43 protein-coding genes, 2 tRNA genes and 1 pseudogene are annotated in these 57,671 nt (G+C 50.7%); 23 read left to right on the top strand and 23 right to left on the bottom strand.

From position 1 onward, the window contains the following. Positions 1 to 119 precede the first annotated feature (119 nt). The gene (locus tag DBY90_RS01760) at positions 120 to 1,400 is read left to right on the top strand and encodes a malic enzyme-like NAD(P)-binding protein (protein ID WP_083286709.1); all 1,281 of its coding nucleotides are present in this window, start codon (positions 120 to 122) and stop codon (positions 1,398 to 1,400) included. Positions 1,401 to 1,466: 66 nt separating this feature from the next. Here the strand turns inward: DBY90_RS01760 and DBY90_RS01755 are convergent, their stop codons facing one another. Genes DBY90_RS01755 through DBY90_RS01745 form a run of 3 tightly spaced genes read right to left on the bottom strand, consistent with a single transcriptional unit; the run spans position 1,467 to position 4,000 of the window. Further along, a complete protein-coding gene (locus tag DBY90_RS01755) occupies positions 1,467 to 2,114 on the bottom strand; it encodes an HAD family hydrolase (protein ID WP_070491996.1) in 648 nt (215 codons plus the stop codon). A gap of 53 nt (positions 2,115 to 2,167) precedes the next feature. Continuing rightward, positions 2,168 to 3,127 (bottom strand): cation diffusion facilitator family transporter, encoded by a 960-nt coding sequence (locus tag DBY90_RS01750; protein WP_070491993.1) that lies wholly within the window; start codon positions 3,125 to 3,127, stop codon positions 2,168 to 2,170. 45 nt (positions 3,128 to 3,172) lie between these two features. Then, on the bottom strand, positions 3,173 to 4,000 hold the full coding sequence (locus tag DBY90_RS01745) for a ferritin-like domain-containing protein (RefSeq protein ID WP_070491990.1): 828 nt from the start codon (positions 3,998 to 4,000) through the stop codon (positions 3,173 to 3,175). Between the two features lie 304 nt (positions 4,001 to 4,304). On the opposite strand from DBY90_RS01745, the gene lolA reads away from it, so the two are divergent. Continuing rightward, positions 4,305 to 4,928: an outer membrane lipoprotein chaperone LolA gene (gene lolA, locus DBY90_RS01740; RefSeq protein ID WP_003741714.1), complete on the top strand. Its 624-nt coding sequence runs from the start codon at positions 4,305 to 4,307 to the stop codon at positions 4,926 to 4,928. A 213-nt stretch (positions 4,929 to 5,141) separates the two neighbouring features. Here lolA and tehB read toward each other — a convergent pair whose 3' ends face one another. Continuing rightward, positions 5,142 to 6,002: an SAM-dependent methyltransferase TehB gene (gene tehB, locus DBY90_RS01735; protein WP_070491987.1), complete on the bottom strand. Its 861-nt coding sequence runs from the start codon at positions 6,000 to 6,002 to the stop codon at positions 5,142 to 5,144. Between the two features lie 131 nt (positions 6,003 to 6,133). On the opposite strand from tehB, the gene rnhA reads away from it, so the two are divergent. The 4 genes from rnhA to DBY90_RS01715 all read left to right on the top strand — a co-directional run bounded on the left by rnhA (position 6,134) and on the right by DBY90_RS01715 (position 8,293). Next, positions 6,134 to 6,571 carry a ribonuclease HI gene (gene rnhA, locus DBY90_RS01730; RefSeq protein ID WP_070491984.1) on the top strand — a complete coding sequence of 146 codons (438 nt, stop codon included), beginning with the start codon at positions 6,134 to 6,136 and terminating at the stop codon, positions 6,569 to 6,571. Positions 6,572 to 6,640: 69 nt separating this feature from the next. Next, positions 6,641 to 7,993 carry a deoxyguanosinetriphosphate triphosphohydrolase gene (locus DBY90_RS01725; RefSeq protein WP_039404217.1) on the top strand — a complete coding sequence of 451 codons (1,353 nt, stop codon included), beginning with the start codon at positions 6,641 to 6,643 and terminating at the stop codon, positions 7,991 to 7,993. 132 nt (positions 7,994 to 8,125) lie between these two features. After that, positions 8,126 to 8,202: transfer RNA gene (locus DBY90_RS01720), tRNA-Arg, on the top strand. Between the two features lie 16 nt (positions 8,203 to 8,218). After that, positions 8,219 to 8,293 (top strand) — tRNA-Glu (locus DBY90_RS01715). Positions 8,294 to 8,680: 387 nt separating this feature from the next. On the opposite strand, the gene DBY90_RS01710 is transcribed toward DBY90_RS01715, so the two are convergent. The 4 genes from DBY90_RS01710 to DBY90_RS01695 form a co-directional block, all read right to left on the bottom strand. Continuing rightward, on the bottom strand, positions 8,681 to 8,884 hold the full coding sequence (locus DBY90_RS01710) for a DUF2788 domain-containing protein (RefSeq protein ID WP_070492778.1): 204 nt from the start codon (positions 8,882 to 8,884) through the stop codon (positions 8,681 to 8,683). A 118-nt stretch (positions 8,885 to 9,002) separates the two neighbouring features. After that, positions 9,003 to 10,172 (bottom strand): O-succinylhomoserine sulfhydrylase, encoded by a 1,170-nt coding sequence (gene metZ / locus DBY90_RS01705; protein WP_070492777.1) that lies wholly within the window; start codon positions 10,170 to 10,172, stop codon positions 9,003 to 9,005. A 334-nt stretch (positions 10,173 to 10,506) separates the two neighbouring features. Continuing rightward, positions 10,507 to 11,445: a hydroxymethylbilane synthase gene (hemC, locus tag DBY90_RS01700; RefSeq protein WP_070492776.1), complete on the bottom strand. Its 939-nt coding sequence runs from the start codon at positions 11,443 to 11,445 to the stop codon at positions 10,507 to 10,509. Positions 11,446 to 11,491: 46 nt separating this feature from the next. Next, the gene (locus DBY90_RS01695; RefSeq protein WP_070492775.1) at positions 11,492 to 11,869 is read right to left on the bottom strand and encodes a hypothetical protein; all 378 of its coding nucleotides are present in this window, start codon (positions 11,867 to 11,869) and stop codon (positions 11,492 to 11,494) included. A 173-nt stretch (positions 11,870 to 12,042) separates the two neighbouring features. Here DBY90_RS01695 and ybeY point away from each other — a divergent pair, with 173 nt between their 5' ends. Together ybeY and DBY90_RS01685 are read left to right on the top strand one after the other, a co-directional pair. Beyond that, the gene (gene ybeY, locus DBY90_RS01690) at positions 12,043 to 12,558 is read left to right on the top strand and encodes an rRNA maturation RNase YbeY (protein ID WP_003779150.1); all 516 of its coding nucleotides are present in this window, start codon (positions 12,043 to 12,045) and stop codon (positions 12,556 to 12,558) included. A 1-nt stretch (position 12,559) separates the two neighbouring features. Then, a complete protein-coding gene (locus tag DBY90_RS01685) occupies positions 12,560 to 13,384 on the top strand; it encodes an HlyC/CorC family transporter (RefSeq protein WP_070492774.1) in 825 nt (274 codons plus the stop codon). Between the two features lie 100 nt (positions 13,385 to 13,484). On the opposite strand, the gene DBY90_RS01680 is transcribed toward DBY90_RS01685, so the two are convergent. Next, a complete protein-coding gene (locus tag DBY90_RS01680) occupies positions 13,485 to 14,282 on the bottom strand; it encodes a DsbC family protein (RefSeq protein WP_070492773.1) in 798 nt (265 codons plus the stop codon). 138 nt (positions 14,283 to 14,420) lie between these two features. On the opposite strand from DBY90_RS01680, the gene DBY90_RS01675 reads away from it, so the two are divergent. From DBY90_RS01675 to DBY90_RS01650, 6 genes and pseudogenes are all read left to right on the top strand, one after another. After that, positions 14,421 to 16,589 (top strand): primosomal protein N', encoded by a 2,169-nt coding sequence (locus DBY90_RS01675; protein ID WP_070492772.1) that lies wholly within the window; start codon positions 14,421 to 14,423, stop codon positions 16,587 to 16,589. A 108-nt stretch (positions 16,590 to 16,697) separates the two neighbouring features. Next, positions 16,698 to 17,330: an endonuclease III gene (gene nth, locus DBY90_RS01670; protein ID WP_019269879.1), complete on the top strand. Its 633-nt coding sequence runs from the start codon at positions 16,698 to 16,700 to the stop codon at positions 17,328 to 17,330. Between the two features lie 221 nt (positions 17,331 to 17,551). Then, positions 17,552 to 19,054, top strand: coding sequence for a DegQ family serine endoprotease (locus DBY90_RS01665; RefSeq protein WP_411713443.1), 1,503 nt, complete (start codon positions 17,552 to 17,554; stop codon positions 19,052 to 19,054). Positions 19,055 to 19,249: 195 nt separating this feature from the next. Next, complete coding sequence (locus tag DBY90_RS01660; RefSeq protein WP_070492770.1) at positions 19,250 to 20,770, top strand: Na+/H+ antiporter NhaC family protein; 1,521 nt, start codon at positions 19,250 to 19,252, stop codon at positions 20,768 to 20,770. A gap of 68 nt (positions 20,771 to 20,838) precedes the next feature. Continuing rightward, complete coding sequence (gene nagZ, locus DBY90_RS01655) at positions 20,839 to 21,927, top strand: beta-N-acetylhexosaminidase (protein WP_070492769.1); 1,089 nt, start codon at positions 20,839 to 20,841, stop codon at positions 21,925 to 21,927. A 214-nt stretch (positions 21,928 to 22,141) separates the two neighbouring features. Beyond that, positions 22,142 to 23,145, top strand: a pseudogene (locus DBY90_RS01650) (IS5 family transposase); the annotation flags it as partial. Between the two features lie 229 nt (positions 23,146 to 23,374). Here the strand turns inward: DBY90_RS01650 and DBY90_RS01640 are convergent. The 7 genes from DBY90_RS01640 to carA all read right to left on the bottom strand — a co-directional run bounded on the left by DBY90_RS01640 (position 23,375) and on the right by carA (position 34,485). Next, positions 23,375 to 24,934 (bottom strand): TerC family protein, encoded by a 1,560-nt coding sequence (locus DBY90_RS01640; protein ID WP_107986441.1) that lies wholly within the window; start codon positions 24,932 to 24,934, stop codon positions 23,375 to 23,377. Positions 24,935 to 25,186: 252 nt separating this feature from the next. After that, positions 25,187 to 28,402: a carbamoyl-phosphate synthase large subunit gene (carB, locus tag DBY90_RS01630; RefSeq protein ID WP_107986437.1), complete on the bottom strand. Its 3,216-nt coding sequence runs from the start codon at positions 28,400 to 28,402 to the stop codon at positions 25,187 to 25,189. Positions 28,403 to 28,431: 29 nt separating this feature from the next. Further along, positions 28,432 to 29,223, bottom strand: a complete 792-nt coding sequence (locus DBY90_RS01625) for a hypothetical protein (RefSeq protein WP_185952177.1) — start codon at positions 29,221 to 29,223, stop codon at positions 28,432 to 28,434. Positions 29,224 to 32,061: 2,838 nt separating this feature from the next. Continuing rightward, positions 32,062 to 32,451: an endonuclease domain-containing protein gene (locus DBY90_RS01580; protein WP_107986428.1), complete on the bottom strand. Its 390-nt coding sequence runs from the start codon at positions 32,449 to 32,451 to the stop codon at positions 32,062 to 32,064. Positions 32,452 to 32,624: 173 nt separating this feature from the next. Continuing rightward, on the bottom strand, positions 32,625 to 32,882 hold the full coding sequence (locus DBY90_RS01575; RefSeq protein WP_049225703.1) for a SemiSWEET family transporter: 258 nt from the start codon (positions 32,880 to 32,882) through the stop codon (positions 32,625 to 32,627). 78 nt (positions 32,883 to 32,960) lie between these two features. Next, positions 32,961 to 33,218, bottom strand: coding sequence for a SemiSWEET family transporter (locus DBY90_RS01570; RefSeq protein ID WP_049225703.1), 258 nt, complete (start codon positions 33,216 to 33,218; stop codon positions 32,961 to 32,963). A gap of 136 nt (positions 33,219 to 33,354) precedes the next feature. Continuing rightward, entirely contained in the window at positions 33,355 to 34,485 is a 1,131-nt protein-coding gene (gene carA, locus DBY90_RS01565) for a glutamine-hydrolyzing carbamoyl-phosphate synthase small subunit (protein WP_107986426.1), read from the bottom strand. Between the two features lie 387 nt (positions 34,486 to 34,872). Here carA and pilC point away from each other — a divergent pair, with 387 nt between their 5' ends. Then, positions 34,873 to 38,214 carry a PilC family type IV pilus tip adhesin gene (gene pilC / locus DBY90_RS01560; protein WP_107986424.1) on the top strand — a complete coding sequence of 1,114 codons (3,342 nt, stop codon included), beginning with the start codon at positions 34,873 to 34,875 and terminating at the stop codon, positions 38,212 to 38,214. Positions 38,215 to 38,542: 328 nt separating this feature from the next. Here the strand turns inward: pilC and DBY90_RS01555 are convergent, their stop codons facing one another. Continuing rightward, the gene (locus tag DBY90_RS01555) at positions 38,543 to 39,700 is read right to left on the bottom strand and encodes an NnrS family protein (protein ID WP_070491610.1); all 1,158 of its coding nucleotides are present in this window, start codon (positions 39,698 to 39,700) and stop codon (positions 38,543 to 38,545) included. 112 nt (positions 39,701 to 39,812) lie between these two features. Then, positions 39,813 to 40,193 (bottom strand): hemerythrin domain-containing protein, encoded by a 381-nt coding sequence (locus DBY90_RS01550; protein WP_070491613.1) that lies wholly within the window; start codon positions 40,191 to 40,193, stop codon positions 39,813 to 39,815. Between the two features lie 171 nt (positions 40,194 to 40,364). Here DBY90_RS01550 and DBY90_RS01545 point away from each other — a divergent pair, with 171 nt between their 5' ends. The 4 genes from DBY90_RS01545 to DBY90_RS01530 all read left to right on the top strand — a co-directional run bounded on the left by DBY90_RS01545 (position 40,365) and on the right by DBY90_RS01530 (position 43,447). Next, entirely contained in the window at positions 40,365 to 40,829 is a 465-nt protein-coding gene (locus DBY90_RS01545) for an RrF2 family transcriptional regulator (RefSeq protein WP_003744407.1), read from the top strand. A 508-nt stretch (positions 40,830 to 41,337) separates the two neighbouring features. Further along, positions 41,338 to 42,279 (top strand): TonB family protein, encoded by a 942-nt coding sequence (locus tag DBY90_RS01540; RefSeq protein WP_049228478.1) that lies wholly within the window; start codon positions 41,338 to 41,340, stop codon positions 42,277 to 42,279. Between the two features lie 67 nt (positions 42,280 to 42,346). Then, complete coding sequence (locus DBY90_RS01535) at positions 42,347 to 43,006, top strand: MotA/TolQ/ExbB proton channel family protein (protein WP_003744404.1); 660 nt, start codon at positions 42,347 to 42,349, stop codon at positions 43,004 to 43,006. A gap of 3 nt (positions 43,007 to 43,009) precedes the next feature. Beyond that, entirely contained in the window at positions 43,010 to 43,447 is a 438-nt protein-coding gene (locus DBY90_RS01530) for an ExbD/TolR family protein (protein WP_049228479.1), read from the top strand. A gap of 250 nt (positions 43,448 to 43,697) precedes the next feature. Here DBY90_RS01530 and yihA read toward each other — a convergent pair whose 3' ends face one another. Continuing rightward, entirely contained in the window at positions 43,698 to 44,351 is a 654-nt protein-coding gene (yihA, locus tag DBY90_RS01525) for a ribosome biogenesis GTP-binding protein YihA/YsxC (RefSeq protein ID WP_049228480.1), read from the bottom strand. A 200-nt stretch (positions 44,352 to 44,551) separates the two neighbouring features. On the opposite strand from yihA, the gene DBY90_RS01520 reads away from it, so the two are divergent. The 3 genes from DBY90_RS01520 (at position 44,552) to ccsB (ending at position 48,633) form a co-directional block, all read left to right on the top strand. Further along, a complete protein-coding gene (locus tag DBY90_RS01520) occupies positions 44,552 to 45,178 on the top strand; it encodes a c-type cytochrome (protein ID WP_049228481.1) in 627 nt (208 codons plus the stop codon). A gap of 322 nt (positions 45,179 to 45,500) precedes the next feature. After that, entirely contained in the window at positions 45,501 to 47,456 is a 1,956-nt protein-coding gene (locus DBY90_RS01515) for a cytochrome c biogenesis protein ResB (RefSeq protein WP_070491628.1), read from the top strand. Further along, the gene (gene ccsB, locus DBY90_RS01510) at positions 47,446 to 48,633 is read left to right on the top strand and encodes a c-type cytochrome biogenesis protein CcsB (protein WP_070491618.1); all 1,188 of its coding nucleotides are present in this window, start codon (positions 47,446 to 47,448) and stop codon (positions 48,631 to 48,633) included. The genes DBY90_RS01515 and ccsB overlap by 11 nt, the downstream gene beginning before the upstream one ends. Before the next feature lie 230 nt (positions 48,634 to 48,863). On the opposite strand, the gene DBY90_RS01505 is transcribed toward ccsB, so the two are convergent. The 3 genes from DBY90_RS01505 to gdhA all read right to left on the bottom strand — a co-directional run bounded on the left by DBY90_RS01505 (position 48,864) and on the right by gdhA (position 52,749). Further along, complete coding sequence (locus DBY90_RS01505) at positions 48,864 to 49,778, bottom strand: patatin-like phospholipase family protein (RefSeq protein WP_070491620.1); 915 nt, start codon at positions 49,776 to 49,778, stop codon at positions 48,864 to 48,866. Positions 49,779 to 49,914: 136 nt separating this feature from the next. After that, on the bottom strand, positions 49,915 to 51,276 hold the full coding sequence (locus tag DBY90_RS01500; protein WP_070491622.1) for a M16 family metallopeptidase: 1,362 nt from the start codon (positions 51,274 to 51,276) through the stop codon (positions 49,915 to 49,917). Positions 51,277 to 51,411: 135 nt separating this feature from the next. Continuing rightward, entirely contained in the window at positions 51,412 to 52,749 is a 1,338-nt protein-coding gene (gene gdhA, locus DBY90_RS01495; protein WP_070491624.1) for an NADP-specific glutamate dehydrogenase, read from the bottom strand. A 545-nt stretch (positions 52,750 to 53,294) separates the two neighbouring features. On the opposite strand from gdhA, the gene DBY90_RS01490 reads away from it, so the two are divergent. Further along, entirely contained in the window at positions 53,295 to 54,089 is a 795-nt protein-coding gene (locus DBY90_RS01490) for a thymidylate synthase (RefSeq protein WP_070491626.1), read from the top strand. Between the two features lie 61 nt (positions 54,090 to 54,150). Here the strand turns inward: DBY90_RS01490 and DBY90_RS01485 are convergent, their stop codons facing one another. After that, complete coding sequence (locus DBY90_RS01485; protein ID WP_070491630.1) at positions 54,151 to 56,550, bottom strand: right-handed parallel beta-helix repeat-containing protein; 2,400 nt, start codon at positions 56,548 to 56,550, stop codon at positions 54,151 to 54,153. Between the last annotated feature and the right edge of the window lie 1,121 nt (positions 56,551 to 57,671).

Below are 57,671 nucleotides of genomic sequence, written 5' to 3'. Positions count from 1 at the left end.
ACAGCCCGTTACAAAATAGGTTCATTTATGAATAAATGGTTTTGTAACGCCAATCGTCCCGAAACGACCGTTTCAGACGACCTCAACTCAAAATCTCTCTCTCGCAACAGGATCGAAAAATGGAAAACTCATTGAAAGAAGCCGCACTGAAATTTCACGAATTCCCCGTGCCGGGCAAAGTCTCCGTTACCCCCACTAAATCGCTGGACACTTCCAAAGACTTGGCTTTGGCGTACTCGCCGGGCGTAGCGGCTCCTTGTATGGAAATCCATGCCGATCCGCAAAATGCGTACAAATACACCGCCAAAGGCAACTTGGTTGCTGTAATTTCCAACGGTACCGCCGTTTTGGGCTTGGGCGACATCGGCGCGTTGGCAGGCAAACCTGTGATGGAAGGCAAGGGCGTATTGTTTAAAAAATTCGCCGGCGTGGACGTGTTTGACATTGAAATCGATGAAAAAGACCCGCAAAAGCTGGTGGATATCATCGCCGCGCTGGAACCGACTTTCGGCGGTATCAACCTCGAAGACATCAAAGCACCTGAGTGCTTCTACGTCGAACGCGAATTGCGCAAACGCTGCAAAATCCCCGTATTCCACGACGACCAACACGGTACCGCCATCATCACCGCCGCCGCCGTATTGAATGCCCTGCGCTATACCGGCCGTAAAATTGAGGAAGCAACCTTAGTTTGCTCCGGCGCGGGGGCGGCTGCGATTGCCTGCTTGAACCAACTGCTCGATTTGGGTCTGAAACGTGAAAACGTTACCGTTTGCGACTCCAAAGGCGTGATTTACAAAACCCGCGAAGACAAAGACCGCATGGACGAGTCCAAACAGTTCTACGCCATTGAAGACAACGGTCAACGCGTGCTTGCCGATGCCGTTAAAGGCAAAGACATCTTCTTGGGCCTCTCCGGTGCGAACCTGCTGACGCCTGAAATGTTGAACACTATGAACGACAAGCCTATCGTGTTCGCCATGGCAAACCCGAATCCCGAAATCCTGCCGCCGTTGGCAAAAGAAACCCGTCCTGACGTGGTCATCGGTACCGGTCGTTCCGACTTCCCGAATCAAGTGAACAACGTATTGTGCTTCCCGTTCATCTTCCGCGGCGCGTTGGACGTCGGCGCGACGACCATCAACGAAGAAATGAAACGCGCCTGCGTGTACGCCTTGGCAGATTTGGCAATGGAAGAAGTAACCGAAGAAGTGGTTGCCGCTTACGGCAAGAAATTTGAATTCGGTGCGGAATACCTGATTCCAACCCCGTTCGACTCCCGCCTGCTGCCGCGCGTTGCTTCCGCTACTGCTAAAGCAGCGATGGAGAGCGGTGTGGCAACCCGTCCGATTGCAGATTTGGAAGCCTACGCTGCCAAGCTGAGCGAATGGAAACTGTAATCCGGTTTTAATTTGAATGTGATGTAGAGAAGGTCGTCTGAAAATTTTCAGACGGCCTTTATTTTTTTATAGAATCTTGAGCAAATCCAAAGGTGATGCGATGCGGTAGTCAGGTTGCCAAGTTTCGGTACGGTCTCCGGGGGCGATGTATCCCCATTCGGCGAGGACGGTTTTCATGCCGGCGTTGCGGCCTGCTTGGATGTCACGTTCGGCATCACCAACGTAGAGCGCGTGTTGCGGCTCGGTTTGGATTTGTTCGCACGCGTGGAACATGGGTTTGACGCTGGGTTTGGATTCGCCGCAGGTGTCGCCGCTGACGACAACGGCGGGCGGGATGGCGAAGCCGAGTTTGGGGACGAGTTTGTCGGTGAAGCGCATAGGTTTGTTGGTGATGATGCCCCATTTGATGCCGCGTTTGTCGAGTTCGGCAATCATTTCGTTCACGCCGTCGAACAGCGTGGTTTTGTCGGCATAGCAAAGGCTGTATGCTTCAAGGCACTCTTGCCGCCATGCTGCGAAATCAGGATGTTCGGCAGTCATGCCGACGCCGATTTTCAACAGGCCGGCCACGCCGTGGCTGGCATACGGGCGGATTTCCGCGATGCTTTTTTCGGGCAGGTTATGGCGGCGCAATACGGTGTTGAGTGCGCCGCCGAGGTCTAGGGCGGTGTCGGCGAGCGTGCCGTCGAGGTCGAACAATACGGCTTGTATCATGTGTTTTCCTTTGGTGGAGGCCGTCTGAAAGGTTTTCAGACGGCCTTGTTGGTTTAATGGCTGTGGCTGTGATGTGCTTCTGCGTAGGGCGAACACAAAATCTCGTTTTTGTGCGGGTGGCGTTCGCTTTCGATTTGGATGGTACAGTGTCCAATGTTTTTGTGGGACAACTCGTGTTCGATGCGGTAGGCGATTTGTTCGGATTCGGCAACGGTCATGCTGCCGTCCACGACGATGTGGCAGGATAGGACGTTGATATTGCTGGTAATCGTCCAGACGTGTAGGTCGTGGACGGATTTGACGCCGTCGGTGTTGCGGATGACGGCGAGCAGGTCGTCGGTGTGGATGTTTTCGGGCGCGCCTTCCATCAGAATGTGCAGCGTTTGTTTGAGCAGGCTCCAGCCGCTGCGTCCGACCAACGCGGCAACGAACACGCTGGCGAGCGGATCCGCCCATTTCCAACCGAACGCCATCATGAGTACGGCGGCGGCAATCGCGCCGACCGAGCCGACAAGGTCGCTTAAAACGTGCAGATACGCGCCGCGCATGTTGACGTTGGCTTCGGTGTCGCTGTTTTTCAGCATGTAAACCGCCACGCCGATGTTGACTAGCAGACCGACGACGCTGATAACAAGCATCCCCAGCGTGGCGATTTCGGGCGGATAAAGCAGGCGTTTGACGGCTTCGTAGAAAATCAGCACGGCGATGACCACCAGCGACAAGCCGTTGAACATGGCGGTGAGGATTTCGAAACGTTTGTAGCCGAAGGTCTTTTGCAGCGTGGTTTCTTTTTCGCCGAGTTTGAACGCCCACAACGCCACGCCCAAGGAAAATGCGTCGCTGAACATATGCCCTGCGTCGGAAAGCAGCGCGAGCGAGTGGGTCAGCCAGCCGCCGAACGCCTCCAGCAGCATAAAGGCGGCGATGATGATGAACGACACGCGCAATACTTTTTTGTTGGCAGTATGCGTGTGGGCGTGTGCGTGATGATGGTGTTCGTGATGGTGAGACATAACGTTCCTCAACAGAGGTCGTCTGAAAATCCGGATTCAGGGTTTTCAGACGACCTTTTTGCCTTGTTTCAAACCCTGCTCGAAATCTTCCAACATATCCAATTCGAAGCGGCTGAAGCCTGCTTTTTCGCGCGCTTCGATGTTTACATAGCCGCGGAAGATAAACATATCGTAACGGGCAATCAGACTGCGGAACAGGGCGACAGGTTCCAAACCGCGTTCGCGGCAGAGGTGTTGATACCAATGGTTGCCGATGGCGACATGGCCCACTTCGTCGCGGTAAATGATGTCCAACACGCCGCAGGTTTCCGAATCGCCGCGCTGTTCCACCTTCGCGCGTATCCCCGGCGTAACGTCCAGCCCGCGCGCCTCCAATACGCGCGGCACCAACGCCATGCGCAACAGCGGGTCGTAGGCGGTTTTATACGCCATGTCCCACAAATGGTTGTGCGCCTCGAAATCGCCGTAATCGAAGCCGAAAGCGCGCAGCCGTTCGCGCATCAGGCGGAAGTGGTACACCTCTTCCTTCGCCACCCGCACCCAGTCGCACACAAACTGAAACGGCAGCGTGCGGAAACGGTATGCCGCGTCCAAAGCCAGATTGATGGCGTTGAACTCGATATGCGCAATCGCGTGCAGCATCGCCGCATAGCCTTCGGTCGTGTTCATCTTGCGCGGCGTCAGTTGCGACGGCGCGACCAAAACAGGCTTAGGCGGCCGTCCCGCGTGGCGGAAGTCCAGCGGCGCGGCGTTTGCCTTCGCTTCTTCGATATTTTGAACGGCGGCAAACGCTTCATCCGTCAGCCGTCCTTTTTCATCGGGGTCGTCTGAAAGCAGGGCAAGTTCGAGCAAAGCATAAATATCAGGTTTCATCCCAAGTCTGCCGTTTTTCGGAAAACAAACATTATAGCGTTTAAAAAAAACAATATAAGGAATATAATCTTTACAATTTGGCGTTCCGCGTCAAAAACCATTAAATACCACAGTTTGCACAGTCGGCATACATTAAAGAATTGTGAAACCCGATTGTCTTTTCAGCAGGAAAAAATCCCGCAGCTTCAAAAAATTAGCCCTCGGAAAACACTGTTTGCAAAATGTAAACCGCCCATAAGCGGCTTGCATTGTTATTTTGTAACATCGATACTGGGCGCCACACCCCTTCCAACAAGGAAAAATAATGATGAAACAACACAACCTGTTCAAACTTCTCGCTGCTTCCGCCCTGACCGCAACCATCGGTTTCGCACAGGCAGGCGCAGTAGATGCACTCAAAAAATTCAACAATGACGCCGACGGTATCAGCGGCAGCTTCACCCAAACCGTCCAAGGCAAAAAGAAAACCCAAACCGCACACGGCACTTTCAAAATTCTGCGTCCGGGCCTTTTCAAATGGGAATACACCAAGCCCTACAAACAAACCATCGTAGGCGACGGTCAAACCATTTGGCTCTATGATGTTGATTTGGCACAAGTGACCAAGTCCGCCCAAGACCAAACCATCGGCGACAGCCCCGCCGCCATCCTTTCCAACAAAACCGCCCTTGACAGCAGCTACTCGCTCAAAGAAGACGGCTCGTCCAACGGCATCGACTACGTTTTGGCAACGCCTAAGAAAAACAACGCCGGCTACCAATACATCCGCATCGGCTTCAAAGGCGACAACCTCGCCGCCATGCAGCTGAAAGACAGCTTCGGCAACCAAACTTCCATCACCTTCGGCAGCTTGAACACCAAGCCCAACCTCTCGCGTGGCGCATTCAAGTTCACCCCGCCCAAAGGCGTGGATGTGTTGAGCAACTGATTATTTGATAATAAAAAGGTCGTCTGAAAGGTTTCAGACGACCTTTTTGTTTTTTAAATTGTCGATAATGCGTGTTTGAGTGGAAACCGCCTCTATCCGGCACAATCCGGATTTGATGCTGCCGGTCGGATGGCAGGTAGAAAAAGTTCAAAGCGCCGTAACAAAGCGGATACCTAAAGGTCGTCTGAAAACATTTCAGACGACCTCATCCGTTTACGCTTCAGGCTTTTTCGCCAACATAGTGACAAACTTAAACTGTATCGGATTGCCCGCCGCGTCTTTCGCATGCATGGCGCCGAGTTCTTCTTTGTACTCGGCAATCTCCCAGTCGCGGTAGTATTCGCGCAACTCGCCTTCTTTGAATTTAAACGGGAAAGGCATAGGGCAGGGGAAGTCTTCGGTGTCCATCGCCGAAACAATCAGGTTGTAGCCGCCCGGGTTGGTGTGCGCCTGCATATCGGCAATCACTTGCGGCACAAAGCGCGGATGCAGGAACATAAACACAACCGTCGCCACGATATAGTCGAAATGGTCTTGAAGGTTGGCGGCATTCAAATCATATTCCAACGCCCGCACGTCCAAGCCTTCCATACGCGCCAACTCGTTGACGTTTTGCACCGCCTGCGGATTGTTGTCCATGGCGGTGACGTCAAATCCCTTCAAACCTAAAAACAGCGCATTACGCCCCTGACCGCAGCCCATATCCAAAGCCTTCCCCGCAGGAACCACATCCTCCGCCGCCACGACCGCCGAATGGGTCGCGCTCATGCCGTATTTTTTATGGAAATAATCTTTTGCCGCGCAATAAAGCGAGAGCTTGATTTCCGTGTCGTCCGTCAAAGGCTCGACCGTAAACTGTTGCTGCGGCGCAATCATCTGATCGCCGTCTTCGTCAGTCAGCTCGGTGTTTGTTGCACTGTCTGCTTCCGAATATTTCAGACGACCTTGCAATACGTTCAGGCAAGCCCATTCCCCTTCGTCAAACGCATGACCCGCCCGCAGCGCGTCGGGAATCTCGTCTGCCTGCCAAACCGGCAGTTCCTGATAGCAAAAAAGTTCCATTTGTCCGTCCATCGTCGGTTCCTTTAATCTGTTTGCGATAAGGTGCATATTATATGCCTGTTTGGGGCAAAGCCGCTTGGCGGATTCAAACCTTGTGATAAGATGAATGCCTTTATTGTGCAAATTGCAAAACAAACCGATATATGGACGATACCGTTTACCTTTATACAGACGGAGCCTGTAAAGGCAATCCGGGGGCAGGGGGCTGGGGCGTATTGATGCGCTACCGAAATCATGAAAAAGAATTGTGCGGCGGCGAGGCCGAAACCACGAACAACCGAATGGAGCTGACCGCCGTCATAGAAGGGTTGAAGGCGCTCAAACGCCCGTGCCGCGTCGTGATTTGTACCGACTCGCAATACGTCAAAAACGGTATGGAAGGCTGGATACACGGCTGGAAGAAAAACGGCTGGAAAACCGCCGCCAAAAAACCGGTGAAAAACGACGATTTGTGGAAAGAACTCGATGCCTTGTCGCATAAACACGAATTACAGTGGACATGGGTGAAAGGCCACGCGGGGCATTCCGAAAACGAAAAGGCGGACGCTTTGGCGAACCGGGGAGCGGCACGATTCCTTTAATCCTCGTCCTAAAAGGTCGTCTGAAAACGCCTGAAAAATATTCAATCAATCGCAAACAGGATTACCCCAATGGCAATGACTTGGTCCCAACTGCTTTCCCCGCAACGCTTCCGCGCAAAAAACGGCGAAATTATCCCTACGGTTACGCCGTCCACACAAGAGGGTATCGATGCCCTGCGTACCGATTTCCACATTGATTACGATAGAGTCGTGTTTTCCGGCGCATTCAGGCGGTTGGGCAGGAAAACCCAAGTCCACCCGCTTGCCGAACATGACCTGACGCACAACCGGCTGACACACAGTGTCGAAGTTGCCAGCGTCGGACGCAGTTTGGGTAACCGTGTCGGCGTCATGTTGCAAGCCGGCGGATTCCTGCCCGAAAACAATACTCCGGGCGATATTGGTGCTGTCGTCCAAGTCGCCTGTTTGGCGCATGATTTGGGTAACCCTCCGTTCGGGCATACGGGTGAGGACGCATTGCGCCATTGGTTCAGAAAGGAAACAAATCTCCGCTTTCTGACATCGCTGAGCGAAGCCGAATTGAGCGACGTGCAAACTTACGAAGGCAATGCCCACAGCCTGCGCATTGTCGCCAATTTGGAAATGTATCCCGATGCGGGCGGAATGCGTTTGAGTGCGGCATCAATCGGCGCATTGATAAAATATCCGTGGACAAGCCAAGGTCCGCGCGGGCGTTCCAAATTCAATATTTATCAAACCGAGCTGCCGTTTATCCGCCGAGTTGCAGCGGAGTTGGGATTGCTCGAAGCAGGCTGCGACCAATGGGTACGCCATCCGCTGTCATACCTGATGGAGGCTTCAGACGACATCTGTTACGCATTGCTGGATTTGGAAGATGCGGTGGAGCTTGAGTTGCTGACCGATACCGAAGTCGAAAGCGTCTTGTCTGAGCTGACCTTTGAAGAAAGTACATGGCATGCCCAATCCAGCCGCCAACGTTGCGCCATGCTGCGCGGCATTGCCATAGGCAAAGCCATCGAAGATGCCGCGCAAACCTTCATGAAACACCAATCCGATTTATTAAGCGGCGAATTTAAGGGAAAAGACTTGATTTCCTTGTGCAGCCCGGAAGTCCAAAACACTTTGGAAAAAGCCAAAGAACTCGCACGCACGCGCATCTTTCGCCACCGTACCAAGCTGATGACCGAAATTGCCACTTTCCCGTGCTTAGGGTCGATACTCGATTTGTTTGTCCCAGCAGCCCATGCCTTGCTGGTTGAGCAGAAATTAGATGTCCGCCAATCTTTAATCTTGGATCTTCTGAAAAACCATAATCCCATACTTGAAACGGACAGCCTATATCAGGCATATATGAAAATTTTAGATTTTGTCGGCGGTATGACAGACAATGCCGCCGCCAAAATGGCTCAGGATTTGTCTGGAACCGGGATTTTAAGGTAATTTAATTTCTTTAATTTTCAAAATGTTAATATTTTATCTGGGAAAATTGAATTTAAAGGCTGGACAATAGGGAAGGGTTTCTATAATATTCGGTCTTCTTGATTCACAGCGCAGAAGCGAAGTGATGAAAATGCACCCGTAGCTCAGTTGGATAGAGTATCTGGCTACGAACCAGAGGGTCGGGCGTTCGAATCGCTCCGGGTGCGCCAAAAAATTTATTTATCCGCGCCCATCGTCTAGCGGTTAGGACATCGCCCTTTCACGGCGGTAACCGGGGTTCGATTCCCCGTGGGCGTGCCAAATTTCAATAAACCCTTACTAAAAAATAGTAAGGGTTTATTTTTATCTTTTAATGCTTTGCCCGCAATTTCAGCTTTATTGATGCGCTTGTTACCAAAGTTTCATCTGTCCGCTTTGTCGGGTATCGTTGCTAAATATGGCGTGAATTCAAATTAGGAATAGGAATAGCGGTAAGGAGGTTTTTATTGAAATTTTCATGCATTATGGATACAAACATTTCTTCACCCATCTGATTGACTTTGCCATGCCAAATTCCGTGCAGTAATACTTTAATAATGTACCAAGCTCCTACCTTAACTTTCCTGTCAAAATGCAAAGGTCGTCTGAAAAGCCCCGGATACGGGCTTTTTCAGACGACCTTTCCCTTATTCTTCTTTGTTTGCCGATTCAAGGCAGGGCGATGAATTTAATCAGCACTTCTTTAAAAATAAATCCGAACACGCCCAAGCCCAGTACCAGGAACAAAATCGCGATACCGAATTTGCCCGCTTTGGATTCCTTACCCAAGTTCCAGACGATAAAGCCCAAGAAGATAATCAGTCCGGTCAGGCAGATTTTCATTGCCCAGTCGGAAAATTCTGCTTCACTCATAATCGATTTCCTTATTTGATGTTGTGTGTATTTTAATGTTTTCAGACGACCTTTGGAACGCCAAGAGGTCGTCTGAAATGTAATGGCTCAGGTAAATGCCGTTCGTCGGGCGTTTGGCTTAACGCGCCAACGCCTGTTTCAAATCGTCGATCAAGTCATCGACGTATTCCAAGCCGACGGACAGGCGCACCAATCCCGGGCGTATGTTGGCGGCGAGTTTTTCTTCGGGCTGCATCCTGCCGTGCGTGGTTGTCCACGGATGGGTAATGGTCGAGCGCACATCGCCGAGGTTGGCGGTACGGGAGAAAAGCTCGACGCTGTCGACGACTTTCCACGCGGCTTCTTGGTCGGCGACTTCAAAGCCGACCACGATGCCGCCGCCGTTTTGCTGTTTGCGGATAAGCTTCGCCTGCGGATGGTCTGGCAATCCGGTGTAGTACACGGCTTGGACTTGCGGCTGTGTTCGCAGCCATTGCGCGATTTTCAGGGCGTTGTCGAACTGTTTTTCCAAACGCAGCGACAGGGTTTCTACGCCGCTTAACAACTGCCATGCGTTAAACGGCGACATCGCCAGCCCGCAAGAGTTGCAATACATGGCGACCTGCATCATCAACTCTTCAGAACCTGCCAACACGCCACCCATCACGCGTCCGTGTCCGTCGATGGCTTTGGTCGCAGAGGAAACGGAAATATCCGCGCCGTGTTTCAAAGGCTGCGAACCGACGGGCGACAGCAGGCTGTTGTCCACCACCAAAAGCGCGCCGATGCTGTGCGCCAATTCTGCTAAAGCTTCCAAGTCGGCCACTTCGCCCAAAGGGTTTGACGGCGTTTCCAAAAACAGCAGCTTGGTGTTGGCTTTGACAGCGGCTTTCCATTCGTCCAAATCGGTCGGCGACACATGGCTCACTTCGATGCCGAATTTGGTGACGATGTTATTGATAAAGCCGACGGTCGTGCCGAACAGGCTGCGGCTGGAAATCACATGGTCGCCCGCCTGCAGGAAGGTGAAAAACGCCGCCTGAATCGCGGACATACCGGTCGAAGTAGCGACCGCGCGTTCTGCGCCTTCCAAAGCGGCGATGCGTTTTTCAAAAGCGGCGATGGTCGGGTTGGCGGTACGGGTATAAGTGAACCCTTTGACTTTTTTGGAAAACAAATCGGCGGCGTGTTGGGCGTTGTCCCACATGAAGCTGCTGGTGAGAAACAATGCCTGATTGTGTTCGCGGTATTCGGTTTGCTCTTTGCCGCCGCGTATGGCGAGCGTCTGCGGGTGGAGTTTTTTACTCATTTGCTTTCCAGTTTTCAGCAAGGTTGTTGATTTTAGGAAGAAAGGAAGCCATAGGGTCTGTCGACATTTAATAGTTTCCGTGTCTTTTTATCCCCAAAGCGGCATCTTCTGTGTTGGAAATTCTCACAAGGTGTCCAATCTTGTTGCGGTTTCCGCCTTGAATCTTCCGCTTTGTGAACGAAAATCCACTTGGAAAATTAAATGCCGACAGCCCCTAGGATTCGGAGGTTAACTTGTTAACATTTTGCGCTTATTTGCGCCGTCTTTCAAGTTTGACGGCCAATGGCAAAAGGTCGTCTGAAGCTTTTCAGACGACCTTTTCTTGCGAACCGATTTATTCGGCTTGTTCTTTCAAAACGGCTTCAATCAATTCCTGCGCACCGTCGTCCGCCAGTTTTTTGGCGACTGCACGTCCGAGTGCGTCGGCGTAGGCGGCGGGGGCTTGCGCGTCTGCCTGCAAGATTACCGAGCCGTCGGGGTGTCCGACCAGTCCGCGCAGGGTGAGCAGGCCGTTTTCTTCGGTACAATACGCGGCAAGCGGCACTTGGCAGCTTCCGCCCAAAGCGCGGGCGAGGGCGCGTTCGGCGGTAACGCAGGCGTGTGTGACATCGTGGTTTAAGGGTTTCAAGACGTCCAAAAGGTCGGTGCGGTGTACGGCGATTTCGATGCCCAACGCGCCTTGTCCGGCAGCGGGCAGGCTGTCGGCTTCGGAGAGGATCAGGCGGATGCGTTCGTCCAGTTCCAAACGCTGCAATCCGGCGGCGGCGAGGATGATGGCATCGTATTCGCCGTTGTCGAGTTTGGACAGGCGGGTTTGCACGTTGCCGCGCAGGGGTTTGATGACTAAGTGCGGATAGCGGGCGCGCAACTGGGCTTCGCGGCGCAGGCTGGATGTGCCGACGACGGCGCCTTTGGGCATTTCTTCCAAACGCGCGTATTGGTTGGATACGAACGCGTCAAACGGATTGGCGCGCTCGCCGATGGCGGCAAGGGCGAAGTCTTCGGGCAAATCCATCGGCACGTCTTTAATCGAATGTACTGCCAAATCGGCGCGACCGTCCTGTAAGGCTTGTTCCAACTCTTTGATAAACAGGCCTTTGCCGCCGATTTTCGACAGGGTTTTGTCCAAAATCTGGTCGCCGCGCGTGGTCATGCCCAAGATTTCGACTTCGCAGTCGGGATACAGGGTTTTCAGACGACCTTGGATATGTTTTGCCTGCCACATGGCAAGCAGGCTTTCACGGCTGGCGATAACGAGTTTTTTCGGGTTCATTTGCAGTTTCTGGTTTTCTAATTCATGAGGCGGGAAGTTCGACAGTCTAACACAAACTTTCTACGGTAACTGCCTGACTGTACTTGCCCAAGGGACCGAATCCGTTGCCTTGGTTTTGTTCTTTGGTCAGCACTTTTCCCTGAATGCAGACATTGTTTAGGGTAACGTTATATGAGCCGGAACTCAGGCGGTTCTTTTCTACTTGGTCCATCAGGCTTTCGCCGCCGTTGATGAAATAGGTTTTCCCGTCGGCGATAAATTCAGCCTGTTCGAGCGAATAAAGGACTGTTCCTGTCATTTTGACCATATCGCCGCTGTTTTTTTCTGCCGTCGTTTCCGTCGGTTGGGCAGTCGACGTTTCGATTTTGTTTTGCGGGGAGCAGGCTGTCAGGGCAATCAGTATGGGGAAAAGAAATTTGTTCATTTGCAATTACCGTGGTTGATAAAGGTATTTCGCTGCGAAGCTGTAGGAGAAGCCGTTAAACTATATCTGTTGCAACGAAATAAATTATAATGTGTACTGGCATGATGGTAGTGCATACTGCCGTAAAATAAAACTTATTCTCTAAAAACATTTTAAACCAATAGCCTTACAGCATGAAGCGCGCCAAAAAATATCCCTTCTTATCGTTGCAGCGGCAACGTTTCTGCCTGAATTTTGAAAACGCCTCAACCGCCGCCGACCTTCCGAGCGAACGCGATTTCTACCGCTGGGCATGGGCGGCGTTGAAAAACGAATACCGCCGCGCCGACATCAGCCTGATTCTGCTGGACGAAGAAGAAGCCCGCGCCTACAACCGCGATTACCGCAGCAAAGACTACGCCACCAATGTGTTGAGTTTTGCCTTGAACGAAGGCGAAATCCTGCCCGATCAGTTTTCAGACGAGCTTTGCGGCGATTTGATCATCTGCCCGCAAGTCGTATTGAAAGAAGCTGCCGAGCAGGGCAAAACCGCCGAGCAGCACTTTGCCCACCTGACCATGCACGGCACATTGCACCTGATGGGCTACGACCACATCGAAGAGACCGAGGCCGAAGAAATGGAGGCGCTCGAAATCCGCCTGATGCAGGCAGCAGGTTATCCCAACCCCTACCAAGAGGACGAATACTGAAATGGACGACACCCGGTCGAAACCGACATTTTTCGAACGTTTGATTTCCCGACTTGCCGGCGAACCCGATTCCGCCGAAGACGTACTCAGCCTGCTGCGGCAGGCACACGAACAGGAAGTATTTGACGCGGATACACTTTTGCGGCTGGAAAAAGTCCTCGACTTTGCCGAGTTGGAAGTGCGCGATGCCATGATTACCCGCAGCCACATGAACGTTTTGAAAGAAAACGACAGCATCGAGCGCATCACTGCCTACGTCATCGAAACCGCCCATTCCCGTTTCCCCGTCATCGGTGAAGACAAAGACGAAGTCCTCGGCATCCTGCACGCCAAAGACCTGCTCAAATACATGTTCAATCCCGAGCAGTTCAACCTCAAATCCATCCTTCGTCCTGCCGTTTTCGTACCCGAAGGCAAATCGCTGAACGCGCTTTTGAAAGAATTCCGCGAGCAGCGCAACCACATGGCGATTGTTATCGACGAATACGGCGGTACATCGGGTTTGGTAACCTTTGAAGACATCATCGAACAAATCGTCGGTGACATTGAAGACGAATTTGATGAAGACGAAAGTGCGGACAACATCCACGCCGTTTCCACCGAACGCTGGCGTATCAATGCCGTAACTGAAATCGAAGACATCAACGCCTTTTTCGGTACGGATTACAGCAGCGAAGAAGCCGACAGCATCGGTGGGCTGGTCATTCAGGAATTGGGACACTTGCCCGTGCGAGGCGAAAAAGTCGTGATCGGCGGCTTGCAGTTCACCGTCGCCCGCGCCGACAACCGCCGGTTGCATACGCTGATGGCGACTAAGGTCAAATAACGGGATTCGTCCGATAAACAATCCGATAATCAAAGACAAAGGTCGTCTGAAAACCTTATGTAGAGGTTTTCAGACGACCTTTGTCGTAGGGGAAGCAACCTTATTTCTGGTTTTTCTCGATAATTTCTTTTAGATGTGGCATGGGGCTGTATCCGCTTTGGCTGCGGCCGTTCGGGAAAACGAGGGTCGGCGTGCCGTTGAAGCCGAATTGTTCGCCCAGAGAAGTGGTCTCGGCAACGGGGTTGTCGCAATTGGTTTTACCGCTCGGGAATTTGCCTTTGCGCATCCAGTCGGTCCATGCTTGGGTTGGGTTGGGCTGACACCACAAAATTTCGGCTTTACGCGCGGCATCGGGGTGCAGGCTTGGAATCGGCATCATGAAGTTGTAAATCGTGATGTCGGTCATTTTTTCAAACTCGTGTTCCAAGCGTTTGCAGTACGGGCAGTCGGGGTCGGAGAAGACGGCGACTTTCAGGCTGCCGTTGCCACGCACTTCTTTGATGGCTTTGTCGAAAGGCAGGGTGGCGAAGTCGATTTTGTTCAAATCGGCGGCGCGTTCGTCGGTCAGGCTTTTGCGCGTGTTGACGTCGATGAGGTCGCCGACGAACATATAGTCGCCTTTGGCATCGGTGTAAATGATTTGTTTGCCGCTGACAACGACTTCATAAATGCCTTGAATGGGGGTTTCGCTGACGCTGATGACTTTCAGCCCTTGGGATTCATAAATTTTCTCGAGGCGGGCTTTCAAGGCTTCACCGACTTTGCCTTGTGCGGGTGTGGCGGGCTTGGAAGCGGATGAAGAGGGCGCTGCATTTGCCTGTGAAACGGGCGTTTGCCCGCATGCGGTCAGAGAGATCAGAGCGATGGGGGCTAAGATTTTGATTAATTTGGTTTTCATTTTTAAGTATAAGCGTGTGTCAAGAAAACCGCATTGTATCAAACCTCTGTCATGCCTGCATTGTATTGAGGCTCAATTTATCGTCTGAAAATAGCTTTCGGCTGTTAAAATACGCAAAAAAATGATTTGCTTGCCTGTATGATCTACCACCGCATCGCTGTAAACGTGCCGCTTTCAGACGGCCTTTTGACTTATTCCCATTCCGAGCCGCTGCCGCTGGGCGCGCGGGTGCTTGTGCCTTTCCGCAACAAGACCGTGGTCGGGATTGTGTGGGAAACGGATATTGCTCCGGATATGGATGCGGCGCGGATTTTGGGCGTTCAGACGACCTTTTCGGACGAGCCGCCGCTGCCCGAAAGCTGGCGTGATTTGCTCTCGTTTACGTCGCGTTATTACCACTATCCGACGGGGCAGGCGGTGTTTGCCGCGCTGCCGCAGGGTTTGAAGGAAACGCGCGCGGTGGAAATGCCGCAGCCGCCGTTGTTTTACGCGCTGAACGAAGCGGGCAGGGCGCAAACGCCGCCGCCGGCGCGGTTCAACAAAAAAGCGGCTTTGTGGGACGCGCTGCTGTCGGGCGGGATGACGATGGCGGCGTTGAAGCAGGTGAACGCACAGGCGGCGAAATTAATCGAAGATTGGGCGGAGCAGGGCTGGATTGAAACGACGGAAGCGGCAAAGCCTGTATTGAGGTCGTCTGAATTTCAGCTCAACGCCGACCAGCAGCAGGCTTCCGATGAAATTCAGACGACCTTCGGCAGCTTCCAGCCGTTTCTGCTGTACGGCATTACCGGCAGCGGTAAGACCGAGGTGTATTTCGATGCGATGGCGAAAGTGTTGGCGCAGGGGCGGCAGGTGTTGTTTCTGTTGCCCGAAATCAACCTCACGCCGCAGCTTTTGAAGCGGGTGGAAAACCGTTTTGCCGACGTGCCGACCGCCGTGTTGCACAGCCAGATGGCGGCAGGCAGGCGCACGCAGGATTATTTGCGCGCGATGTTGGGGCAGGCGAAGCTGGTGATCGGCACGCGGCTGGCGGTGTTTACGCCTTTGCCTGATGTCGGTTTGATTGTAGTCGATGAGGAACACGACGGCTCGTTCAAACAAGACAACGAATTGCGCTACCATGCCCGCGATTTGGCGGTGTGGCGGGCGAAGCAGAGCGGCTGTCCCGTCGTGTTGGGCAGCGCCACGCCCAGCTTGGAGAGCTGGCACAAGGCGCAAAGCGGCGCGTACCGCCTGCTGCAACTGACCGAGCGCGCCCATGCCGCCGCGCAACTGCCGCAAGTGGACATCCTCAACGTAGGTCGTCTGAAACTCGACAACGGCTTCTCGCCGCAAGCCTTGCAGCTTTTGAAACAGAATTTTGAAGCAGGCGGCATGTCGCTGGTGTACCTCAACCGGCGCGGCTTTGCGCCCGCATTATTTTGCGGCGACTGCGGCCATACCTTCGGCTGTCCGAACTGCTCCGCCAAAATGGTGTTGCACCAACGTGCCCGCCAACTGCGCTGCCACCACTGCGACCACCGCGAACCCATCCCGTTCAAATGCCCCGACTGCGGTAACCAAGACCTGACCGCCGTCGGACATGGCACGCAGCGCGTCGAAGAAACCCTGCGCGCCTTCCTGCCCAAGGCAGCCGTCGTCCGCGTCGACAGGGACAGCACCGCGCACAAAAACGACTGGGCGGATTTGTACCGCCGCATCGCCGACAACGAAATCGACATTCTGGTCGGCACGCAGATGCTCGCCAAAGGCCATGATTTCGCGCGGCTCAACCTCGTTATCGTATTGAACGCCGACGGCAGCCTGTACAGCGCGGACTTTCGTGCGCCGGAAAGGCTGTTTGCCGAGCTGATGCAGGTGTCCGGCAGGGCGGGGCGCGCCGACAAACCCGGCAAGGTGTTGATACAGACCCAACTGCCCGAACATCCCGTCTTCACCGCCGTCAAAGCGCAGGACTACGCCGTGTTTGCCGAAAACGAATTGAACGAACGGCAAATGTTCGCCATGCCGCCCTTCGGTTTTCAGACCGCCATCCGTGCCGACGCGCCGCGCGTTGCCGATGCGATGGAATTTCTCAACGCCGCCAAAGAAACCCTCGTCCCGCTTTTGCCCGAAAGCGTCTCCCAGTTCGGCGCCGCCCCCATGCTGATGGTGCGCCTCGCCGAACGCGAACGCGCGCAAATCTTCCTCGAATCCCCATCCCGACATGATTTGCACCGCGCCGTGAGTTTGTGGGTGCAGGTGTTGCAGCAAAACCGCGACGGCAAAATCAGATGGTCGGTGGATGTGGACGTGCAGGAAGCGTAAACGGAACGTGAAAAGGTCGTCTGAAAAAGCATTTGGCGTTTTCAGACGACCTTTTGCGATATAATCGGGCAAACGATAAAGACACACACAAATCCTACCCATATCCCCATGAACAAACAGATCCGCCAAGAAATTTTCGAGCGTTTCCGCGCTGCCAATCCCCATCCGACTACCGAGCTTCATTTCAATTCACCCTTCGAGCTTTTGATTGCCGTTTTGCTGTCGGCGCAGGCGACTGATGTGGGCGTGAACAAGGCGACGGCGAAGCTGTTTCCGGTTGCCAATACGCCGCAGGCGATGCTGGATTTGGGTTTGGACGGTGTGATGGAATATACGAAAACCATCGGGCTTTATAAAACCAAGTCCAAACACATCATGCAGACTTGCCGTATCCTGCTGGAAAAATACAACGGCGAAGTGCCGGAAGACCGCGAGGCTTTGGAATCGTTGCCGGGCGTGGGGCGCAAGACGGCGAACGTGGTGTTGAACACGGCGTTCGGTCATCCTGTCATGGCGGTCGATACGCATATTTTTAGAGTCTCCAACCGTACTAAAATCGCGCCGGGCAAGGATGTGCGCGAGGTGGAAGACAAGCTGATGCGTTTCGTGCCGAAAGAGTTTTTGATGGATGCGCATCATTGGCTGATTCTGCACGGACGCTACACCTGCAAGGCGCAGAAGCCGCAATGCGGGAAATGTATGATTAATGATTTATGCGAGTATGGCGCGAAGTTGATGTAAACGTTGATAAATTGTAAACAATCAACAAAACAACCTTCCCATTAGGTTAAAATTTCTGACGGCATTTTTTTATTTAAAATGAAATGCTTGAAAAAATACGGGCAAAAGGTAAAATTCGACCTCATCGGGTTGGAAAACGATAAAAGTTTCAGACGACCCCGGTTTTTAAGATGCAAGAACACAATCCGTTATTCGGAAAAGGAAACGCGGTGCGCGAAAAAATGAAAAAATACAGATACTTTGCTTTGGTAACAGCTTCTGCGCTGGCTTTGGGCGGCTGCGACAAAATCAGCAGCTTTTTCGGCGGCGACAGTAAAAGCGAAGAATTCGTACAGAGAATCGAACCCTCCAAAAATGACGGCAGCGTCGGTATGCTGCTGCCCGATTTCGCACAATTGGTGCAAAACGAAGGTCAGGCGGTGGTCAATATCCAAGCGTCCCCCGCCGGCCGTGCCGCAGGCAGCGGGCAGTCTGAAGAGCAGGGCATGGACTTGAGCCAGTTTCCGGACAACGACCCGTTTTACGAGTTTTTCAAACGCCTGGTCCCGAATATGCCCGATATGCCGGAAGACGAATCTGCCGACGATGATTTGAATTTCGGCTCCGGCTTCATCATCAGCAAAGACGGCTATATCCTGACCAATGCCCACGTTGTCGCCGGCATGGGCAATATCAAAGTCCTGCTCAACGACAAACGCGAATACACCGCCAAGCTGATCGGTTCGGATACGCAGTCTGATGTCGCGCTGTTGAAAATTGACGCGTCGGAAGAGTTGCCCGTCGTCAAAATCGGCAATCCGAAAGATTTGAAACCGGGCGAATGGGTTGCCGCCATCGGTGCGCCGTTCGGCTTCGATAACAGCGTTACTTCAGGCATCGTGTCCGCCAAAGGCCGCAGTCTGCCGAACGAAAGCTACACGCCTTTCATCCAAACCGACGTTGCCATTAATCCGGGCAACTCGGGCGGTCCGCTGTTTAACCTGAAAGGTCAGGTAGTCGGCATCAACTCCCAAATTTACAGCCGCAGTGGCGGATTTATGGGCATTTCCTTTGCGATTCCGATTGATGTGGCGATGAACGTTGCCGAGCAGTTGAAAACCAGCGGTAAGGTTCAGCGCGGTCAATTGGGCGTGATTATTCAGGAAGTTTCTTACGATCTGGCAAAATCGTTCGGCTTGGACAAAGCCAGCGGCGCGTTGATTGCCAAAGTGATGCCGAATAGCCCCGCAATGCAGGCAGGATTGCAAGTGGGCGACATCGTCCGCAGCGTCAACGGCGAAGAAGTGCGCGTGTCCAGCGATTTGCCGGTCATGGTCGGCTCGATACTGCCGGGCAAAGAAGTTACGCTGGAAGTATGGCGTAAAGGCGAGAAAATCAATGTGAAAGTCAAACTCGGCAGCATGGCGGAGCAGAACGAAACTTCTTCACGCGCTACCGAGCAGCCGCAGCATGCAAATCCGGCGGACGGCTTTACCGTCGACAATACGGGACTGACTCTGCGCGTCGATGAAGGCGCAGGCAAAAGCCGCCTGATTGTTTCCCGCGTCAGCGGCGCGGCGGAACGTGCCGGACTCAAACGCGGCGACGAAATCCTCGCCGTCAGCCAAATCAGCGTCAACGACGAATCAAGCTTCCGCAGCGCGTTGGCAGGTGCGGGCAAAAACGTGCCGCTGCTGGTTCAGCGCGACGGCAATACGCTTTTCCTTGCCTTAACCCTGCAATAAGACGCAACGCAAACGCCATTCAATGATAGAATACCCGCCATCCTTAGGTAGCGGGTATTTTGCAATTTTGACAACGGATTGATTTGTTTAAGTTTTGATTGTTTACTCTTTAGGATGTTTGTCAACAATCATATCCAATACAAAGGTCGTCTGAAAACGTTCCGCTCCGATTGACTTCCTATTATAAAAAATATTATGCAACTGATTGATTATTCGAATTCGTTTTTAGCCGTCGTGCCGCCGTTTTTGGCGTTGGCACTTGCCGTCATTACCCGCCGCGTACTCTTGTCTTTGGGCATCGGTATTTTGGTCGGCGTTGCCTTTTTGGTCGGTGGCAGCCCGATTGACGGACTGACACACCTGAAAGACATGGTGGTCGGGCTGACCTGGGTAGACGGCGATTGGTCTTTGGGAAAACCTAAAATTCTGATTTTCTTATTGTTGCTCGGTATTTTTACTTCGCTGCTGACTTTTTCAGGCAGCAATCAGGCATTTGCCAACTGGGCGAAGCAACACATCAAAGGACGGCGCGGCGCAAAAATGCTGACTGCCTGTCTTGTGTTTGTTACCTTCATCGACGACTATTTCCACAGTCTCGCCGTCGGCGCAATTGCCCGCCCCGTTACCGACAAATTCAAAGTTTCCCGCGCCAAACTCGCGTATATCCTTGATTCTACCGCTGCGCCCATGTGTGTACTGATGCCGGTTTCAAGCTGGGGCGCTTCGATTATCGCCACACTGGCGGGTTTACTCGTGACCCACCACATCACTGGATACACGCCGATGGGTACGTTCGTCGCCATGAGCCTGATGAACTATTACGCCTTGTTTGCCCTGCTGATGGTGTTTATTGTTGCATGGTTCTCCTTCGATATTGGCTCGATGGCGCACTTTGAAAGAGCGGCGTTGCAGGAAGTTCACGACGAAACTGCCGTTTCAGACGACCCCAAAGGCAGGGTTTACGCGCTGATTATTCCTGTTTTGGTGTTAATCGTATCCACCGTTTCCGCCATGATTTACACAGGCGCGCAGGCAAGCGAAACTTTTACTATTTTGGGCGCGTTTGAAAATACCGATGTGAACACTTCGCTGGTGTTCGGCGGCACTTGCGGCGTACTGACCGTCATCCTCTGCACGCTCGGCACCATCAAAGCCTCCGACTATCCGAAAGCCATCATTCAAGGCATGGCTTCGATGTTCGGCGCGATTACCATCCTGATTCTCGCTTGGCTCATCAGCACCGTCGTCAGCGAAATGCACACCGGCGACTACCTCTCCAAACTGGTCGCAGACAATATCCATCCCGGCTTCCTGCCCGTCATCCTCTTCCTGCTCGCCAGCGTAATGGCGTTTGCCACAGGCACAAGCTGGGGAACGTTCGGCATTATGTTGCCGATTGCCGCTGCGATGGCGGTTAAAGTCGATGCTTCGTTGGTTATCCCGTGTATGTCCGCTGTCATGGCTGGCGCGGTGTGCGGCGACCACTGTTCGCCCATCTCCGACACCACCATCCTGTCTTCCACCGGCGCGCATTGTAACCACATCGACCACGTTACATCGCAACTGCCTTACGCTCTGACCGTCGCAGGTGCGGCAGCGGTAGGCTACCTCGTGTTGGGCATGACCCAATCGGCTTGGCTGGGCTTTTTCGCAACCGGTGTCGTCATGGTCGCCCTCATCTTCATACTGAAAGACAAAAAAGGCAAAGTTGCCTGATGTGTTTTCCCGTTTTCAGACGACCTTAAGTATCAAAGGTCGTCTGAAATATTTTAAGGAACCCAAAAATGAACGCTCCCCATTCTATCCCGCGTGGCCCTGTCATAGCAGACGTTGCCGCCTACTGTCTGACCGAAGAAGAAAAACAACGCCTGCTCGATCCGTCCATCGGCGGCGTCATCCTGTTCCGCCGCAATTTTCAAAACGTCGAGCAGCTCAAAGCCCTGGTTCAAAAAATTAAAGCGCTGCGCACGCCCGAACTCATCATCGCCGTCGATCACGAAGGCGGCAGGGTGCAACGCTTTATTGACGGCTTTACCCGCCTGCCCGCCATGAATACCTTAGGGCAGATTTGGGATACCGAAGGCGAAGCCGCCGCCAAAGAAAAAGCCGAACAGGTCGGCTGGGTATTGGCGACAGAGCTGACCGCCTGCGGCATCGACCTTTCCTTCACGCCCGTCCTAGACCTCGATTGGGGAACATGTCCCGTCATCGGCAACCGCAGTTTCCACCGCAACGCCGACACCGTAACCCAGCTCGCCCTTGCCATGCAAAAGGGTCTGAACCGAGGCGGCATGAAATCCTGCGGCAAACACTTCCCCGGACACGGATTCGTCGAAGGCGACAGCCATTTGGTGCAACCCGAAGACACGCGCAGCCTTGCCGAACTCGAAGCCGCCGACATTATCCCGTTCCGCGCCTTAAGCAATGAAGGCATGGCGGCAGTCATGCCCGCCCACGTCGTTTACCCGCAAATTGATGGCAAGCCCGCCGGTTTCTCCGAAAAATGGCTGAAAAAAATTCTGCGTCAAGACATTAGATTTAAAGGCGTTATCTTTTCAGACGACCTCACCATGGAAGGCGCGGGCGCAGCGGGCGGCATCAAAGAACGCGCAAACGCTTCTTTCACGGCAGGCTGCGACATCGTCCTCGTCTGTAACCGTCCCGACCTCGTCGACGAACTGCGCGACGGCTTCCAAATCCCCGCCAATCCCGATTTGGCAAACCGCTGGCAATACATGGCGAATACACTAGGCAAGGAAGCCGCCCAAGCCGTGATGCAAACCCCCGCGTTCCAAGCCGCCCAAGCCATGACAGCGCAACTTGCCACGCCTAAAGACACCGCAGGCGGCGTGAAAGTCGGCGAAGCGTTTTAAAGGCGTCTGATTTAGAAAGAATGGAAGAAGGTCGTCTGAAAAGCTGAATTTGGCTGTTTCAGACGACCTTTTGTCCGTTTAAAGAATGTGGTAGGTTTGAAATCACACTGATGTGCGCTTTATTGCGTGTTTACCTTTGTTCTGCTATCAAGAGACCTTTGCAAAATTCCCCAAAATCCCCTAAATTCCTACCAAGACATTTAGGGGATTTCTCATGAGTACCTTCTTCCGGCAAACCGCACAAGCCATGATTGCCAAACACATCGACCGCTTCCCACTGTTGAAGTTGGATCAAGTGATTGATTGGCAGCCGATCGAACAGTACCTGAATCGTCAAAGAACCCGTTACCTTCGAGACCACCGCGGCCGTCCCGCCTATCCCCTGTTGTCCATGTTCAAAGCCGTCCTGCTCGGCCAATGGCACAGCCTCTCCGATCCCGAACTCGAACACAGCCTCATCACCCGCATCGATTTCAACCTGTTTTGCCGTTTCGACGAGTTGAGCATCCCCGATTACAGCACCTTATGCCGCTACCGTAACCGGCGGCGCAAGACGATACCCTGTCCGAATTGCTGGAACTGATTAACCGCCAACTGACCGAAAAAGGCTTAAAAGTAGAGAAAGCATCCGCCGCCGTCATTGACGCCACCATTATTCAGACCGCCGGCAGCAAACAGCGTCAGACCATAGAAGTCGATGACGAAGGACAAGTCAGCGGCCAAACCACACCGAGTAAAGATAAAGATGCCCGTTGGACAAAGAAAAACGGTTTATACAAACTCGGTTACAAACAACATACCCGTACCGATGAGGAAGGCTATATCGAGAAACTGCACATTACCCCCGCCAATACCCATGAGTGCAACCACCTGTCGCCTTTGTTGGAAGGGATAGCTGAAGGTACGACCGTCTATGCCGATAAAGGCTATGACAGTAAGGAAAACCGGCAACATCTGGAAGAGCATCAGTTGTTAGACGGCATTATGCGCAAAGCCCACCGCAACCGTCCGCTGACGGAAGACCAAATCAAACGTAACCGCTATTTGTCGAAGGCCCGTTATGTAGTCGAACAAAGCTTCGGTACGCTGCACCGTAAATTCCGCTACGCCCGGGCAGCCTATTTCGGGCTGATTAAAGTGAGCGCACAAAGCCATCTGAAGGCGATGTGTTTAAACCTGTTGAAAGCGGCTAACAGGCTAAGTGCGCCTGTTGCCGCCTTCTTGATAGGCGCGTATCCATCGTCGCAGGTGGGTTCGGGAGATGCCGTAGTGGTCTGCGTACGCTGTTGGCTGCGTATGTGCAGGTAGTGGAGTACGGCTTGGTATTTGAAGTGTAATGTATATTTGCTCATAAAAAAACTGCACCTTGTGAGTCGGAGGGGGTGTCCAACTTTTGGGGTGCAGTTCAGTTTTCAGACGACCTTTTTATTTCACAATGAGGGCTTGATTATCCTTCGTCAGGCAGCTTGGTAATCTGTACCCGCTCAATGCGTTGCCCGTCTTTTTCAACGACTTGGAAACGCCAGCCGTGGAAGTCGGCAAAGTCGCCGACATCGGGAATGCTTTGCAGCTCTTCCATAATCAGTCCGGCGACGGTGTGGAAGTCGGCATCTTCTTCCTGCGGCGGGAGATTCAATTGCGGGGCGAGGTCGACGTATTCAAACGAGCCGTCCACGGTCAGACTTTCATCGGCATTTTCTTGAACGGCAGGTTCTTCTTGGCGTTCAAACTCTTCGGGGAATTCGCCCGCGATGGTTTCCAGCAGGTCTTTCATGGTAACCATGCCCAAAACTGCGCCGAATTCATCGACCACCAAAGCATAATCCGCGCTGCTTTGGCGGAACAGTTCAATCGCACCCAACGCAGTCGTACTGTCCGGCAGGACTAGCGGCTGACGTAGGACGGCTTGGATATTGAGTTCGCCGGTTTCGAGCAGTTGGGCGAGCAGGTCTTTTTTGTTGATGTAGCCCAACGGTTCATCCACTCCGGCTTTACCGACGACAAGCAGGCGGCTGTACGGGGTATTTTGCAGTTGGGCGTGTTGCTCTTCGCGGCTTTGAGAGATGTCCAAACGCTCAATGTCGCGGCGTGGAATCATCACGCCGAGGATGGGACGTTCGGCAAGCGTCAGAACGCTGCGTATCATGGATTTTTCGTTTTCCTCAAAATGCCCGTCGTCCTCTGCTTCGTCGCCCGCTTTGGCAAGCACGCTTTCGCGTATGCCCATCATGCCCAAGACGTTCTCGGCGGTGCGCTTGCGCCACGAGCTGCTGATGTAGTCGTTTTTGCGGCTGTTGCGTTGCGAAACTTGGTTGAACGCTTCAATCAGGATGGAGAAGCCGATAGCGGCGTAGAGGTAGCCTTTGGGGATGTGGAAATGGAAAGCTTCGGCAATAAGGCTGAAACCGATCATCAGCAGGAAACCCAAACAGAGCATGACGACGGTAGGATGCCTGTCCACAAACTCGGTCAGCGGTTTGCTGGCGGAAATCATGACGGTCATGGCAACGGCAACCGCGCCCATGGCGACGACGATGTGATCGACCATCGCAACGGCAGTGATGACGGAATCGATGGAAAATACTGCGTCAAGAATCAGGATTTGAGCAACCACGCTCCAAAACCGCGCGTGTTTCTTCTGACTGTCGGCAACGGCAAACTGGTTATGCCCTTCGAGGCGTTCGTGCAGCTCGGTGGTGGCTTTGTAGAGCAGGAAGATACCGCCCGCGAGCATAATCATGTCTTTGCCGGAAACGTCCAACCCGCTGATGTGGAACAGCGGGCGCGTCAGGGTCATGATGTGTGCCATGAAGCCGAGCATGATGATGCGGATAACGACCGCAAGCCCCAAACCGGTAATACGCGCGCGGTCGCGTTGGGCAGGTTTGACTTTGTTCGCCAAAATAGCGACGAAAACGAGGTTGTCTATCCCCAAGACAACTTCGAGTACCAGAAGCGTGGCAAAGCCTATCCATGTATGCGGCTCTGCCAACCAACTGAAATCCATGATTTTTGTATTCCTTTGTGTTCAAACGCGAAAAGGCAGCCTGAAACGCTCAAGCTGCCTGATTCATATCGATACGCACGAAAAACGGCGGGTGGTCATGCTGCTCTGCTCTGGGTCTTTCATGTGTGCGTATGTCTCAAGTAAAAATAATGTAAATAGTTTAGCAGTTTGGAAGACGGATGGCAAAAGGTCGTCTGAAAGATAAGTCTTATTTTCAGACGACCTTTTGTTTAAGCTAAACCCGATTCAGATTCAGCCTCTGTTTTTCAACCGTCCATGCAACTCCTGCACGCTGTATACGCCCAGATGGTCGCGGCTTTTTGCGCCTTCGCTCATGGCCTCGCCGCCGGCGATGGTGGTGTATTGCGGCACGCGTTGGGTGAGGGAGGTGCGGCGGATGCTGTGGCTGTCGGCGATGGATTGCGCCGAGCTGCTGACGGTGTTGACCACCAGCGCGATTTCGCCGTTTTTAATCGCGTCCACGATATGCGGGCGGCCTTCCTGCACTTTGTTCACCGCTTGTACGATGATGCCGTGCTCTTTCAGGTATTCGGCGGTGCCGCGTGTGGCGCAGACGCCGTAGCCGAGTGCTTGGAAGTTTTGCGCGGTTTTGACGATGAGCGGTTTGTCTTCGTCGCGTACGGCGAGGAAGATTTTGCCGGTCGGATTCAGGCGTTCGCCTGCGCCGAGTTGGGCTTTGTAGTAGGCTTCGCCAAAGCTTGCGCCCACGCCCATCACTTCACCGGTGGAGCGCATTTCGGGGCCGAGGATGGTGTCCACGCCGGGGAATTTGATGAAGGGGAACACGGCTTCTTTAACGGCATAGAAATCGGGGACGACTTCTTTTTCCACGCCTTGCTCTTGCAGGGAAATGCCTGCCATGCAGCGCGCGCCGACTTTGGCGAGCGGTACGCCGGTGGCTTTGGAGACAAAGGGCACGGTACGGCTGGCGCGCGGGTTCACTTCCAACACGAACACCACGCCGTCCTGTACGGCAAACTGTACGTTCATCAGACCGACCACGCCCAGCGCGTAGGCCATGGCTTTGGTTTGGCGGCGGATTTCGTCTTGGATTTCTTCGCTGAGCGAGTAGGGCGGCAGCGAGCAGCCGGAGTCGCCGGAGTGGATGCCCGCCTGTTCGACGTGTTGCATGATGCCGCCGATAACGACGTCTTTGCCGTCTGAAACGCAGTCCACATCGACTTCAATCGCGTTGTTCAGGAAGAAGTCGAGCAACACGGGGCTGTCTTCGGATACCTGCACGGCTTCGCGCATGTATTTTTGCAACTCTTCGGCGGAATGGACGACCTGCATGGCGCGGCCGCCGAGGACGTAAGACGGGCGCACGACCAGCGGATAGCCGATTTCTTCGGCTTTGACAAGCGCTTCTTCTTCATTGTGGGCGATGCGGTTGGGCGGTTGGCGCAGACCTAAGTCGTTCAACACTTTTTGGAAGCGTTCGCGGTCTTCGGCGGCATCGATGCTGTCGGCGGACGTGCCGATGATGTTCACGCCGTTTTCAACCAATGCGTTGGCGAGTTTGAGCGGGGTTTGGCCGCCGTAATGCACAATCACGCCCCACGGGTTTTCGGTGCGGACGATTTCCAACACGTCTTCCAGCGTCAGCGGCTCGAAATACAGGCGGTCGCTGGTGTCGAAGTCGGTGGACACGGTTTCGGGGTTGCAGTTCACCATAATCGTTTCAAAGCCTGATTCGCGCAGGGCGAGCGCGGCGTGAACGCAGCAGTAGTCAAACTCGATGCCTTGACCGATACGGTTCGGGCCGCCGCCGAGAATCATCACTTTCTTACGGTCGGAAGGACGCGCTTCGCATTCTTCTTCGTAGGTGGAATAGAGGTAGGCGGTTTCGGTGGCGAACTCGGCGGCGCAGGTATCGACGCGTTTGTACACAGGATGCAGCTTCAGCGCGTAGCGGTGTTCGCGCACTTCTTTTTCTTTTACGCCCAAAAGCTGCGCGATGCGTTTGTCGGAGAAGCCTTTGCGTTTCAGACGACGTAAGGCGGCGAAATCCAAATCTTGCAGGCAGCCTGCACTGACCTGCTGCTCTTCTTTCACCAAGTTTTCAATTTGCGCCAAGAACCAAGGATCGATGGCGCAGATTTCATGGATTTCTTCCAGCGTGAAGCCCGCGCGGAACGCGTCTGCCACAAACAGCATACGCTCAGGGCCTGGGTTCGCCAGTTCGCGGCGGATTTCCGCTTTGTCGGAGCTTCTCGGATTGAAGCCGCACAAGCCCGTTTCCAAGCCGCGCAGGGCTTTTTGGAAGCTTTCTTGAATGGTACGCCCCATCGCCATTACTTCGCCCACCGATTTCATCTGCGTGGTCAGGCGGTCGTCTGCGGCAGGGAATTTTTCAAACGCGAAACGTGGGATTTTGGTTACCACATAGTCGATGGAAGGCTCAAACGACGCGGGCGTACGGCCGCCGGTAATGTCGTTGCGCAACTCGTCCAGCGTAAAGCCGACAGCCAGCTTCGCCGCCACCTTCGCAATCGGGAAGCCCGTCGCTTTGGAAGCCAGAGCCGACGAACGGCTCACGCGCGGGTTCATCTCAATCACAATCATCTCGCCGTTTTCAGGGTTCACCGCAAACTGCACGTTCGAGCCGCCCGTGTCCACGCCGATTTCGCGCAATACCGCCAACGAGGCGTTGCGCATGATTTGGTATTCCTTGTCCGTCAGCGTTTGCGCCGGCGCAACCGTAATCGAGTCGCCCGTATGCACGCCCATCGGGTCGAAGTTTTCAATCGAGCAGATGATGATGCAGTTGTCCGCCTTATCGCGCACCACTTCCATCTCGTACTCTTTCCAGCCGAGGACGGACTGCTCAATCAGCAGCTCATGGGTGGGCGACGCATCGAAACCGCGTTCGCAAATCGCCAAAAACTCGTCTTTATTGTAGGCAATGCCGCCGCCCGAACCGCCCATGGTGAAAGACGGACGAATCAGCGTCGGGAAGCCGACCTGTTCCTGCGCCGCCAAGGCTTCGTTCATCGTGTGGCAGACAAAGGATTTCGGGCAAGAGAGGCCGATTTTCTCCATCGCTTCCTTAAAGCGGCCGCGGTCTTCCGCTTTGTCGATGGCGTCTTCCGTCGCGCCGATCAGCTCGACATTGTATTTCGCCAGCACGCCGTTGCGCGCCAAATCGAGCGCACAGTTCAGCGCGGTCTGACCGCCCATCGTGGGCAGAATCGCATCAGGCCGCTCCTTGGCGATAATCTTCTCCACCGTCTGCCACATAATTGGCTCGATGTAGGTAACATCCGCCATTTCAGGGTCGGTCATGATCGTGGCGGGGTTGGAATTCACCAGAATGACTTTATAGCCTTCTTCACGCAAAGCCTTGCAGGCCTGTGCGCCCGAATAGTCAAATTCGCAAGCCTGACCGATAACGATAGGGCCGGCGCCGATGATAAGGATGGATTTTAGGTCGGTACGTTTGGGCATGGGTGGGTCTTTCTTTAAAATTTTAAAGTTTACATCTTTATCTTCTTGTTGCTACTATATTTATTACTAGGATTTTCTGATTCTACTAATTTTTTTTGTGGTTGTATTTCAGATTGTAATTCTTGATTTAATTGTTGTTGTAATTGTAGACTCAGATTTTGAAAGTCATTAAATGTGTAACAGCTGCCTTCATTATCCAAAATTAAAACATTAGAAAATTCGGCAGTTATTTTTTCAGGTGTTTTGCCCCCACTACTGGTACTAGTATTTGTATCATTATCGGTATTTTCTACTCTTAATTGTCCAATTTTTTCTAAATACTCATGAAATTCTTTTAATGAAATTCCTTTGTTAATCATTTCATCATATGTAAGAGAATTGCCATTGTTAATCATTTCATCATCTGTAAGAGAATTGCCATTGTTAATCATTTCATCATCTGTAAGAGAATTGCCATTTTTCCCTAAATATGATAAGTATTCTTCGTGAAACAATTCTAACCTATTTTTTTCTTCATCTAATTGTGCATATACGAGAAAATGGCATTGATGATTTTTAATACTTTTTATTTCTTTTAAAATTTCTGTATTACTTTTTTCATTTGCCACCTTCTTAAATTTATTAAACTCTGCTGTTTGTGAATTACCGTCACGTTTAAATTCTATCAAAATAAATTTATTATCTTGACCTAAAATGGTATCAGAGGTTTGTTTCTCATGATTGCCATCAAGGGGGGCAACAAATTGAAATTCACGATGATTATTTATTACAAATTGATACTCGACAGTTTTTTCCCACCATACTGGATTGTTATCTGACATATCACTTTCCTTTCTATTTAGCAAGCGTAGGTTGGATTGAAAACCCAACACAAACCGCTTAATCATCTAAAAACGTTGGGTTTGGCAACCCAACCTACCTTTGGGGTGTCTGAAATTGGTTCTCCATTTTCCCTGCAACCCAGCCCACCGCGTGCGTGCCTTGCGGCACACACCCTACCGACGGGTTCAAAGGTCGTCTGAAAAAACGCTTGTGGCGTTTGTTCCATCTGCTTTGCGATAAAGGCTGCCTGAAAAATTCCTGCCGTTGATGTTTCGGGCATTCTTTTTCAGACGACCTTTAATGCTTGAATCTACTGCAACCCGCCCCCTCCCCCGTGGGGGAGGGTTGGGGAGAGGGCATTCTCCAAATTGCGGCAATCTTTCCCAATACCTTCACCGCCCAAATACAAGCCTTGCGGCTTGTTACCCTCTCTCTAACTCTCTCCCACGGGAGAGAGGACGGGGCGGCTGTTGGAATTAAGGGTTCTGTAAACTAATCAGGTTGTGCAGGTTACTTTTCAGACGACCTGAAATCAATGGCTGTAAACCCAAGCTGCTTCTCAAACTGCCTACAACCGCAAAACCTGCTGCAACCTGCTCCCTCCCCCGTGGGGGAGGGCTGGGGAGAGGGCATTCTCCAAATTGCAGCAATCTTTCCCAACACCCTAACCACCTAAAATACAAGCCTTGCGGCTTGTTGCCCTCTCTCTAGCTCTCTCCCACGGGAGAGAGGACGGGGTGGCTGTTGGGATTAAGGGTTCTACAAAGAAAATAGGTTGTGCAGGCTGCTTTTTATTTTTCGGACGGCCTGCATCAACGTCTGCAAACCCAAGTTGCTTTTCAAACCACCTGCAACCGCAAAATCCGCAGCAACCTGCTCCCTCTCCCGTGGGAGAGGGCTGGGGAGAAGGCATTCTCCAAATTGCAGCAATCTTTCCTAATACCTTCACCGCCCAAATACAAGCCTTGCGGCTTGTTGCCCTCTCTCTAACTCTCTCCCACAGGGAGAGAGGATGGGGTGGCTGTTGGGATTAAGGGTTCTGCAAGGAAAATAGGTTGTGCAGGCTGCTTTTGCTTTTCAGACGACCTGTATCAACGGTTGTAAATCCAAGTTGCTTTTCAAATCGCCTGCAACCGTAAAACCTGCTGCAATCCGCTCCCTCCCCCGTGGGGGAGGGCTGGGGAGAGGGCATTCTCCGAATTTCGGCAATCTTTCCCAACACCCTAACCGTCCAAATGCAAGCCTTGCGGCTTGTTGCCCTCTCTCTAACTCTCTCCCACGGGAGAGAGGACGGGGTGGCTGTTCGGGTTAAGGGTTCTGCAAGGAAACAGGTTGTGCAGGCTGCTTTTTGTTTTTCAGGCGACCTGCAATCAACGGCTGCAAACCTAAGTTGCCTTTCAAATCGCCAAAATTCGCAAAATCTGCTGCAACCTGCTCCCTCCCCCGTGGGGGAGGGCTGGGGAGAGGGCATTCTCCGAATTTCGGCAACCTTTCCCAACAACTCAACCACCGAAATACAAGCCTTGCGGCTTGTTGCCCTCTCTCTAACTCTCTCCCACAGGGAGAGAGGACGGGGTGGCTGTTCGGGTTAAGGGTTCTGCAAGGAAAATAGGTTGTGCAGACTGCTTCTTGTTTTTCAGACAGCCTGCAATCAACGGCTGCTTATCCAATCTGCTTTTCAAACCGCCTGCAACCGTAAAACCTGTTGCAATCTACTCCCTCCCCCATGGGGAGGGCTGGGGAGAGGGCATTCTCCGAATTTCGGCAACCTTCCCCAACACCCTAGTCTCCCAAACACAAGCCTTGCGGCTTGTTGTCCTCTCTCTAACTCTCTCCCACGGGAGAGAGGACGGGGCGGCTGTTGGAATTAAGGGTTCTGCAAGGAAAATAGGTTGTGTAGGCTGCTTTTTACTTTTCAGACGACCTGCAATCAACGGCTGCAAACCCAAGTTGCTTTTCAAATCGCCTACACCCGTGAAACCTGCTGCAATCTGCTCCCTCCCCCGTGGGGGAGGGCTGGGGAGAGGGCATTCTCCGAATTTCGGCAATCTTTCCCAACACTCCAACCACTCAAAATACAAGCCTTGCGGCTTGTTGCCCTCTCTCTAACTCTCTCCCACGAGGAGAGAGGACGGGGTAGCTGCTGGGATGAAGGGTTCTGCAAGGAAAACAGGTTGTGCAGGCTGCTTTTTGCTTTTCAGACGACCTGCAATCAACAGCTGCAAATCTAAGTTGCCTTTCAAATCGCTTGCAACCGCAAAATCCGCTGCAACCTGCTCCCTCCCCTATGGGGGAGGGTTGGGGAGAGGGCATTCCCCGAATTTCGGCAACCTTTCCCAACACCCTAACCGCCCAAATACAAACCTTGCGGCTTGTTGCCCTCTCTCTAGCTCTCTCCCACGGGAGAGAGGATGGGGTGGCTGTTGGAATTAAGGCTTCTGTAAGGAAGACAGGTTTTGCAGGTTGTTTTTTGTTTTTCAGACGACCTGCAATCAACGGTTGTAAATCCAAGTTGCTTTTCAAACCGCCTGCAACCGCAAAATCTGCTGCAACCTGCTCCCTCCCCTGTGGGGGAGGGTTGGGGAGAGGGCATTCTCCGAATTGCAGCAATCTTTCCCAACACTCTAACCGCCAAAATAACAAGCCTTGCGGCTTGTTGCCCTCTCTCTAACTCTCTCCCACGGGAGAGAGGATGGGCGGTTGTTGCGATTAAGGGTTCTGCAAGGAAAATAGGTTGTGTAGGTTGCTTTTTGTTTTTCAGACGACCTTTATAAATGCTCAATTCAGTCGGCTTACACCCTATTATTTTCAAAAATCCAATCAAAATCAGCCATCTGCTACCGTGCAGGCTGCTTTTCCAATTCCTGCAACACGCGCAGGATTTCCGCCAGTACATCGTTTGTTTGCTGCAAAATTTCGTGATTCCAAAAACGCAGCACGGTAAAGCCCAGGCTGTTGAGATATGCTGTCCGCGCGTGGTCGTATGCGGCTTGTTCTGTGTGCTGCCCGCCGTCTGCTTCGATAATCAGCTTGGGCGTTACGCACATGAAATCAACAATATAATTTCCCATCGGCTGCTGGCGGCGGAATTTATAGCCGTTCAGACGGCCTGCCCGCAGGTGTTGCCATAATTTTGCTTCCGCCTCGCTCATTTCTTGACGCATGGCTTTGGCGCGTTGATTCAGGGCGGGGTTGTCGGCGGTCAATAGTTTTTCGGGCGGGTTCATTTTTGTTGTCGGGTTGCTGTTTGTGCAAGCCTTGCGGCTTGCTGTCCTCTCCCTAGCCCTCTCCCACGGGAGAGGGGATGGGGTTGCTGATTGAATTAAATGTTGCGGCAAGACAATCTTTTTTCAGACGACCGTTTGCGTTTTTATTTTGCACAGGCCGTCTGAAAACTTCCTTAAAAACTAGTGATAAATGTAATCAAACCCAAAATAATGCCTGGGGCGTTTGCCAGTATGATGGGGTAGTCGCGTTTTTCTTTCAAAAAGCCGTAGGCAAACCATAATGTGCAGTTGATGGCGGCGACGAGGGGTTGCAACGGCGAGCCGGGGTTGCCGGCAAGGTTGTTTTGGATTTGCGGGATATAAGAAACGTACATACCGACGCCGGCCAGGGTGGCGGTGACGGAAAGAATGTGCATTTGTTTTTCAGTCATTGGTTTTCCTTTCTGATTAGACGATTGGGTTTTCAGGCTGTACAGATGTTGATTTGCACAGGCCGTCTGAAAACTTCCTTAAAAACTAGTGATAAATGTAATCAAACCCAAAATAATGCCTGGGGCGTTTGCCAGTATGATGGGGTAGTCGCGTTTTTCTTTCAAAAAGCCGTAGGCAAACCATAATGTGCAGTTGATGGCGGCGACGAGGGGTTGCAACGGCGAGCCGGGGTTGCCGGCAAGGTTGTTTTGGATTTGCGGGATATAAGAAACGTACATACCGACGCCGGCCAGGGTGGCGGTGACGGAAAGAATGTGCATTTGTTTTTCAGTCATTGGTTTTCCTTTCTGATTAGACGATTGGGTTTTCAGGCTGTACAGATGTTGAGAGGGGGCTGAATTTATATTTTTGAAGTTTGGTTTTCAGACGGCCTGTTGTCGAGTTGAGTGTGGCCGTCTGAAAAAATCAGCTTTATTGTTTTGCTGCTTTGATATTGTCAATGAATTTGTCGAATAGATAGCCGACGTCTTGCGGGCCCGGGCTGGCTTCGGGGTGGCCTTGGAAGCAGAATACAGGTTTGTCTGTCAGTTCGATGCCTTGCAAGGTGTTGTCGAACAGGGATTTGTGGGTAATGCGTGCGTTGGTGGGCAGAGTGTCGGCATCGACGGCGAAACCGTGGTTTTGGCTGGTGATGACGACTTTGCCGCTGTCTAAATCTTGTACAGGGTGGTTGGCACCGTGATGGCTGAAGTGCATTTTTAGGGTTTTCGCGCCAATGGCGAGGCTGATGAGCTGGTGTCCTAAGCAGATGCCGAAGATGGGTTTGCCGCTTGCCATCAGTTTTTGCACGGCTTCGATGGCGTAGGTACAAGGCTCGGGGTCGCCGGGGCCGTTGGAGAGGAACACGCCGTCGGGATTGAGCGCCAATACCTCTTCCGCGCTGGTTTGGGCGGGGACGACGGTCAGTCGGCAGCCGCGAGAGGCGAGCATACGCAAGATGTTGGTTTTCACGCCGAAATCGTAGGCGACGACGTGGAACGGCTGTTCGGCAGGGGTAACGAAACCTTTGCCCAGCGCCCATTCGCCTTCGGTCCATTCGTAGGCTTCTTTGCAGGAAACTTCTTTCGCCAAATCTTTGCCGACCATGCTGCCGAACGCGGCGATGAGTTCTTGCGCTTTTTCAACCGTAGCGTCCGCGCCGGTCAGAATTGCGCCTCCTTGTGCGCCTTTTTCGCGCAGCAGCGTGGTCAGGCGGCGGGTGTCGATGTCGGCGATGGCGACGGTTTTGTTGCGCACCAGATAGTCGTGCAGGCTTTCGGAGGCGCGGAAGTTGCTGTGCAGCAGCGGCAGGTCGCGGATAATCAAGCCTGCGGCATAAACGCTGCCGCTTTCTTCATCTTCGGCGTTGGTGCCGGTATTGCCGATGTGGGGGTAGGTGAGGGTAACGATTTGTTTGCAGTAGGACGGGTCGGTCAGGATTTCCTGATAGCCGGTCATGGAAGTGTTGAACACGACTTCGCCGGAAGTCGAACCTTCGTAACCGATTGATGTGCCGTGAAATACGCTGCCGTCAGCGAGAACGAGAAGAGCCGGAGTGGTCATGATGAATCCTGTTTGCCTGATGATGGTCGGTTTGCAGAAACGGACAGGGGTCGTCTGAAAATTGTTTACAAAAAAGACCGCCTGAGAAAATATCGGCTAAAAAAAAACACGCCCCGCAGCCTTGATTTTGCTGCGTAACGTGCTTTTTCAGGCATAGCTGCCTATGCCGTAGAAGCAATGCATTCTACGTCAAAAAGCCATATCGTTCAAGCTGTGGTTTGGCAACGGATTTTCCCTTTACAATCATGAAGTCTGTTTCATTTTCGCCATTGTTCGCCGCATCAGATAAAAAAAACAGCCCGAACCCCACATAAATGACATCGTAAATGTTAGAATCGCATTCCGAGAAAATAAAAACAACGTCATCATCCGTCAGCCGACGATTTTATGAAAAAAGAACGCATTATGAAAAACAAATCTTCACGTTGCCCCGGCTCCATCCGTCCAATGATTTACAGCATCGCCTCCGCGCTCGCCCTGATGGGTGCAGCATCGCAAGCGCAAGCACAGTTTGCCAAAACCCCGCTTTACCTGCAAAACGAAAGCCAAATTACAGAGCAGCCGAAAGTCAAACATAACATTATGTTTTTTATTGATGATTCGCAGAGTATGAACCGTAATGCGGTTACTGGCGAATATACACCTGGTCCAACACGTATGCAGGTAACAAAGAACGCACTTAACGGAATATTGGAGAACCACAAAGACAAGTTTAATTGGGGATTGCAGACTTTATATAACGGTGGCAGTTCTGATACGACTCCGGAGGAAACCTTCGATCCGGAAAAGGCTTCTTGGCAAAAAATGATAGATAAAGTTAACAAAATGAAGCCAACAGGCCTAACGCCTGCCACAAGCCGTTATTATGAAGTTGTTACGCAGACAGTTATGCCAAATATTAAGTATCGCTGTCAAAAATCATATGTGGTGATGATGTCTGATGGCGATGCCAACTTCGGCTGTAATTTCCATTCTAAGGGGTTCAGCTATAACTTTGACTATGATAATCCTAAGGGGTACTACTCAATTTACCCTTCACCATACCGTCCTTTCCTACCTAAAAATGAAGCGGCTTACAAATATTTTGGTCCATCTGCGCTCGCAGGTTTGAGTCAGACGACATTGAGTGGATTGTGTTCGAAAGCTGGCGGGGTTGACAATATGCCTTATTGGGATAGTGCCGATGGATATAACGGTAAAGTTGGAGGTATTGAGTTTTTCAGCCGTACACTTTCTTGGAAAGATATAAAAACGGCTGCCGACGGTAATGGCAAAGATGCAGCAGGTGTAAGTTGGGATGGAGATCCATCCAAAGATCCAAAAGGGGTTGATTACAGTAAACAGCTTGTGCAAACTTTTACTGTAGGTTTTGGCCAAGGTATTTCTGATGCAGGTAAGGCATTTCTGACACGTGGAGCTAGCCAAGATGATTGGTATTTTAATGCAGATAAGCCTGAAGATTTGGAAAATGCATTCAATAAAATCATCAGTCTGATTTCGACTGATAGTGAAAGCCCACCATTTGAAGGTGAAGGTGGTACTGCTCCTGCAACTTCCAGTAGTGGTATTCCTGATCTGGCAGCAACCATCAAGCTGAATACAGGTTCATGGAGTAGTCAGATTCTATTCAATAAACTGAATGCAAAAGGCAGAAGGGTCGGTACCGATACCGATACCGATAATGGCCCTAAACCTTCTTTCGGTAATCGTAAAACGCTGATTAATACTGGTTCGAATACCTATGCTCTCGAAAACATTATTAATAATCCTCCTGAGTATATCAACAATGCCTATTTTGGCATTGAAGGCAGTAGCGATGACGAATGGAAAAAACTGCTTAATTGGACAGCTAGGGTCGGTAGTAATGACAGTGCATACAGCCCCTACCGTGACCGTAAATCCGGAGAGCGTGATTTGGGCGATATTTTGGATGGTTCTGTTGCTTCGGTCGGTAATCAGGAGCATGGTCGCCGCGAATATTTAGTTGCCGCAGCCAACGACGGTATGGTGCATATTTTTCAAAGCACGGCAGGAGACCATCCTTATGATTTGAAAGTCAGCTATCTGCCTGCCGGCATGGAGCAGGAAAAGGATGCTGCGAATCAGCCTATTACACTTGCCAAGTCGCTGAAAGATATTGCTCACGCAGATTACGGAAAATCCATCGAAAACCATAAATATGGCGTAAACGGTGGCTTTACCCTGCGTCAGACTCCTGTTGCCGAACAAGACAGCTCCTTATCGCAGCGCGTATTTATGTTTGGTGCGATGGGACAAGGCGGACGAGGCGCATATGCGCTCAATCTTGGCAGTACTAACAAAACCGCAAAAACAGGTTTGGATGTTGACACTACCGAATGGAATAAAACAGTTCCTTTGTTTGAAACTCCAAAAGGAGAGGCTAACAAATTAGGTTATACCATCGGTACACCGCAAATCGGTCGTGTTTCCATCAAACGTGAAACTGATGGTAGTGCCAAACTGGAGGAAAACATCCGCTATGCGGGATTCCTCGCCAGTGGCTACGCAGCTGAAGCAAAAGATGCAGAAGCCAATGAAACTGCGTTATATGTTTACGAAATGCTCGGTAAAGAAGTTGGTATAGGTGAGAAGCGCGGTCAGCCTGCGGGTGAAGAAGGTAAAGCAGGTAAGGAATTGGCGAAAATTATCGTGCCGGGCGGTGTAGGCGGTCTGTCCACACCGACACTGCTTGATACCGATTTTGACGGAGTTGTCGATTTTGCCTTTGCAGGCGACAGAGGGGGTAATATGTACCGCTTCGACCTGCGCGGTGAAACGCCGAAAAATTGGACTGCGGTCAAAATCTTCTCAGGTTCGTCAAGCAAGCCGATTACCTCGGCTCCTGCCGTATCACGAAAAGGAGCTAAGGAATACGTCGTGATTTTCGGTACAGGTAGCGAAATCTACCAAAGTGATTTGAGCAATACTGAAACACAATCGATTTACGGTATTTTGCAAAAACTGGATAAAGCGCCGAAAGATCTATTCGAAGACAAGACAAATCAGGATGTTACCGAGCAAAACCTGCGCGAGCAAACGATTACTGAGGTAGAGCAGTCATACAAAGATGAAAATGATCAGCCGAAAACCGGCAAAGCATTGTATCTGAGTAACAAAAAAATTGAAGACGCCCATAAGGGCTGGTTCATCAATCTAGGTTCTGGCGAGCGTGTCAGCATTAAGCCGACCATGATTCTGCGTACTGCCATCGTTACAATACGCAAGTACACTTCCGATGGCGGTAAGACAATCGGCAAAGAGGAATCAGAAAAAGACTTGTGTCTGCCTGTCAGCAACAATAAGTCAACCGAAACCAGTACAACCTTCCTCGGTATCAATGCTGATAACGGCGGCGCACTCAATAACCGTAGCGCACGTTTTACACCTGATATATTTAAGCGTGAATTGAGTGGTTTCGGTACACAATACGCCAACGGTTTGACTCTAGAAGGTATTATTGCCAGCTTCACCTTTATCGATCCGAACAAGCGTACAGACGATCCCGTTACCGCCGATGGTGACAGCGGTGGTACAGGTACGGATAAAGAGCTGGGTTATGGTTCTGGTACGCCTAACAATAAATGCTTCTCCGGTAAAGAAGATGATCACCGTAGTTTATTGTTGAATAAGAAGGATAAAGGGTCGCTTGAAGTGAAAGGCCGTATCTGCGGTCTGCAACGTATCAGCTGGCGCGAGCTGTTTTTCTGATTGGTTCGTGTAAGCGTATGAAGACCAAGAGGTCGTCTGAAAACTTGGAAACAGGTTTTCAGACGACCTTTCCTTTTTCTTTTGCATGGCTCTTTTAGTTATTCATTGAATTTTGAGCTGGGGCTTTTGCGCGGGTAAGATCCACGCTAAACTTCGTGATAAGTATTGGCGCAGCATTAGTCGTCAGGCCAAGCTTATTTTTATGCTGCTATCGAATACAGTTTGTCGAGATGTATTGGACACGGGAGTCTGATTGATAAAACAAAAGGTCGTCTGAAAACTTGGAAACAGGTTTCAGACGACCTTTCATTTGATATGCTTGATTCGATTAACCCGGTTTACCATCCGCACGCGGACGGATGAGCCAAGGGATGTATTTCCATGCGTAAAGCAGCAGCGCCAGCGCAAACAGGACTGAGGAAGTACGGATACTATGGACATAACCGGTACCGCCGACAAAAATCGCGACCATACGGATAAACGTGGAAGCAATCATCAACCAAAAAGCAATAGGTACGGATTTGGGCGGCGGGTAGATAGAGTTGCCGGTATGCCCGAGCGCGGTGCGCGCCATCATCCCCAAGGTCAGGACACCAATACCGCCGACGCCGATAAGGTGTACGCCGAGATTGAGGAACGAGGCGTGAAAGTAAGAAGCCCCGACAGCAATCAGTCCCAAGCCTGTGAACAAATAGCCTGCGAACAAAATCCACAGCATCGGTTCTTTCAAAACGGCTTTATACCACCAGCGGTAAACCTGCACGGTAAAAATCACACCCGCTGCAAAGGCAAAAGCAGATGAGAGCCAAGGCAGGGCTTGGTGTGCCATCAGCATGGCGGTCAACATAGGCAACCAAAGGGATGCGTGCGCTACCCATACCGGGCTGGGGATTTGCGGAACATTCAGGCGTTTGGAGGTAAAGAAGGAAATGATCCGCATACCGATAAGACCGATAAAGCCTGCGACCATAATCAAACCGGACTGCAGCCCGCTGAGAAGTGCGGCTGCGTTTCCGGCATGCAGTTGGAAGTGGAATGCGGCATGCGTGCAGCCTAGTACGACGATGGCGAACACGGCGACGTAGTTGCGTTTGTTCTTAGACCGGATAACGGGCAATGCCATGCAAACTGCGCCATACCAGAAAAACAGCGTACCCAGTATGCCGCTTGCGGTTGCCCCCCAACCTGGGATAAAAACAGCAATCCTTGCCGCCAACCAAAATGCGGTTAATCCGACCAAAACGCCTCCGCGCGTAGGCGGCTGCCCCGTCCAAGTGGCAACGGCGGTCAACAGAAAGGCAATGACGACAAGTCCGGCATACCCCCAAATCATTTCATGGGCGTGCCAGTAAAAGCCGCGCAACTCGGGCGTACCCGTATAGCCGAAACCCCAAAGCAGGATGGACAGTGCGCCGTATAATGCCGCCAGCGAGTAGAACGGGCGGAATGCCATTGCCCAAACAGGGTGTTTGAAAAAGGCGGTCATGGTAGTTCCTTGGTTTGTTTTTTGGAATGGTTTATTTTAAATTTGAATGGATAGGAAGGGGTCGTCTGAAAAAGCCAACATCGCGTTTTTGACTTTTCAGACGACCTTCTTGTCAGATTCCTTCAGGCGGCGGCAGGAACGGCTCGACTGCGGGAAACAGTTCGCGCTCTTCAAAGCGCGCATGGTCGCGCAGAGTAACGGCAAAGTCCTTATTCCACTCTTCATTAAGATATTTAGGATTTGCCATCATACCGCGCAATTTAGCGTGTTCCGCCTCGAAACGCTCACGCATCGCAGCGGGGATATTTTGCCAATATGGAGCAAACATGACCTCCTCTTCAGCAAAATGCGGTTCTAATTCAATAAAATGGGCTTCCAACTCTGTCTGATGACTTTCAGCAGGCGTACGCAGAAGGCGGACACAGAGAGAAAGGGCGTGATGGTGTTCGCGGGAAAGTTCGATAAGTGCTGGATGGCGTTTTAACGGCTTCATAATATTTGATTATAATGATAATAAATTATCAAACTGCACTGGATTAATTTAAATGTTTCGGATATTATGAAACTTAATCATATATAAAGTCAAACACATAACGGCGACAGTTCTCCGCAGGATACACTGCCGCCGTTCTAAAAAAATAATATATTTCGAACAGAGAAAACCATGTATCTGACGCAACATACGGATTATGGTCTGCGGGTATTGATTTATGCGGCCGTAAACGACGATTCGTTAGTCAATATCGGAACCATTGCCGAAGCCTATAATATTTCCAAAAGCCATCTGATGAAAGTCGTTACCGCACTTGTCAAAGGCGGATTTCTAACCAGTACAAGAGGGAAAGGAGGCGGACTGCGTCTGGCAGACACTCCCGACAAAATCAACGTTGGCGCAGTCGTGCGCCATCTTGAGCCTATGCAGATTGTCGAATGCATGGGTGAAAACAACGAATGCCTGATTACACCATCCTGCCGTCTCGCCGGTATTTTGGGCGGAGCGATTAAGGCTTTCTTCGCACATTTGGACGGATTTACTTTGCAAGATTTGCTTAATAAGCCGACTTATGATTTGTTGTATGAACCGAAAATTGAAATCATTGCAGAAAAAGTGAACGGCAAAACAGCATGATTTAACCCGTCAAATAGAGTATGCGAAAGTTTTGATAGGGTCTGTAGGTTAGGTGGTAGTGGAAATTATCAGGCGTATTTTTGTAATCGTAATATGCTTGTATAGGTAAGTTTTATTTTCAGACGACCTATAAATAGGTAAACGAAATAGGTTTGTTCTTCTGTTCTTGTCAGTTTCTTGTTGATGGAGCTGGAAATAAATCTGAATAAACCCTATAACAATAATGTTTGTGCCATTTGTTTGACGGGGCGTTACTCCATTGTTGTTATTTTATCTGTACGTTATATTATAAATTTTGAACTTTTTCTGTTAACCGCATTCTAATGCAACCAAATGAGGCATTGCGTCCTCTTTTTCTTTTGTTTTGTTGTGATAATGAATAGCAATATCAAAATATTATGTCGTATGATATTAAGTTGAAGAAATATTCTCAGATGGATATTCACTTTTAAAACAAATGTAAAAATAGGTTGCAAACAAAAATTGTTGCTATTATCATGCGTCGATTATGAATAAAGAACGAATTTTAACTCCAGCAGTCGTCATCTCGGTGGTTTTAATCCACGCGGGTTTGGTCGCGTTGTTATGGCAAGCACACAAGCCGCCTGTGCCGGAAATGATGAATATTGAGTTTGTCGATTTGGCAGATTTGGGTGGTGATGGTGGCGGAGACGGTAGTCCTGAAGGCGAAGGTGCGCCGGCAGCTCCGGAAAAGACGCCTGAGCCTGAAAAGCCAAAGCCAAGGCCGAAACCTAAGCCGGTTGAGCCTCCAAAGCCTATTATCAAGCCGGTGGTGACGAAAAAAGAGGATGCTGATATCCAGCAGCCTAAAGAGAAGCCGAAGCCGGTTGAAAAACCGAAACCCGAACCTAAGCCTGAACCCAAACCTGAGCCTAAACCGGAGCCACGCCCAGAGCCTAAGCCTGAACCTAAAACAGAATCCAAACCTGCGCCTCAAGTTTCGGAATACACCGGTACTAAAACCGGTCCGAATACTGCGGAAAACGGAAAAGGCAGTGGAGAAGGTAAGGCCCTTCACGGTGAGGGTAAAGGAAGTGGTGGCGGTACGAAAGGTACCGGCAGCGGACGCGGTGAAGGCAGTGGAGCAGGCAGTGGCGGTGCCAAAGGTGAACATGGATCAGGTACCGGTAGCGGCGGAGGCACCGGAAGCGGAGGTGGAAGCGGTGGTCCTCCTGCCATCGTAGATAAAGGTTTCCTCCCTACTCCGGCTTATCCTCCTCTCTCTCTAGAAAACGGAGAAGAAGGGATAGTGCATTTATCTATTCTTGTTCAACCCGGTGGTAAGGTTGTAAAAGTTACCGTAACTAAAAGTAGCGGATTCCAACGTTTAGATAATGCAGCAAGGAAGGCAGCGACTGCCGCCGGCAGCCGATACCCCACAAACCGTTTGACAGAATACCGAGGTAAAATTAATTTCCAACTTCAGTAAATGAACGCGAATTACCTGTATTTTGACAAAAAGAAATTTTTAATTTTATTTTTAATCTGGAAAAATTATGGATTTGAAATTAGTGTTTGAATCAGGCGATTTCGTCCTGATCAGTGTATTCGTACTGATGCTGTTGATGAGCATTGTTACTTGGTGTCTGATTATCCTGCGCACTATCAAACTGAAAAAAGCCAAAAGTGCCAATGCTGAAGTGAAAACGCAAATGCTGAATGCTTTTACGCTGTCAGAGGCGGTACAGAAAGTGAAGAGCATTGATTCACCCATGAGCCGTGTAGCGGACGAATCTTTGCGTGCTTACCAAAGCTATCGTCAAAGCAATGCGAAAACACTTACTACTGAGCTGCCTTTGAATGAATACCTCGTCATTCAAATCCGAAACAGCATGGAGCAAGCTATGCGCCAGTTTGACTATGGCATGACTGCTTTAGCGTCCATTGGTGCAACCGCTCCGTTTATCGGCTTGTTCGGTACGGTTTGGGGAATTTACCATGCTTTAATCAATATCGGTCAAAGTGGGCAAATGAGTATTGCTGCCGTTGCCGGTCCGATTGGTGAGGCGCTGGTATCCACTGCTGCCGGTTTGTTTGTCGCCATTCCTGCTGTTTTGGCGTACAACTTCCTCAATCGCGGTAAGAAAACCCTCTCTCAAGATATGGACGCTTTTGCACACGATCTGCACGTCCGCCTGTTGAATCAAAAGGACTAAATTATGGCATTCGGCTCAATGAATTCCGGCGATGACGCGCCGATGTCGGACATCAACGTTACGCCTTTGGTCGATGTGATGCTGGTGTTGTTGATTGTTTTCATGATCACCATGCCTGTATTGACCCACTCGATTCCTTTGGAATTGCCGACCGCTTCGGAAAAAGCGGCAAAGCAGAAGGAGAAACAGCCTAAAGATCCGCTGCGACTGACGATAGATGCCAACGGCAGCTACTATGTTGGCGGTGATTCTGCGACTAAAGTCGATATTGATACGGTGATTTCACGTTTGAAAATCGAGAAGCAGGAAAATGCGGATACCATCATAGCGATTGCGGCTGATAAAGCAGTCGAGTACGAATACGTCAACAAGGCACTCGAAGCCGCGCGTGAAGCCGGTATCAGTAAAGTCGGCTTTGTAACTGAAACTAAGGCGCAATAGGATTATCAATATATGATAAAAGGTCGTCTGAAAGGCTAAAGACTTTTCAGACGACCTTTTTATGAATGGGTTGCCACTCTTTGCCTTTGCTATCTTCCTCAACAAGGTAAGCATCGGGCAGGTGATAGGCTAGGGAAGTGATAAAGGTCGTCTGAATCACTATCAAGCGTTTTCAGACGAACTTTCGTGTTAAATACAACAGGAATAGTACGGATTTGCGTCCCGTCAATACGGAGCATACTACGACCGATTACAATGACTCGGAATTTTCCGGATTTTCAATATTTAAGTTGTCCATTTCTTCTCGATGCGTAGCAAACCATTCTCCGACAACTTGGTTGACTTCTTCTATACCTTGCTTTTTAAGGCTGGAAAACAGTTGCACGCTGATGCGCTGACGGGTCATATAGGGTTTGAGCGATTTTTTGACTGCGCCCAAAGTTTTGATTTGATCGTTTTTCGACAGCTTGTCGGCTTTCGACAACAAAATATGAACGGGACGGCCGGTAATGTGAAAAAAGTCCAGCATCCGCAAATCCAGCTCTTTTAACGGGTGGCGCGCATCCATAATCAACACCAAGCCGATGAGCTGGCGTCGTTGTTGGAGGTAGTCGCCCAAGAGTTTTACCCAATGCGTACGGATGGCTTCTGGGACTTGCGCATAACCGTAGCCCGGCAAATCGACCATGAAGCTGCCGTTGCTCAATTCGAAGAAATTGATGTGTTGGGTTCGTCCCGGCGTTTTGGAAACATAGGCGAGCCGGACATGATTGGTCAGGGTATTAATCGCACTGGATTTGCCTGCGTTACTCCGTCCGACAAATGCGATTTCTGCGGGCGTGTCGGGCAGGTCTTTGAGATGGTTGACGGTGGTGAAGAATTTGGCGTTCTGAAAGAGGTTCATCCGTATTTCCTTGTTTCCTAGGATGGAGTGGCAGAATTTGCCGTGTCCATGTTGCGAAACATGGTAGTAATTTAATGTAAATCTAGTATAGAATAGCACGTTTATAGAATTATCGGTTTTTATCGGGTAAAATTTATCCGGCGTTTTGAGTATAAAAAAGGCATTGTCGCGGTATGCAATGCTGTAATCAGGAGCACTCCATGAAACGATTGACTTTAGCGGCCTTGGTTTTGGCTGCCGGTGCGGCTGTCGCTGCCCCGAAAGCGGATATTGCAAAAGGCAAAGAAGTGGCTACTACCATTTGTGCGGCATGTCATGCGGCAGACGGTAACAGCGGTATTGCTGCATATCCTAAGCTTGCCGCACAACATACTGGCTATATCTACCGTCAAACCTTGGACATTAAAGAAGGCAAACGTACACACGGCTCTGCCGCTGTGATGAAACCTATGGTGATGAACCTGTCCGAACAAGACATCCTGAATGTGTCCTCATTCTATTCCAAACAGCAACCTAAACCCGGTGAAGCCAACCCTAAACAAAATGATCCTGTTTTGGGCGGCAAAATCTACCGCGGCGGTTTGGTGGATAAAAAAATCCCTGCATGTATGTCCTGCCACGGTCCTAGCGGCGCGGGTATTCCGGGCGGCGGCACTGAAATCGTCGCTTATCCGCGCTTAGGCGGCCAACATATGGCTTATGTGGTCGATCAAATGAAGGCGTATAAAACCGGACAACGCAAAAATGCGATTATGGAAGACATCGCCAAACGCTTGACCGAAGAAGAGTTGAATTCAGTTGCCAACTTTATCCAAGGCCTGCATTGATTTCTGCCGGATTTTTACTGTTTGTCCGCTTTTGCGGCGAACGTGAATAAGAGGTCGTCTGAAAACTCCTGCTCTTTTGGGCTTGGTTGTTTTCAGACGACCTTGTGCGATGGTAGCTGCCGCTCTTAAGGCAATAAGTTTTTTCAAATGGCGGCTCTGGACTTTTTACCCCATCATATCTACCTGTCCGCGCCGTTTCCAATGTTTGGGTTCTTCCGAACCCTGACAGTCTTTGTATTCCTTATAGAATCAAACCGCTATGAGCAAATCCTCTTCATCCGTCCCTCTTATCCACAAACCTTGGTTCGCTTTTTTAAGCTCCATGCGTTTTGCCGTTGCCCTGCTCAGTCTTTTGGGCGTCGCTTCGGTTATCGGGACGGTGTTGCAGCAAAACCAGCCGCAGGTCAATTATGTCGTGAAATTTGGTCCGTTTTGGGCGCAAATTTTCAACTTTTTAGGCTTGTACGATGTCTATGCATCCGCCTGGTTTGTGGTCATCATGATGTTTTTGGTGATATCGACCAGCTTGTGCCTGATTCGTAATGTTCCGCCTTTCCTTCGTGAAATCAAATCATTCCGTGAAAACGCCAAAGAAAAATCATTGGCTGCGATGCGTCATTCGACCGTTTTGGAAGGCAAGATGTCGTCTGAAATCGCCCAACGTTATCTCGAAGTACAAGGTTTCAGCTGCAAAACCGTAACGCGCGAAGACGGATCGGTTTTGGTTGCCGCCAAAAAAGGGGCGATGAACAAGTGGGGCTATATTTTTGCCCATGCCGCGCTGATTGTGATTTGTTTGGGCGGCTTGATAGACAGCAACCTATTGCTGAAAATCGGCATGCTGACCGGACGAATCGTGCCGGACAACCATTCCGTCTATGCCAAAGACTTCAAGCCTGAAAGCGTCTTGGGTACGTCAAACCTGTCGTTCCGCGGCAATGTAAACATTACCGAAGGGCAAAGTGCGGACGTGGTCTTCCTCAACGCCGACAACGGGATGCTGGTTCAGGATTTGCCGTTTGACGTGAAGCTGAAGAAGTTCCACATCGACTTTTACAATACCGGTATGCCGCGTGATTTTGCCAGCGATTTGGAAATTACCGACAAGGAAAGCGGCAAAAAATCCGAACACACCATCCGCGTCAACCATCCGCTGACGCTGCACGGCATTACCATCTATCAAGCGAGCTTTGCCGACGGCGGCTCCGATTTGAAATTTAAAGCATGGAATTTGGGCAACCCAAGCCGCGAGCCGGTAACGCTCAAAGCGACGTCTATGCGCGAATTCCCGCTCGACATCGGCAATACTTCCTACAAGCTGGAGTTTGACCAATTCACGTCCATGAACGTAGAAGATATGGGCAAGTCGTCTGAAAAAGAGCAAACCCTGCAATCTGCGATTAACGACGTACGCGCCGTGTCCCAAGAGAACAAAAAATACACCAACATCGGCCCATCCGTTGTTTACCGAATCCGCGACAAAGCGGGGCAGGCTGTCGAATATAAAAACTACATGCTGCCTATTAAACAAGAACAGGATTATTTCTTCATTACCGGCACGCGCACAGGTCTGGAACAACAATACCGTTGGCTGCGTATTCCTGCCGATAGAACCTCCAAACCCGATACCTTCATGGCGATGCGCGAACTCTTGAAAGACGAAGCCGCACGCAAAACCGTTATCCGCAACGCGACCTTGAACGCGCCCGAAAACATCCGCGAGCAATTTACCCTTGCCGCCGAAAACACCTTGGGCATTTTTGCGAAAGGCGGCTATTTGGCGTTGGACGAATTTATCACCAAAAACATCCCCAAAGAGCAGCAGGAAAAAATGCAGGGATATTTTTACGAAATGCTGTTCGGCGTTATGAACGCCGTATTGGAAGAAACCATCCAAAAATACAAGCTGACCGAGTGGCCTCAAGACGAAGCGCGCAACCGCTTCCTGCTGCACAGCATGGACGCCTACACCGGTCTGACCGAATATCCCGCACCCATGCTCCTGCAACTGGACGGCTTTGAAGAAGTCCGCTCTTCTGGCTTGCAAATGACCCGTTCGCCCGGTGCATTTTTAGTCTATTTAGGCTCTGTTTTGCTGGTTCTCGGCACGATATTTATGTTCTACATCCGCGAGAAACGCGCGTGGGTTTTGTTTTCAGACGACCGTATCCGCTTTGCCATGTCCTCCAGCCGTAACGAACGCGACCTGCAAAAAGAGTTTCCGCAACATACACAAAGCCTGCAACGACTGGCGAAAGATTTGAACCATGACGCATAACCCTAAAACCCTACCCGAACACGAGCTGCTGACGCACAAATCGTTTCTCAAGTCCCTGAATACGGTCGACTGCATATTCGCCCTCTTGACCGCAGCCGGCGCATTCTTCGCCCAAACCCGCATCCAGCACACCATGGACATCTACGAAATGGTGATTTTGTGGGCAAGCGCGGGCATTACCGTCTTTTTAGGCTGGTTTTTCAAACCCATGCGCTGGTTTGTACCTTTGTGTGCCGTCCTCGCATACGGTGCAGTCATGCTCTACGATGGCGAAATCAAACACGCCGACGGCTTCCTGCTCAAATACTTCCTCAGCAGCCAGTCCGCGATTATGTGGCAATGCGCCTTCATCTTCTTCGCACTCTTCGCCTACATCGCCGGCGCCGTGCTGGCACAACGCAAAAACGTCGGCACCAACACCCTGCTCGGTATGGGTTCTGTATTCGCTTGGGTGTCCGCCGTCGCAGGCTTTACCGGACTTTTAGTGCGCTGGCACGAAAGCTACCTCCTGCGCCCTGACGCAGGACACATCCCCGTTTCCAACCTCTACGAAGTCTTCATCCTCTTCCTCGTCATCACCGCCCTGATGTACCTCTACTACGAAGCCCGTTTCGCCGTACAAAAACTCGGCGGCTTCGTCTTCAGCTTCATGGCGATCGTTGTCGGCTTCGTCCTTTGGTACAGCTTTTCCCGCGAAGCGCACACCATACAACCCCTGATTCCCGCCCTGCAATCATGGTGGATGAAAATCCACGTCCCCGCCAACTTTATCGGCTACGGCTCATTCTGTATCGCCGCCATGCTCGGTATCGCCGAACTTTGGGCATTGAGAACCGAAAATGCCGGCAAAAAATCATGGCTGCCGCATTCGCAAGTTATCGAAGAAGTCATGTATAAAGCCATCGCCGTCGGCTTTCTGTTCTTCACCATCGCCACCATACTCGGCGCACTGTGGGCTGCCGACGCATGGGGACGCTACTGGAGCTGGGATCCGAAAGAAACATGGGCATTCATCGTCTGGCTCAACTACGCCGTCTGGCTGCACCTGCGCCTCGTCGCAGGCTGGCGCGGCAAAATTCTCGCATGGTGGGCAGTCATCGGACTGTTCGTTACCGCCTTCGCCTTCATCGGCGTCAACATGTTCCTGAGTGGCCTGCACTCTTACGGCACCTTGTAAGCATCAAGGCACAATATCGAAAGGTCGTCTGAAAAGCCCATACGGTTTTCAGACGACCTTTTTTAAATACGGGTCATGTTTGTATCCCTTCTATCTTGATGGCTTCCGTTTAAAACAGAGATCGTACCCATAAGAAAAAAGCGAGTATGCCCCCTCTATTTAAACAAAGGTCGTCTGAAAATAGTTTTATATTTTCAGACGACCTTTTATTTGCATAAAGCACTAAAGGCTTAGTAGCGGTATGCAGCCAGTTTGCGCCGTATTTCAGGAATAGCGGCTTTCGCGGCACGTTCTCCCTCGGCAATGGCACGTTGTTTTTGGCTGAAGCCGCCGACCGCGCCTAAGTCCAAGACTTGGGGATGGATGACGACATTTGCTTGGCTCAATTCATGTTGCAGGGCGGATTGCGACATGACGTTGATGGATTGGTCGAGGTAGGAGAAAAAGCCTTGTTTGAGGTTTTTAGACGGCCGATCGGAAATATCGACAGCAATGATGAAGTTTGCCCCCTGTTTTTTTGCCGCGCTGACGGGTACAGGCTGGGTTAGTCCACCGTCAACGTATCGGCGGCCGCCGATTAGGACAGGTTGGAACACGTTGGGGATGGCGGCAGATGCGCGGACTGCTTGTCCGGCATTGCCACGGTTGAAGGCGACGGCTTTGGAAGATTCGAAGTCGGTGGCGACGGCGGCGAATTTAATCGGGAAGTCTTGAATCGGGCGGTTACCGACTTTACGGTTAATATAGTCTTGCAGTTTTTGTCCTTTGATAAAGCCGCTGGTGGATAGGGTTAGATCGACCAAATCGGTTGAGCCGAGAATTTCGGCTTCCAATTCCAAACGGTCGGGACTTGCGCCGGAGGCATACAGGCTGCCGACGATGGCGCCTGCCGACGTACCGGTAACAATTTTGACGGGGATGCCGTTTTGTTTGAGGACTTTGATGATGCCGATATGGGCAAACCCTTTGGATGCGCCGCCACCGAGTGCTAAAGCAACGACTGCCTGTGGTTTGGGGGGAGGGGTGATTTGGGTGTTGTGCCGCGGCGGGTTGACGGGGGAAGTGTTGCTTGGACATGCGCTGAGGATTAGAACGGAAGAGACGGTCAGCGCGGTACGGAAAACGGAGGAAAAGGAGGATTTCATTTTCAGACGACCTCAGTGTAAGAAGAATGTTTTGTCAGGGTGATAATGGAACACGGTAAATTTTATCTTATCGGTTACGTTAAGATATTATCGTTTGGGATTATCGCACAGCAAGAGGTCGTCTGAAAACGGTTTGTCATTGTTTTTCAGGCTTTTTCAATGCCTTATAGTCTGCCGGTGCAGGAGGGGCGGTTTCCGGCATGATGATGACGGTACTTGAACGGTCGTCCGTCAGCATTTGTGCGGCTTTTTGTACTTCTTTGGCGGTTACGGCCTGTATGCGGCGGCGGATTGCGGCTTCATCGGAATATTTGAACCCGCGCGCTTCCAAACGACCCATCAGCGAAGCTTGTGAAACCATAGAGTCACGCGCGTAGATTTCGCCCGCCAATGCCTGTGCTTTGATGCGGTCGAGCTCTTCTTTGCTGATGCCGTTGTCGGCGATGTCTTTGATTTCGGACTTCATCTGCGTAAGCAGGGTTTCGGCGGATACGTTTTCAGCAGGCATTCCAAATACGCCGAACAGCGGCATTTCTCGACTGAGCAGGTCGTAATGGGCATTTGCGCTTAATGCACTTTGTTTGCCGCGCACGAGGTTTTTGTCCAAACGGCTGGAAGTGTTGCCCGCCAAAACGTCAGTCAGGACATCCAAGGCGTAAGGCAGCTTGTCGTCAAGGCGGGAGAGGGCGGGAACGCGCCAGCTGATGGCAGCCAACGGTTGACGGGTAACGGGAGAGAAAGCTTGGGCAAAGGAAGGGGAGCGTTTGACGGGTTCGGCTTTCAGATTGTTCCGCTCAGGCAAAGATTTACGCGGTATTTTGCCGAACAATCCTGCCGCCGTGCGCAGGGTCTGTTTGGCATCGACATCGCCGACGATGACCAAAACGGCATTATTGGGTGCGTAGAATTGTTTGTACCAAGCGCGCAAATCGTCGGCGCGCAAGGTGTTCAGGTCTTCCATATAGCCGATAATGGAGGCTTTCATGGAGGGCAGGGTAAAGCTGTTCAGATAGATTTGTTCCCACATTTTCCCGCCAGCATCGTCTTCCGTGCGCTGGCGGCGTTCTTCTCGGATAACGTTCATTTCGGTAGCGAACTCTTTATCGCTGAAATTGAGGTTGTGCATCCGGTCGGCTTCAAGTTTGAGAACTTCGGGCAAGTTGGCAGAGGCGATATTGGCGTAATATACCGTTTCGCTGCGGTTGGTGTAGGCATTGTCGTTGCCACCCAAACGGGCGATGCGGCTGCTGTATTCGCCCGATGGTACGGAAGGTGTCCCTTTAAACATCATGTGTTCTAAGGCGTGGCTCAATCCGCTTTTGCCCGGTTTCTCATCCACGCTGCCGACTTTGTACCAAATCTGGGAAACGGCGACAGGCGCGCGGCGGTCTTCTTTGACGATGATTTTCAGACCGTTGGGCAGGGTTTGGGATAAGGTTTGTGCGAAGGTGGCGCAAGAGAGGAGGCAGGCAGATAAAAAAACATAACGGCTCAGCATAATGGCTCCTAATAAATGGTAATGGACAGACTGTAACAAGAAATTTGCCCTCAGGCTATAAAAAAGGTCGTCTGAAAACCCCGATTCAAGGTTTTCAGACGACCTTTCCACATTTTAAAGTCAGGAGAATCAGACTTACACGATGCCTTGCGCCAGCATCGCATCGGCGACTTTGACGAAACCGGCGATGTTCGCACCGTTGACGTAGTTGGTTTTGCCATTTTCAGTGCCGTATTTCAGGCAAGATTCGTGGATGCTGTGCATGATGTCGAACAGACGTTGGTCGACTTCTTCGCGGCTCCAAGACAGGCGGACGGCGTTTTGGCTCATTTCTAAGCCTGAAGTTGCCACACCGCCGGCGTTGGAGGCTTTGCCCGGTGCATACAGGATGCCCGCTTTGATGAATTGCTCGACCGCGCCCAAAGTGGAAGGCATGTTCGCACCTTCGGCAACGACGTAGCAGCCGTTTGCCAGCAGGGTTTTGGCAGCATCTTCGTCCAATTCGTTTTGGGTCGCGCAGGGCAGGGCGACTTCGGCGGCAACGCCCCACGGTTTTTGGTTTTCAAAGTATTTCAAACCTTGTTCTTTGGCGTAGGTGGAAACACGTTCGCGGCGGACTTCTTTCAGCTCGATAAGCGCGGCGAGTTGGTCTTCGGTCATGCCGCTGTCGGGGAAGAGGACGAAACCGTTGGAGTCGGAAATGGTCAGCACTTTCGCGCCCAGTTGGATGGCTTTTTCGGCGGCGTATTGTGCGACGTTGCCGGAGCCGGAAATCAGAACGCGTTTGCCTTCAATCGAATCGCCGCGCGTTTGCAGCATGGATTGGACGAAATATACGGTGCCGTAGCCGGTCGCTTCGGGACGGATGAGGCTGCCACCCCATTCGAGGCCTTTGCCGGTCAGAACGGAGGCAAATTCGTTGCGGATTTTTTTGTATTGTCCGAACAGGAAGCCGATTTCGCGACCGCCTACGCCGATGTCGCCTGCGGGTACGTCGGTGTTCGGACCGATGTGGCGGTAGAGTTCGTTCATAAAGGCTTGGCAGAAACGCATCACTTCAGCGTCGGATTTGCCTTTTGGATCGAAGTCGGAGCCGCCTTTGCCGCCGCCCATAGGCAGGGTAGTCAGAGCGTTTTTGAACACTTGTTCAAAGGCGAGGAATTTCAATACGCCCAAATCGACGGTCGGGTGGAAACGCAAGCCGCCTTTGTAAGGGCCGATGGCGGAGTTCATCTGAATGCGGTAGCCGCGGTTGACTTGGACTTGTCCTTTGTCGTCCATCCAAGTGACGCGGAACATAAGCACGCGCTCGGGTTCGACGATGCGCTCAAGCAGATTTTGCTGGGTGTATTTCGGGTTTTTCGACAAAAACGGACCCAAACTCATGAATACTTCTTCAACCGCTTGGTGAAACGGCTCTTGATTGGGGTTGCGTTGTTTTAGATTGGCAAACAAGGCATTCAGGTCAGTCATTTGGTGCTCCTTGAGAATAGGATTAAAGAGATAATGAATTTACGGAAAGAAATATAAACCTAATTTTTTTGGCTGCCAAGCGGTTTTTACGAAAATTGTTGACATTATTTTTTTGAGAATTTTATTATTTGGTATATATTGCCAATAAAATAAAAAATTTATTTTTAAAATTCTATTATTTTGATATAAGTTGAATTTATATTCTAAGTAGTTAAACTAGAAATTTAGAGTGAGGCGGCGTAAAAATTTAATCTGACGCAAATTTTCATGTAAATATGACTAATATTGTCAACAATATCGCTGATTTTTTGCTTGAAAAAGAAGCTAAGAAAGAAAATAACACATTAAAAAATGAATCTTGTTTGAGCTGGAAAAGCGTAATTTCGGAACATTCGATAAGGGATCATGTAAAGGTCGTCTGAAAACCGGATTTGCCGTTTTCAGACGACCTTAGATTTTCATTAAAAGCCATGTATTCGCGCATCTGGATGCTATACAATACGCCCCAAAGCATTTCCAACAACACACACTCTTAAAGGATACCAATGAAAGCCTACCATGACTTAATGCGCCACGTTCTCGAAAACGGCACCGACAAATCCGACCGTACCGGCACAGGCACGCGCTCGGTGTTCGGTTATCAAATGCGCTTCGATTTGAGTCAAGGCTTTCCGCTGCTGACCACCAAAAAGCTGCACTTGCGCTCGATTATCCATGAGCTGCTTTGGTTTCTCAAAGGCGATACCAATATCAAATACCTGAAAGATAACAATGTTTCCATTTGGGACGAATGGGCGGACGAAAACGGCGACTTGGGACCTGTGTACGGCTACCAATGGCGCAGTTGGCCTGCACTCGACGGCTGCCATATCGACCAAATTGCCAATGTGGTGGAACAAATCAAGAAAAACCCCGATTCCCGCCGCCTGATTGTGTCGGCATGGAATCCCGCGCTGGTGGATGAAATGGCATTGCCGCCTTGCCATGCGCTGTTTCAGTTTTACGTTGCCAACGGCAAATTGTCCTGCCAGCTTTACCAACGCAGCGCGGACATCTTCCTCGGCGTACCGTTCAACATTGCCAGCTACGCGCTGTTGACCATGATGATTGCCCAAGTTTGCGGGTTGGAAGCAGGCGAATTTATCCACACCTTCGGCGATGCGCATCTGTACAGCAACCATTTCGAACAGGCAAAACTGCAATTGAGCCGCGACTTCCGCGCGCTGCCGGTGATGAAAATCAATCCCGAAGTCAAAGACTTGTTTGCATTCAAATTTGAAGATTTTGAGTTGGAAGGCTACGACCCGCATCCGCACATCAAGGCTGCCGTAGCGGTGTAGGGTAGGGAATAGATAAAAGGTCGTCTGAAACTTTTCAGACGACCTTTTGATTACGGCTGGTTTATAGGATGCCGTTGGTGTGCACGTGGTCTTCCGTTACCGGTAAGGTTTTGTGCTGGTAGGAATAGACGGAATCTTGAATAGTGTTGATGTTTTTGCTGACGCTGACCAATACGTCCGACAGGCTGAGGTTGCTGCCTTTGGTATTGACATTATCAAGTGTGTCTCCGTTATGGGTGTTGGAGTTGGAATAAACATCAATATCCGATTCATAACGCAGCCAGGTTTTGTAAATTGGGCCTTTGATGTCGGTTACCAAGGTATTGTTTGCCATATTTAAATTAGCATTAACCTTGCCGTCGCCGGTGCTGCGGACTTCAACGATGCTGTTATCCAGGCGTCCGTGCAGCGACAGGGTATTGTTGGTAACGTTATATTCCTTGGCATTTGTACGCATAAACGCAAATTCGGCATAACCACCGGATTCTTCACGAACCGTAACGGCGTTGTTGTTCAGCGTAACCGAACCATGCATCGGTACGTCAGAGTGGTGTTCTTCAATATAGAAAGGAACAGCTCCACTCTTCATTTTGCCAATATCGGCAATATTATCACTGATGTTAATGGTGCTGGTGCCGATACCTTTTTCCTTAGTTTGAGGAGCGTAGGTGTCATTAATGACCGCCATCAGGTATTTGGTTGATTCGCCGCTGATTTTGTTGCCGGTAATGTTTAGTGTGTAATCCATTTTTTGTTCATGGTTACGGAATTCGATACCGTAGGTTTGGATATTGTCTTTATAGACCTCCAAGTTATTGATTGTGTTGTTGCTGATGTCAAAATAGCCTTTATCTTTACTGTGTAAGTCGCGGCGTTGCGTATTGGTCTGTACTTGGATACCGGAATACATATGGTAGTCGTATCCCGGAGTGTCATCGACCGCAAGACGGAAAGAAGTGTCCTGTGTAATGACATTACCGGATATTTTGACGTTATCCAGCGAGAATTGGCGGTTATAGACCGCAATACCGTACAGTCGGTCGCCATTCAGTGTGTTGTTCTCAATTAAAACGTCTGTGCCGTCATGCACGTCCAGACCTTTCCGGTAGTTGTGGTCGGTCGTATTTTTGCGGTAGGTAATGCCGTAATTGTAGCTACCTGCAGCGGCGGCGATGCCGTAGCCGGTGCCGCCATCATCTTGGTGTCCGTTCCAGGACAAGAGGTTGCCTTCTCCGAGGAAATTCTTTTGATAGGAAACCAGTGCGCCGGCAACGCGGTTGTGGTGCAGTTTGGAGTCAACGATACGGTTATTTTCACCTAAAGGCAGTGAATCGTATTTGTCGTCGATGGAGCCGTTGGCAACACGGTCTTTATAAGATAGTTTGTAGCCTGCTTCGCGCATGAGTGCAGCGGTAGAGGTAAAGGTTACACCTGCACGGTTTGCACCGGATACTTCCACTTTGCTGATCAGGGTGTTGTCTGCATCGTTGACTAAAATGCCGTTTACTTTACCGAAATAGCTTAAACCTTTGCGGTAGAAATCAGCGTTGGTGTATCGAACGGATAGGTCGGCAATCGTTTTGCCATTTTGACCATCTACCAAGATACCCGCAAAAGCTCGAACATCATCGTGGTTGGTGTTGGAATTGAATATACCAACTTGGGCTTTATCAAAGTTGATTTGGGTTTTGCCCATGCCAGCACCGAAGATGCCTTTAACACCGGAGGTATTATTGTCGATAACGATTTGGTCAGAAATGTAATAAGTGCCGTCCATAAACAGCATGGCTTTTTCTTTATGAGCAGCTTCGAGCGCGGCTTTGATAGCCGCCAGGCTGTCTTTTTTACCTGTCGGATCTGCGCCGAAATCATTTACATTAATGTAACGACCATATTGTTTGGACTCATATACTTTATAGTCGCCGGATTCTGATTGTTTGCCTTCTGCAGGATTATGGATGTGGGCAGTCGCAGTCGTTCCTTTTTCAGCGGCAGGTTGCGTAGGAGAAACGCTTTTGTTGTTTTGGTGCTGTGCTGCATTATTGTTGTCATCAGAAAGGTCGGTTACTTTACCTGCATTGTTTTGTGTTGGCAGCGTACTCTTGCCGACATGCGATTTATCGGATGATGGGTTGTCTGTTTTAGAGACTGTATTTTTTACAGGTTTGCTCATTTCTTCTTCGGTTGAAGAATGATTACCTGGTTTGTTTGTCGAATGTTTGATTTGTTCGGCACGGTTTTTCTCTGCTAATTCAGCTTTTGCAGCAGCGTCAGCAGCTTTGCGGGCTGCTTCTGCTTTTTCGCGAGCAGTGATGATGGCTGCTTTACGATCGATTTCTCGTTTTTGTTCCAAAGCTACACGTTCGGCTTCAGCTTTTTCTCGGGCTGCTTTGCGCTCGGCTTCAGCTCTTTCTTGTGCGGCCTTTTTCTCTGCGGCAGCCTTTTTCTCTGCGGCAGCCATAGCGATTTTATGAGCAGCTTCAGCTCTTTCTTGAGCAGCCTTTTTCTCTGCAGCAGCCTTTTTCTCTGCGGCAGCCATAGCGATTTTATGAGCAGCTTCAGCTCTTTCTTGAGCAGCCTTTTTTTCGGCAGCAGCTTTTTTCTCTGCAGCGGCCATGGCAGCTTTATGAGCAGCTTCAGCTCTTTCTTGAGCAGCCTTTTTTTCGGCAGCGGCTTTGGCTTGAGCAGCGGCCATAGCTGCTTTATGTGCTGCCTCAGCTCTTTCCTGAGCAGCTTTTTTCTCTGCGGCGGCTTTGGCTTGAGCAAGTAACTTGGCTTCGAAAGGCGTCAGTTTGGATTTTGTCGCCGGAAGTTGGGTTGGCCGCATATTTTGTGCTCCCGAAATGTTGGTTTGTCCGTGCGTTTGCTTCGGTAGGGAAGAAGCAATTTGCATACCACCCATCGCATGTTCGAAAATTAGCGCATTTAGTATGGACGAAGAAGATGTTGTTGAAGTAGGTTGGTTTGTTGTTGACGGTTTGGACGTATTGATGCTGGTTTGTCCATAGTTAGTGAGTAAAGACGTAGTTTGTTGTGACATAATTCAGATTTCCCATGGTTGAACATTACAGGCTAATACCTGCAGCAATGTAAAGGTACGGTATGTTTTGCAACCAGTTCTGCCAGTGTTTGTGTGGTTTTGGCAGGATGGTTCATACTATTTATTAAAGCATTCTTGTTTTGAGAACTTCTTTCCATTTTTTAGGTAAAGTTGTTTTCTAGCTACAAGGTGTTTTTTATAGTTCGGATAGTGGCAGTTACGATGGAGGCGTGTATGTTGTAGCAGCTATATCCGTTATCACTTGGTCATTTATGCTTATCTGTACTATGTTTTAGATCGCTTAGTCTAAATTAAGTAAGATTACGAGATTGTTTGTTAGTTCACTACTTTTTAAACAAAATTTCACCCGTATGCACGATAGATGTTATCTATAACCATAATGAATGTTTAAATGATTTTAGCATAATAAAAAAAATAATGATGATTTCATTTTTAATTATTTAAAGAAAATAAATAATTAATTGAAATATAAGATAATTATTTTTATTTTATATGTTATAAAAAGTAGATTGTTTGGCAAA

Origin of the sequence: Neisseria mucosa, from assembly GCF_003044445.1 — a bacterium.
GTDB lineage: Bacteria > Pseudomonadota > Gammaproteobacteria > Burkholderiales > Neisseriaceae > Neisseria > Neisseria mucosa_A.
The sequence above is the reverse complement of the archived record's forward strand: the minus strand, read 5'-3'. Positions and strand labels throughout refer to the sequence as shown.

Excerpts from the sequence above, each read along its gene's own strand:
- pilC (WP_107986424.1), top strand. The coding sequence starts at position 34,873 with ATGAAAAAAGAACGCATTATGAAAAACAAATCTTCACGTTGCCCCGGC.
- nth (WP_019269879.1), top strand. The coding sequence starts at position 16,698 with ATGAACAAACAGATCCGCCAAGAAATTTTCGAGCGTTTCCGCGCTGCC.
- nagZ (WP_070492769.1), top strand. The coding sequence starts at position 20,839 with ATGAACGCTCCCCATTCTATCCCGCGTGGCCCTGTCATAGCAGACGTT.
- DBY90_RS01760 (WP_083286709.1), top strand. The coding sequence starts at position 120 with ATGGAAAACTCATTGAAAGAAGCCGCACTGAAATTTCACGAATTCCCC.
- ccsB (WP_070491618.1), top strand. The coding sequence starts at position 47,446 with ATGACGCATAACCCTAAAACCCTACCCGAACACGAGCTGCTGACGCAC.
- tehB (WP_070491987.1), bottom strand. The coding sequence starts at position 6,002 with ATGGACGGACAAATGGAACTTTTTTGCTATCAGGAACTGCCGGTTTGG.
- DBY90_RS01675 (WP_070492772.1), top strand. The coding sequence starts at position 14,421 with ATGATCTACCACCGCATCGCTGTAAACGTGCCGCTTTCAGACGGCCTT.
- rnhA (WP_070491984.1), top strand. The coding sequence starts at position 6,134 with ATGGACGATACCGTTTACCTTTATACAGACGGAGCCTGTAAAGGCAAT.
- DBY90_RS01485 (WP_070491630.1), bottom strand. The coding sequence starts at position 56,550 with ATGGCTGCCGCAGAGAAAAAGGCTGCCGCAGAGAAAAAGGCCGCACAA.
- DBY90_RS01685 (WP_070492774.1), top strand. The coding sequence starts at position 12,560 with ATGGACGACACCCGGTCGAAACCGACATTTTTCGAACGTTTGATTTCC.
- DBY90_RS01555 (WP_070491610.1), bottom strand. The coding sequence starts at position 39,700 with ATGACCGCCTTTTTCAAACACCCTGTTTGGGCAATGGCATTCCGCCCG.
- DBY90_RS01490 (WP_070491626.1), top strand. The coding sequence starts at position 53,295 with ATGAAAGCCTACCATGACTTAATGCGCCACGTTCTCGAAAACGGCACC.
- DBY90_RS01580 (WP_107986428.1), bottom strand. The coding sequence starts at position 32,451 with ATGAACCCGCCCGAAAAACTATTGACCGCCGACAACCCCGCCCTGAAT.
- DBY90_RS01570 (WP_049225703.1), bottom strand. The coding sequence starts at position 33,218 with ATGACTGAAAAACAAATGCACATTCTTTCCGTCACCGCCACCCTGGCC.
- hemC (WP_070492776.1), bottom strand. The coding sequence starts at position 11,445 with ATGAACCCGAAAAAACTCGTTATCGCCAGCCGTGAAAGCCTGCTTGCC.
- DBY90_RS01640 (WP_107986441.1), bottom strand. The coding sequence starts at position 24,934 with ATGGATTTCAGTTGGTTGGCAGAGCCGCATACATGGATAGGCTTTGCC.
- carB (WP_107986437.1), bottom strand. The coding sequence starts at position 28,402 with ATGCCCAAACGTACCGACCTAAAATCCATCCTTATCATCGGCGCCGGC.
- DBY90_RS01520 (WP_049228481.1), top strand. The coding sequence starts at position 44,552 with ATGAAACGATTGACTTTAGCGGCCTTGGTTTTGGCTGCCGGTGCGGCT.
- DBY90_RS01500 (WP_070491622.1), bottom strand. The coding sequence starts at position 51,276 with ATGCTGAGCCGTTATGTTTTTTTATCTGCCTGCCTCCTCTCTTGCGCC.
- DBY90_RS01515 (WP_070491628.1), top strand. The coding sequence starts at position 45,501 with ATGCGTTTTGCCGTTGCCCTGCTCAGTCTTTTGGGCGTCGCTTCGGTT.
- DBY90_RS01625 (WP_185952177.1), bottom strand. The coding sequence starts at position 29,223 with ATGTCAGATAACAATCCAGTATGGTGGGAAAAAACTGTCGAGTATCAA.
- DBY90_RS01530 (WP_049228479.1), top strand. The coding sequence starts at position 43,010 with ATGGCATTCGGCTCAATGAATTCCGGCGATGACGCGCCGATGTCGGAC.
- DBY90_RS01660 (WP_070492770.1), top strand. The coding sequence starts at position 19,250 with ATGCAACTGATTGATTATTCGAATTCGTTTTTAGCCGTCGTGCCGCCG.
- DBY90_RS01550 (WP_070491613.1), bottom strand. The coding sequence starts at position 40,193 with ATGAAGCCGTTAAAACGCCATCCAGCACTTATCGAACTTTCCCGCGAA.
- carA (WP_107986426.1), bottom strand. The coding sequence starts at position 34,485 with ATGACCACTCCGGCTCTTCTCGTTCTCGCTGACGGCAGCGTATTTCAC.
- gdhA (WP_070491624.1), bottom strand. The coding sequence starts at position 52,749 with ATGACTGACCTGAATGCCTTGTTTGCCAATCTAAAACAACGCAACCCC.
- DBY90_RS01575 (WP_049225703.1), bottom strand. The coding sequence starts at position 32,882 with ATGACTGAAAAACAAATGCACATTCTTTCCGTCACCGCCACCCTGGCC.
- ybeY (WP_003779150.1), top strand. The coding sequence starts at position 12,043 with ATGAAGCGCGCCAAAAAATATCCCTTCTTATCGTTGCAGCGGCAACGT.
- DBY90_RS01680 (WP_070492773.1), bottom strand. The coding sequence starts at position 14,282 with ATGAAAACCAAATTAATCAAAATCTTAGCCCCCATCGCTCTGATCTCT.
- DBY90_RS01750 (WP_070491993.1), bottom strand. The coding sequence starts at position 3,127 with ATGTCTCACCATCACGAACACCATCATCACGCACACGCCCACACGCAT.
- DBY90_RS01695 (WP_070492775.1), bottom strand. The coding sequence starts at position 11,869 with ATGAACAAATTTCTTTTCCCCATACTGATTGCCCTGACAGCCTGCTCC.
- lolA (WP_003741714.1), top strand. The coding sequence starts at position 4,305 with ATGATGAAACAACACAACCTGTTCAAACTTCTCGCTGCTTCCGCCCTG.
- DBY90_RS01725 (WP_039404217.1), top strand. The coding sequence starts at position 6,641 with ATGGCAATGACTTGGTCCCAACTGCTTTCCCCGCAACGCTTCCGCGCA.
- DBY90_RS01665 (WP_411713443.1), top strand. The coding sequence starts at position 17,552 with ATGAAAAAATACAGATACTTTGCTTTGGTAACAGCTTCTGCGCTGGCT.
- DBY90_RS01755 (WP_070491996.1), bottom strand. The coding sequence starts at position 2,114 with ATGATACAAGCCGTATTGTTCGACCTCGACGGCACGCTCGCCGACACC.
- DBY90_RS01745 (WP_070491990.1), bottom strand. The coding sequence starts at position 4,000 with ATGAAACCTGATATTTATGCTTTGCTCGAACTTGCCCTGCTTTCAGAC.
- yihA (WP_049228480.1), bottom strand. The coding sequence starts at position 44,351 with ATGAACCTCTTTCAGAACGCCAAATTCTTCACCACCGTCAACCATCTC.
- metZ (WP_070492777.1), bottom strand. The coding sequence starts at position 10,172 with ATGAGTAAAAAACTCCACCCGCAGACGCTCGCCATACGCGGCGGCAAA.
- DBY90_RS01710 (WP_070492778.1), bottom strand. The coding sequence starts at position 8,884 with ATGAGTGAAGCAGAATTTTCCGACTGGGCAATGAAAATCTGCCTGACC.
- DBY90_RS01540 (WP_049228478.1), top strand. The coding sequence starts at position 41,338 with ATGAATAAAGAACGAATTTTAACTCCAGCAGTCGTCATCTCGGTGGTT.
- DBY90_RS01535 (WP_003744404.1), top strand. The coding sequence starts at position 42,347 with ATGGATTTGAAATTAGTGTTTGAATCAGGCGATTTCGTCCTGATCAGT.
- DBY90_RS01545 (WP_003744407.1), top strand. The coding sequence starts at position 40,365 with ATGTATCTGACGCAACATACGGATTATGGTCTGCGGGTATTGATTTAT.
- DBY90_RS01505 (WP_070491620.1), bottom strand. The coding sequence starts at position 49,778 with ATGAAATCCTCCTTTTCCTCCGTTTTCCGTACCGCGCTGACCGTCTCT.